The organism is Pseudomonas costantinii, assembly GCF_001870435.1.
In the GTDB taxonomy this organism is placed as follows: Bacteria; Pseudomonadota; Gammaproteobacteria; order Pseudomonadales; family Pseudomonadaceae; genus Aquipseudomonas; species Aquipseudomonas costantinii.
This window is the reverse complement of sequence record NZ_MDDR01000039.1, coordinates 1-57,184: the sequence shown is the minus strand read 5'-3', so window position 1 is coordinate 57,184 and position 57,184 is coordinate 1. Positions and strand designations below refer to the sequence as shown.

46 protein-coding genes and 4 pseudogenes (1 of these 50 cut by a window edge) are annotated in these 57,184 nt (G+C 61.0%); 27 read left to right on the top strand and 23 right to left on the bottom strand.

What is annotated here, in order from left to right; translation table 11 throughout:
• Together BFL40_RS24000 and BFL40_RS23995 are read right to left on the bottom strand one after the other, a co-directional pair.
• Window positions 1–1,320, bottom strand: partial view of an LLM class flavin-dependent oxidoreductase gene (locus BFL40_RS24000; RefSeq protein ID WP_071486265.1) — the 5' portion only. 12 nt of this gene lie to the left of the window's left edge; only the first 1,320 of its 1,332 coding nucleotides appear in the window; it begins with the start codon at window positions 1,318–1,320; its stop codon lies off the left edge, out of view.
• A 2-nt stretch (window positions 1,321–1,322) separates the two neighbouring features.
• The gene (locus tag BFL40_RS23995) at window positions 1,323–3,518 is read right to left on the bottom strand and encodes a TonB-dependent receptor (RefSeq protein WP_071486264.1); all 2,196 of its coding nucleotides are present in this window, start codon (window positions 3,516–3,518) and stop codon (window positions 1,323–1,325) included.
• A 208-nt stretch (window positions 3,519–3,726) separates the two neighbouring features.
• On the opposite strand from BFL40_RS23995, the gene BFL40_RS23990 reads away from it, so the two are divergent.
• From BFL40_RS23990 to BFL40_RS23960, 7 genes are all read left to right on the top strand, one after another.
• Window positions 3,727–4,767: a LacI family DNA-binding transcriptional regulator gene (locus BFL40_RS23990; protein WP_071486263.1), complete on the top strand. Its 1,041-nt coding sequence runs from the start codon at window positions 3,727–3,729 to the stop codon at window positions 4,765–4,767.
• Between the two features lie 414 nt (window positions 4,768–5,181).
• Window positions 5,182–7,575 carry a TonB-dependent receptor plug domain-containing protein gene (locus BFL40_RS23985; RefSeq protein ID WP_071486262.1) on the top strand — a complete coding sequence of 798 codons (2,394 nt, stop codon included), beginning with the start codon at window positions 5,182–5,184 and terminating at the stop codon, window positions 7,573–7,575.
• Between the two features lie 25 nt (window positions 7,576–7,600).
• The gene (locus BFL40_RS23980) at window positions 7,601–8,566 is read left to right on the top strand and encodes an amino acid ABC transporter permease (RefSeq protein ID WP_071486261.1); all 966 of its coding nucleotides are present in this window, start codon (window positions 7,601–7,603) and stop codon (window positions 8,564–8,566) included.
• On the top strand, window positions 8,559–9,332 hold the full coding sequence (locus BFL40_RS23975; RefSeq protein ID WP_071486260.1) for an amino acid ABC transporter ATP-binding protein: 774 nt from the start codon (window positions 8,559–8,561) through the stop codon (window positions 9,330–9,332). The genes BFL40_RS23980 and BFL40_RS23975 overlap by 8 nt, the downstream gene beginning before the upstream one ends.
• Before the next feature lie 18 nt (window positions 9,333–9,350).
• Complete coding sequence (locus BFL40_RS23970) at window positions 9,351–10,274, top strand: ABC transporter substrate-binding protein (RefSeq protein ID WP_071486259.1); 924 nt, start codon at window positions 9,351–9,353, stop codon at window positions 10,272–10,274.
• A 12-nt stretch (window positions 10,275–10,286) separates the two neighbouring features.
• Window positions 10,287–11,870 (top strand): flavin monoamine oxidase family protein, encoded by a 1,584-nt coding sequence (locus BFL40_RS23965; RefSeq protein ID WP_071486258.1) that lies wholly within the window; start codon window positions 10,287–10,289, stop codon window positions 11,868–11,870.
• A gap of 11 nt (window positions 11,871–11,881) precedes the next feature.
• A complete protein-coding gene (locus tag BFL40_RS23960; RefSeq protein ID WP_071486257.1) occupies window positions 11,882–12,316 on the top strand; it encodes a RidA family protein in 435 nt (144 codons plus the stop codon).
• 5 nt (window positions 12,317–12,321) lie between these two features.
• Here the strand turns inward: BFL40_RS23960 and BFL40_RS23955 are convergent, their stop codons facing one another.
• Both BFL40_RS23955 and BFL40_RS23950 read right to left on the bottom strand, forming a co-directional pair.
• Complete coding sequence (locus BFL40_RS23955; protein WP_071486468.1) at window positions 12,322–12,828, bottom strand: GNAT family N-acetyltransferase; 507 nt, start codon at window positions 12,826–12,828, stop codon at window positions 12,322–12,324.
• Window positions 12,829–12,922: 94 nt separating this feature from the next.
• Window positions 12,923–13,828, bottom strand: coding sequence for a LysR family transcriptional regulator (locus tag BFL40_RS23950; RefSeq protein ID WP_071486256.1), 906 nt, complete (start codon window positions 13,826–13,828; stop codon window positions 12,923–12,925).
• A gap of 107 nt (window positions 13,829–13,935) precedes the next feature.
• On the opposite strand from BFL40_RS23950, the gene BFL40_RS23945 reads away from it, so the two are divergent.
• The 6 genes from BFL40_RS23945 (at window position 13,936) to BFL40_RS23920 (ending at window position 20,354) form a co-directional block, all read left to right on the top strand.
• Window positions 13,936–15,126: a CaiB/BaiF CoA transferase family protein gene (locus BFL40_RS23945; RefSeq protein ID WP_071486255.1), complete on the top strand. Its 1,191-nt coding sequence runs from the start codon at window positions 13,936–13,938 to the stop codon at window positions 15,124–15,126.
• Between the two features lie 14 nt (window positions 15,127–15,140).
• Window positions 15,141–16,106: a hydroxymethylglutaryl-CoA lyase gene (locus BFL40_RS23940; protein ID WP_071486254.1), complete on the top strand. Its 966-nt coding sequence runs from the start codon at window positions 15,141–15,143 to the stop codon at window positions 16,104–16,106.
• Window positions 16,103–16,498 (top strand): VOC family protein, encoded by a 396-nt coding sequence (locus BFL40_RS23935; RefSeq protein ID WP_071486253.1) that lies wholly within the window; start codon window positions 16,103–16,105, stop codon window positions 16,496–16,498. Before BFL40_RS23940 ends, BFL40_RS23935 begins: the two co-directional genes overlap by 4 nt.
• Window positions 16,495–17,436, top strand: a complete 942-nt coding sequence (locus tag BFL40_RS23930; protein ID WP_071486252.1) for a D-2-hydroxyacid dehydrogenase — start codon at window positions 16,495–16,497, stop codon at window positions 17,434–17,436. The genes BFL40_RS23935 and BFL40_RS23930 overlap by 4 nt, the downstream gene beginning before the upstream one ends.
• Window positions 17,437–17,478: 42 nt before the next feature.
• Window positions 17,479–18,789, top strand: a complete 1,311-nt coding sequence (locus BFL40_RS23925; protein WP_071486251.1) for a dicarboxylate/amino acid:cation symporter — start codon at window positions 17,479–17,481, stop codon at window positions 18,787–18,789.
• A 203-nt stretch (window positions 18,790–18,992) separates the two neighbouring features.
• Window positions 18,993–20,354, top strand: coding sequence for an LLM class flavin-dependent oxidoreductase (locus tag BFL40_RS23920; RefSeq protein WP_071486250.1), 1,362 nt, complete (start codon window positions 18,993–18,995; stop codon window positions 20,352–20,354).
• A 16-nt stretch (window positions 20,355–20,370) separates the two neighbouring features.
• On the opposite strand, the gene BFL40_RS23915 is transcribed toward BFL40_RS23920, so the two are convergent.
• Both BFL40_RS23915 and ssp4 read right to left on the bottom strand, forming a co-directional pair.
• Window positions 20,371–20,877, bottom strand: coding sequence for a hypothetical protein (locus BFL40_RS23915; protein ID WP_083374554.1), 507 nt, complete (start codon window positions 20,875–20,877; stop codon window positions 20,371–20,373).
• Window positions 20,874–21,788 carry an Ssp4 family T6SS effector gene (gene ssp4, locus BFL40_RS23910; RefSeq protein ID WP_071486248.1) on the bottom strand — a complete coding sequence of 305 codons (915 nt, stop codon included), beginning with the start codon at window positions 21,786–21,788 and terminating at the stop codon, window positions 20,874–20,876. The genes BFL40_RS23915 and ssp4 overlap by 4 nt, the downstream gene beginning before the upstream one ends.
• A gap of 185 nt (window positions 21,789–21,973) precedes the next feature.
• Here ssp4 and BFL40_RS23905 point away from each other — a divergent pair, with 185 nt between their 5' ends.
• On the top strand, window positions 21,974–22,462 hold the full coding sequence (locus BFL40_RS23905) for an Hcp family type VI secretion system effector (protein WP_071486247.1): 489 nt from the start codon (window positions 21,974–21,976) through the stop codon (window positions 22,460–22,462).
• Between the two features lie 30 nt (window positions 22,463–22,492).
• On the opposite strand, the gene BFL40_RS23900 is transcribed toward BFL40_RS23905, so the two are convergent.
• From BFL40_RS23900 to BFL40_RS23860, 9 genes and pseudogenes are all read right to left on the bottom strand, one after another.
• The gene (locus BFL40_RS23900) at window positions 22,493–25,003 is read right to left on the bottom strand and encodes a fimbria/pilus outer membrane usher protein (RefSeq protein WP_071486246.1); all 2,511 of its coding nucleotides are present in this window, start codon (window positions 25,001–25,003) and stop codon (window positions 22,493–22,495) included.
• A gap of 84 nt (window positions 25,004–25,087) precedes the next feature.
• Window positions 25,088–25,828: a fimbrial biogenesis chaperone gene (locus BFL40_RS23895; RefSeq protein ID WP_071486245.1), complete on the bottom strand. Its 741-nt coding sequence runs from the start codon at window positions 25,826–25,828 to the stop codon at window positions 25,088–25,090.
• Between the two features lie 74 nt (window positions 25,829–25,902).
• Window positions 25,903–26,508 carry a fimbrial protein gene (locus tag BFL40_RS23890; RefSeq protein WP_071486244.1) on the bottom strand — a complete coding sequence of 202 codons (606 nt, stop codon included), beginning with the start codon at window positions 26,506–26,508 and terminating at the stop codon, window positions 25,903–25,905.
• 195 nt (window positions 26,509–26,703) lie between these two features.
• On the bottom strand, window positions 26,704–27,351 hold the full coding sequence (locus tag BFL40_RS23885) for a response regulator (protein ID WP_071486243.1): 648 nt from the start codon (window positions 27,349–27,351) through the stop codon (window positions 26,704–26,706).
• Window positions 27,352–27,418: 67 nt separating this feature from the next.
• Window positions 27,419–30,573: pseudogene (locus BFL40_RS23880) on the bottom strand (hybrid sensor histidine kinase/response regulator).
• Between the two features lie 82 nt (window positions 30,574–30,655).
• Window positions 30,656–31,849: a response regulator cyclic di-GMP phosphodiesterase PvrR gene (pvrR, locus tag BFL40_RS23875; protein WP_071486242.1), complete on the bottom strand. Its 1,194-nt coding sequence runs from the start codon at window positions 31,847–31,849 to the stop codon at window positions 30,656–30,658.
• Complete coding sequence (locus BFL40_RS23870; protein WP_071486241.1) at window positions 31,836–34,634, bottom strand: ATP-binding protein; 2,799 nt, start codon at window positions 34,632–34,634, stop codon at window positions 31,836–31,838. The genes pvrR and BFL40_RS23870 overlap by 14 nt, the downstream gene beginning before the upstream one ends.
• Before the next feature lie 57 nt (window positions 34,635–34,691).
• Complete coding sequence (locus BFL40_RS23865) at window positions 34,692–35,675, bottom strand: fimbrial protein (RefSeq protein ID WP_071486240.1); 984 nt, start codon at window positions 35,673–35,675, stop codon at window positions 34,692–34,694.
• Window positions 35,676–35,698: 23 nt separating this feature from the next.
• Window positions 35,699–36,379, bottom strand: a complete 681-nt coding sequence (locus BFL40_RS23860; RefSeq protein WP_235864685.1) for a fimbrial biogenesis chaperone — start codon at window positions 36,377–36,379, stop codon at window positions 35,699–35,701.
• 206 nt (window positions 36,380–36,585) lie between these two features.
• Between BFL40_RS23860 and BFL40_RS23855 the strand changes: the two genes are divergently transcribed.
• The gene (locus tag BFL40_RS23855) at window positions 36,586–37,107 is read left to right on the top strand and encodes an ANTAR domain-containing protein (protein ID WP_071486239.1); all 522 of its coding nucleotides are present in this window, start codon (window positions 36,586–36,588) and stop codon (window positions 37,105–37,107) included.
• Window positions 37,108–37,154: 47 nt separating this feature from the next.
• Here the strand turns inward: BFL40_RS23855 and BFL40_RS23850 are convergent, their stop codons facing one another.
• Complete coding sequence (locus tag BFL40_RS23850; RefSeq protein ID WP_071486238.1) at window positions 37,155–38,357, bottom strand: DUF1835 domain-containing protein; 1,203 nt, start codon at window positions 38,355–38,357, stop codon at window positions 37,155–37,157.
• A 175-nt stretch (window positions 38,358–38,532) separates the two neighbouring features.
• Between BFL40_RS23850 and BFL40_RS23845 the strand changes: the two genes are divergently transcribed.
• Window positions 38,533–39,216, top strand: a complete 684-nt coding sequence (locus tag BFL40_RS23845; RefSeq protein ID WP_071486237.1) for an ABC transporter ATP-binding protein — start codon at window positions 38,533–38,535, stop codon at window positions 39,214–39,216.
• Entirely contained in the window at window positions 39,213–40,007 is a 795-nt protein-coding gene (locus tag BFL40_RS23840) for an ABC transporter permease (RefSeq protein WP_071486236.1), read from the top strand. The genes BFL40_RS23845 and BFL40_RS23840 overlap by 4 nt, the downstream gene beginning before the upstream one ends.
• Before the next feature lie 9 nt (window positions 40,008–40,016).
• Here BFL40_RS23840 and BFL40_RS23835 read toward each other — a convergent pair whose 3' ends face one another.
• From BFL40_RS23835 to BFL40_RS34365, 4 genes and pseudogenes are all read right to left on the bottom strand, one after another.
• Entirely contained in the window at window positions 40,017–41,231 is a 1,215-nt protein-coding gene (locus BFL40_RS23835) for a DUF2599 domain-containing protein (RefSeq protein ID WP_071486235.1), read from the bottom strand.
• A 104-nt stretch (window positions 41,232–41,335) separates the two neighbouring features.
• Window positions 41,336–42,382, bottom strand: coding sequence for an L-idonate 5-dehydrogenase (locus tag BFL40_RS23830; RefSeq protein ID WP_071486234.1), 1,047 nt, complete (start codon window positions 42,380–42,382; stop codon window positions 41,336–41,338).
• A gap of 30 nt (window positions 42,383–42,412) precedes the next feature.
• Window positions 42,413–43,186 carry a glucose 1-dehydrogenase gene (locus BFL40_RS23825; RefSeq protein WP_071486233.1) on the bottom strand — a complete coding sequence of 258 codons (774 nt, stop codon included), beginning with the start codon at window positions 43,184–43,186 and terminating at the stop codon, window positions 42,413–42,415.
• A 26-nt stretch (window positions 43,187–43,212) separates the two neighbouring features.
• Window positions 43,213–43,347 (bottom strand): annotated as a pseudogene (locus tag BFL40_RS34365) (permease DsdX); the annotation flags it as partial.
• A 142-nt stretch (window positions 43,348–43,489) separates the two neighbouring features.
• Between BFL40_RS34365 and BFL40_RS23820 the strand changes: the two are divergent.
• The 5 genes from BFL40_RS23820 to BFL40_RS23800 all read left to right on the top strand — a co-directional run bounded on the left by BFL40_RS23820 (window position 43,490) and on the right by BFL40_RS23800 (window position 47,937).
• Window positions 43,490–44,362 carry a LysR family transcriptional regulator gene (locus BFL40_RS23820; RefSeq protein ID WP_071486232.1) on the top strand — a complete coding sequence of 291 codons (873 nt, stop codon included), beginning with the start codon at window positions 43,490–43,492 and terminating at the stop codon, window positions 44,360–44,362.
• A 107-nt stretch (window positions 44,363–44,469) separates the two neighbouring features.
• Window positions 44,470–45,102: a glutathione S-transferase family protein gene (locus BFL40_RS23815; RefSeq protein ID WP_071486231.1), complete on the top strand. Its 633-nt coding sequence runs from the start codon at window positions 44,470–44,472 to the stop codon at window positions 45,100–45,102.
• Window positions 45,103–45,120: 18 nt separating this feature from the next.
• Window positions 45,121–46,041, top strand: a complete 921-nt coding sequence (locus tag BFL40_RS23810) for a LysR family transcriptional regulator (RefSeq protein WP_071486230.1) — start codon at window positions 45,121–45,123, stop codon at window positions 46,039–46,041.
• The gene (locus tag BFL40_RS23805; RefSeq protein ID WP_071486229.1) at window positions 46,041–46,925 is read left to right on the top strand and encodes a LysR family transcriptional regulator; all 885 of its coding nucleotides are present in this window, start codon (window positions 46,041–46,043) and stop codon (window positions 46,923–46,925) included. The genes BFL40_RS23810 and BFL40_RS23805 overlap by 1 nt, the downstream gene beginning before the upstream one ends.
• A gap of 79 nt (window positions 46,926–47,004) precedes the next feature.
• Window positions 47,005–47,937 carry a pyridoxamine 5'-phosphate oxidase family protein gene (locus BFL40_RS23800; protein ID WP_071486228.1) on the top strand — a complete coding sequence of 311 codons (933 nt, stop codon included), beginning with the start codon at window positions 47,005–47,007 and terminating at the stop codon, window positions 47,935–47,937.
• Between the two features lie 223 nt (window positions 47,938–48,160).
• On the opposite strand, the gene BFL40_RS23795 is transcribed toward BFL40_RS23800, so the two are convergent.
• Window positions 48,161–49,648, bottom strand: coding sequence for an aldehyde dehydrogenase family protein (locus tag BFL40_RS23795; RefSeq protein ID WP_071486227.1), 1,488 nt, complete (start codon window positions 49,646–49,648; stop codon window positions 48,161–48,163).
• 236 nt (window positions 49,649–49,884) lie between these two features.
• On the opposite strand from BFL40_RS23795, the gene BFL40_RS23790 reads away from it, so the two are divergent.
• Window positions 49,885–51,054 (top strand): p-hydroxyphenylacetate 3-hydroxylase oxygenase component, encoded by a 1,170-nt coding sequence (locus BFL40_RS23790; protein ID WP_071486226.1) that lies wholly within the window; start codon window positions 49,885–49,887, stop codon window positions 51,052–51,054.
• 57 nt (window positions 51,055–51,111) lie between these two features.
• Window positions 51,112–51,591, top strand: a pseudogene (locus tag BFL40_RS23785) (flavin reductase family protein); the annotation flags it as partial.
• 32 nt (window positions 51,592–51,623) lie between these two features.
• Here BFL40_RS23785 and BFL40_RS23780 read toward each other — a convergent pair.
• A complete protein-coding gene (locus tag BFL40_RS23780; protein WP_071486224.1) occupies window positions 51,624–52,946 on the bottom strand; it encodes an alginate export family protein in 1,323 nt (440 codons plus the stop codon).
• 217 nt (window positions 52,947–53,163) lie between these two features.
• Here BFL40_RS23780 and BFL40_RS23775 point away from each other — a divergent pair, with 217 nt between their 5' ends.
• The 3 genes from BFL40_RS23775 to feaR all read left to right on the top strand — a co-directional run bounded on the left by BFL40_RS23775 (window position 53,164) and on the right by feaR (window position 56,275).
• The gene (locus BFL40_RS23775) at window positions 53,164–54,663 is read left to right on the top strand and encodes an APC family permease (RefSeq protein ID WP_071486223.1); all 1,500 of its coding nucleotides are present in this window, start codon (window positions 53,164–53,166) and stop codon (window positions 54,661–54,663) included.
• Window positions 54,629–55,222 (top strand): DUF3156 family protein, encoded by a 594-nt coding sequence (locus BFL40_RS23770; protein ID WP_071486222.1) that lies wholly within the window; start codon window positions 54,629–54,631, stop codon window positions 55,220–55,222. Before BFL40_RS23775 ends, BFL40_RS23770 begins: the two co-directional genes overlap by 35 nt.
• 111 nt (window positions 55,223–55,333) lie before the next feature.
• Window positions 55,334–56,275, top strand: coding sequence for a transcriptional regulator FeaR (feaR, locus tag BFL40_RS23765; RefSeq protein ID WP_071486221.1), 942 nt, complete (start codon window positions 55,334–55,336; stop codon window positions 56,273–56,275).
• 768 nt (window positions 56,276–57,043) lie between these two features.
• Here feaR and BFL40_RS34660 read toward each other — a convergent pair.
• Window positions 57,044–57,184, bottom strand: a pseudogene (locus BFL40_RS34660) (IS481 family transposase); the annotation flags it as partial.

Genomic DNA, 57,184 nt, shown 5'->3' with positions numbered 1-57,184 from the left:
CTGTGCAAAACGATTGGCGGGGCGCGCCAAGCCCAGGTTTTCGCGCAACGTAGTGCCGGTGTATGCGGTGCGAAACAGGCCACGCCGTTGCAGCTCCGGCACCACCCATTGCGCAAAGTCTTCCAGCCCTCCCGGCAGGTGCGGCACCAGGATATTGAAACCATCCGCCGCGCCGTTTTCAAACCAGCGCTGCAGCTCATCGGCGATCTGCGTGGGCGTGCCGATCAGGCTGTAATGCCCGCGACCACCGGCAATCCGACGGCCCAGCTGCGCCAGGGTCAGTTGCTCCCGGCTTGCCAATTCACTGAGCAATTGCTGACGGCTGCGTTGCCCGCTGTCGGTCAATGGCAGCTCCGGCAGCGGCCCGTCCAATGGGTAGCCGGACAGGTCGAAGTTACCCAGCATGCGCCCCAGCAAGGCAACGCCCACCTCGGGTTCGACCAGCGCCTGGAACGCCTCGAATTTCTCCTGTGCCTCAATCTCGGTTTGCCCCACTACGACAAACACACCTGGCATGATTTTCAGCGAATCCGCCTCACGCCCATATCGGCTCAAACGGCCTTTGATGTCCGCGTAAAAAGCCTGTGCGTTGGTCAACGAGGTTTGCGCGGTAAACACCACCTCGGCGGTTTGCGCCGCCAGCTCACGGCCGGCCGGTGAAGAGCCCGCTTGCACGATCACCGGCTGGCCCTGGGGCGAGCGCGCCACATTCAGTGGGCCTTTGACCCGAAAGTGTTCGCCGATGTGATCCAGCACGTGCAGTTTCGCCGGATCGTAGTAGCTGCCACTGGCCTTGTCGCGCACAAAGGCGTCGTCGTCCCAGCTGTCCCAAAGCCCTGTCACCACCTGGTGAAACTCCTTGGCGCGGCTGTAGCGTTCTGCATGGCCGAGGTGTTCGTCGCGCCCGAAATTCTGTGCTTCAGCGGCGTTGTCCGAGGTCACCAGGTTCCAGCCCGCGCGCCCGCCGGACAAGTGATCCAGCGAGGCGAATTTACGCGCCACGTGGTACGGCTCGTTGTAGGTGGTGGTCGCGGTGGCGATCAGGCCGATGTTGTCGGTGACTGCACTGAGCGCCGAGAGCAGCGTCAGCGGCTCGAAATGATCCGAACGCGCCATATGGCTGGCGACCTCACCGGTGGCGGCAGCAATGCTGTCGGCCACGAACAACGCATCAAACTTCGCCGCTTCTGCAACCCGCGCCAGGCGTTTGTACTGGGCAAAATCCAGCCCGGCATTGGCCGGTACGTCCGGGTGGCGCCAGGCGGCGACGTGGTGCCCGGTGGCCATCAGGAAGGCGCCGAGTTTCAGTTGACGGCTCATGCTTAGAAATCCTTACGCAGTTGCACACCGAAGTAACGCTCATCGTCACGAGGCACGGCGCGGTAGATGTAGTTGCCGCCACTGGCCAGCAGCGGTGAGTAGGACTTGTCGGCGAGGTTCTTGGCCAGGAAGGCTACGCGCCAACCATTGCTGTAGTCGGCCAGGGCCACGCTGGCGTTCCAGATGCCGTAGGCGCCTTGCTTGGTGTCGACGTTCTGGCTGATGTCGTACTGCACTTCGCTTTGCCAGCTGTAGTCGGTACCCAGTTCGATATCCAGGCCGTTATCCAGCGGGATGGTGTAGTCGGCGCGTACGTAACTTTTCCAGTCCGGGCTGAACGGCAGCGGTTTGCCATTCACGTTGCACGTTGCCGCCGCGCCCGCCGGGCAAGCGAACTCGTCGATGCGTGCACGGGTGTAGGCCAGGGCGCCGGAGAACTTGAGCTGTTGGGTCGCCTGCAAGGCGTAATCCAGCTCGACGCCTTCGGTGCTGACGCTGCCGGCGTTGATCAGGCGCGTCACCACTTGGCCGGCGACGGTGTCGAAAAAGTTGGCCTGGTAGTTATCGTAATCGCTGTGGAATACCGCAAGGTTGGTGGTCAGGCGGTTGTTCCAGCTGGTGGCCTTGATCCCGGCTTCCCAGGTGTTGGAGGTTTCCGGTTTGAGCGCATTGGTGTCACGCGGCTGCATGTTGAAGAACACGTTGTACGCCGGGCCTTTGTAGCCGCGCGAGTAAGTCAGGTAGCTGGTGATGTTGTCGCTGATGTCGTATTGCACGCCAAGACGGCCGGACCAGCCGTCCTCATCCACCGAGCCTGAACTGGCCGTTGCCGGTTGAATCCCGCTGACCGTGGTGGCCGAGGTGGAGACGCGGCGGTGATCGTATTTCAGGTCATCGTGGGTATAACGCAGGCCGGCAATGCCGCGAAAGCGCGAGGTGAAATTCAGCGTGGTCTCGCCGAACGCCGCGTAGCTGTCGCTGGTGGTGCTGTAGTCGGCGATGCCACGGTCGGTGCGTGTGGTGGTGCTCAGTGTGCGTTGATAGGTTTCCTCGTCCCTGCCGTGCATGTAGAACAGGCCGCCAACGTATTCGAGGAACTCACCTTTGGGCGAGGCCAGGCGCAGCTCCTGGGAGTATTGGTTGAACGCCAGTTGGCCCTTGTCGGCGGTGCCGGGGAAGGACGCAGTCACCGTGCCGAGGCGATCACCGTCCTGGTACTGGGTGTTGTCCCAACCGCGCCAGGCGGTGATCGAGGTCAGGGTGTAGTCGCCCAGGTTCCAGTCCAACTGTGCAGACAAACCCTTGTTGGTGTCTTCGACATAGGTGCGGGTGTCGGTGTTGATATCACGGTTGTCGCTGGAGGCGCGCACGGGGCTCAAGGCGTTGGCAAAGGCTGGGGTCAGCGACTTACTCACCACGCCATTCGGGCCGTCGTCATGGGACTGCATATAGTCGGCAATCAGCGTCAGCTTGACGTCGTCATTGGGGGTGAACTCCAACTTGCCGCGAATGCCCTTGTGGTTGTAGCCGTTGACCTCCTGGCCGTTGTGCTTGTTATCGACGTTACCGTCGTAGCTGCCGAACAGCGTGCTGATCGAGCCCTTGAGCACATCCGGCACCAGGCTGCCGCCGATGCCGAAACGGGTGCGGCTTTCATTGCCGCTGTAGTAGGACTGGTCGATATAGCCGTGGGTCTCGGCTGTGGGCGCCTTGCTTGTGATGTTGAGCACACCGGCCGATGCATTTTTGCCGAACAGTGTGCCTTGCGGGCCGCGCAGTACTTCGATGCGTTCCAGGTCCAGCAGGTCGAGGGTGGCTTGGCCGGGGCGGGCGTAGACCACGCCGTCGATCACCGTGGCGACCGTCGGCTCAACGCCGGGGGAGGTGGAAATGGTGCCCACGCCGCGCACGAACAACGAGGTGTCCTTGTTCGACGCGCCGGTGCGGAAGTTCAGCGATGGCACCTGTTGCACGATGCTCGCGACGCCATTGCGGTTATCGCGCTCCAGTTGCTCGCCATCGAGGACCGAGACGGCCACCGGCACTTTCTGCAATGATTCTTCGCGACGGGTGGCCGTCACGGTGACGGGTTTGAGGGTGGGTTCCGGCTCGTCGGCCGCGAACGCGCCTGGCACGGGAAGGGCCGTTAAACCGGCCACTATCAGCCAGTGTGCTCTGGAGTGTTGGACGTTGTGCATGTTGTGCCCGCTCGAAAAAAATGCCCTGAACCGCTGCCGTTCTGCGACGGGCAGCGCCTGTGAGTCCGTCTCTGGCATTCGCTCGAGCGAGTAGCAGACAATGCGCTTTGTTAGCGCTAACATCGGCATTATTGGTAGGTCTGGTTTAGAGCGTCAAATACTAAAAAATTAGTCCTATATTCCTTTTGGTTTTTAACAGGATTTTCCCTTGAGCGAAGACAAACCACGCAAACGCCGTGGCGCCGGGCGCGTCACCCTGAACACCGTGGCCCGCCAGGCGGGGGTGTCGGCGATCACCGTGTCGCGTTACTTCAACCAACCGGAGCAGGTATCGCCCGAACGTCGCGAGCGCATTGCCGAGGTCGTTGCCGAGTTGGGCTATGTGCCCAATCTGGTGGCGGGCGGGTTGGCCTCGGCGCGGGGGCGGATCGTGGCAATGGTCATTCCGAACATCTCGGGGCCGATTTTTGCCAATACCATCCAGGGCTTCAGCGACACCCTCAGCCGCCACGGTTATCAGTTGTTGCTGGCGTCCAGTTACTTCAGTGCCGAGCAGGAAGAAAGCGCGGTGCGCGCGTTTCTCGGTTGGTCGCCGGCCGCGCTGGTGCTCACCAGCCGCTTTCACAGTGCGGGCACTGAAAAGATGATTGCCGAAGCGGATATCCCCGTCGTGGAAACCTGGGACTACGTGCCCGAGCGCGAGCCATTGCAGATCGGCTTTTCCCATTACGAGGTGGGCGTCACGGCCGCCCGCTACCTGCATGGCAAGGGCTATCGACGTATCGCCTTTGTGCAGAACAGTGCCCCTGGCGACTTCAGTGCGCTGGAACGGCGCGACGGTTATGCCGCCACCATCACAGAGCTGGGTTTGCAGCCCTGGGTCTTCGCCCCGGACGCTGACCGTGCGCCGTTCGAAGCAGGCAAGCAGGCGATGGAGGTGTTGATGAACCACGCCACGCCACCCGACGCGATCATCTTCGCCAATGACAACCTGGCGGCCGGTGGCTTGCTGGCCGGGCAGCGCGCCGGGCTGAAGATCCCGCAAGACTGCGCCGTGCTGGGTTTTGGTGACTACCCATTTGCCGAAATGCTGTTGCCGAGCCTTAGCACGATCAAACCGCCGGCCTTGGAGATCGGGGTATTAGCGGCCACGCGCGTACTTGAAAGTTTGGGCGTTTTACCGGTTGAGGATGAAGTGCAGCGATTGAACTTACTGACGTGCCGGCTGATTGAGCGCGAGAGCGCCTGATGACGCTTGGCGCCTTGCATCGAGCGCCTCCATGCACTCGGTGTTAACCCATAAAACATTATTTATATGAATAAAAACTTTAATTAATAATGAAAACTAAGAATATTAGCTTATGCCCAAATAGCATTATATTTTTGAAATTCATTCCGTTATGTTTGAACTCAACAGCCTACCCCTGACCTCGGATGGTACCAATCGTGATTCGGATTCTGCGCGCCATAGCCCGGTGATCAACCACTGATCCCACAGCAGAGTCGTTGGAAGGGAGCTCAACGTATGTTGCCAATTCAAACCCCTCGCTCGCCCCACACCTAGTTCCAAACCGCAGACACACCCTTAAACCCCGTGCACATCGCGCCGCCCCGACGGCCGCGCGACTGCCCGACTTCGCGATTTGGAAAGTTTGGAGTGGCTATGAAGCAAGTTTTACAACCGACTGCCGCACTGGCGCTGGCCCTGTTGGCAAGTACGGTCCAGGCCCAGGATGACAGTACTTTGTCCACCGTGGTGGTCACCGGTAACCGTGGCGCCGAACAGCGCACCGTCACCAGCAGCCCGGTGCCGATCGATGTGGTCAGCGCCAAGCAATTGCAGAGCACCGGCAAGCCCGGCCTGATGGAAGCCTTGAGCGCGGTGATCCCGTCGCTGACCCTGCCGGAAAAAACCGGCTGGGACGCCAGCGGTATAGCCCGGGCCCCCAACCTGCGTGGCCTGAGTGCCGCCGAAGTGTTGGTGCTGGTCAATGGCAAGCGCCGTCACACCAGCGCCACCCTGAACATCAACGGCATCAACACCGGCGCAGCCCCGGCCGACCTCGACCTGATCCCCATCAGCGCCATCGACCATGTAGAAGTGCTGCGTGATGGCGCCGCCGCCCAATACGGTTCCGATGCCATTGCCGGGGTGATCAACGTGATCCTCAAGGCCGACACCAGCGGCACGGCGGTGACCAACGTCGGTCAGGGCTATGACGGCAAAAAACAAACGGTTCAACAGAGTCTCAACAAGGGTTTCGAAATCGGCAACGGCGGCATCGTGCAACTGGCCCTGGATGCGCGCAGCCAGAATGACGACAACAAGGCCAGTGCCAACGGCTACACCTATGCACAAGCCTACGAACAAGCCGGCCGTTCCACCTACGGCGGCTACGGCACACCCAAGACCAATCTGTTAACGCTTGCCTACAACGCCGAGCTGCCGATCGATGACAGCTTCAGCCTGTATTCCTTCACCACCTACTCGCACCGCAAGGCCGAGCAGGGGCAGAACTTCCGCCTGCCGACCATCACCAACACCATCACCACCGGGCCGAACGGCTACCCGGCCGGGTATACGCCGACGTGGTACATCGATGAAGACGACTTCCAGGCCGCGTTCGGCGGCAAAGGCAAAGTCGGCGAGTGGGACTGGGACCTGTCCACCACCTACGGGCGAAACGAGGCGGAGCAGGGCACCACGCACAACCAGAACCCGTCCCTGGGCGAAGCCACACCGAATAGCTTCACGTCCGGTACATGGATTTCCACCGAGCTGACCACCAACCTGGACTTCAAGCGCGGCTTCGACGTCGGCCTGCAAAAGCCTCTCGATGTGTCCTATGGCTTTGAACATCGGCGCGACACCTATGAGGTGCAGGCCGGTGACTGGGCGTCCTACGCCAACGGTGGCTACTGCGTGGCGCCGGGCAACTGCGCGTCGTCCGGGGCCCAGGTCACCAACGGCATCTCCCCAGCCGAAGCCACCAGCGCCTCGCGCAACAGCCTGGCCAGTTATGTGGATGTGGGCTTCAACCCAGTGCCGGACTGGTACGTCGGCACTGCCTTTCGTTATGAGCATTACAACGAAGGTGTCGGCGCGACCCGCAGCGGCAAACTGACCACCCGCTACGATTTCACTCCGCAATTCGCCGTACGCGCCACCGTCAGCAATGGTTTCCGTGCGCCGTCCCTGGCCAACAGCCTGTTCAGCGCGCGTTCCACGACCTATGGCGTAGTGGATGGGGTGTATCAGTCGATCAACTACGGCGTGCTGCCGGTGAGTTCGGCGGCGGCCAAGGCCCTCGGCGCCCAAGACTTGAAACCCGAACGCTCGACCAATTTCAGCCTCGGTTTCACCCTCACGCCCACCGATCGCCTGACCTTTACCGCCGACGCCTACGTAATCAACCTGCGTGACCGCATCACCTTGACCGGCACCTTGCTCGGCCCTGAAGTCACCCAGGTATTGCAGAACAACGGCATTAACTCCACCTCCGGTGGCCAGTACTTTATCAACGGTGCCGACACCCGCACCAAAGGCCTGGATCTGGTCAGCAACTACAGCCAGGACCTGGGCCAATTCGGCTCATTGAAATGGACCGCGGCGTTCAACTGGAACCAGACCACGATCCTCAACTACAAGCAGTCCACCAATATTCTGGGCACCTCGTATGACCTGATGGACCGCCAGGCGCGCAACCTGATCACCGGGGTGCAGCCCAACACCAAACTGATCCTGGGCGGTGACTGGAGCATCGATCGCTTCAACCTCAACTTGGCCCTGACCCGCTATGGCTCATACAAAGAGGTCAACGTCTCCGCTGACCGCAGCCTCGACCGGATCTACAGCGCCAAATGGATCACCGATCTCGACCTTGGCTACAACCTCACCAAAGACCTGAACATCGCCATCGGCGCCAAGAACCTGTTTGACCTCTATCCCAAGAAACAAGGCGTGCCGAGCAGCACCATGCTCGCCAGCTACGGCACCTATTCGCCCTACGGTTTTACCGGCGGGTACTACTACACCCGGCTGACTTACGCCTTCTAAGGCCGCTACCCGCGAGGAATAGAACATGCCCATCGTCGCCAAATCCTATGACCTGATTGACGAGGTCAGCCCGGTTCGCCAGGCCCGCGTCGCAACGCCCATCAAGGCCCTGCAAGTGGTGCCGGCCCGGCACCCCTGGCGCTGGGCGGGGTCGATCTTCGCCGCCTTGGTGCTGTTGGCCATCGTGCACTCCCTGGCCACCAACCCGCGCTGGGAGTGGGGCGTGTTCGGTCAATGGTTCTTCTCGCCGTCGGTACTGCGCGGCCTTGGCCAGACGTTGCTGCTGACGCTGCTGAGCACGGTGTTCAGCATCATTCTCGGCACCGCGTTGGCCCTGGCGAGGCTCTCGGGCTCGCCGCTGCTGGCGGCATTGGCCTGGGGCTATATCTGGTTCTTCCGCTCAATGCCGGCGCTGCTGGTGCTGATCATCCTCTACAACTTTGCCTACCTGTACGACCACATCGTGCTGGGCGTGCCGTTCACCGAAGTGGTGTTCGCCGAGTGGTCGACGGTGGATGTGCTCAGCCAATTCACCGTGGCGGTATTGGGCCTGAGCCTGATGCAAGCGGCGTACGCGGCGGAGATTATTCGTGGTGGTCTGATCGGTGTGGATGCCGGTCAACATGAAGCGGCGGCGGCATTGGGTTTGCCCGCGTCGCGACGGATCTTCCGCATCATCCTGCCCCAGGCCTTGCGCTCGATCCTGCCGTCGGGTTTCAACGAAATCATCGGCCTGGTCAAGGGCACTTCCATCGTCTACGTGCTGGCCTTGCCGGAGCTGTTCTACACCGTGCAGGTCATCTACAACCGCACCCAGGCGGTGATCCCGCTGTTGATCGTTGCGACCGTCTGGTACCTGATCATCACCACCGTACTGACCAGCGCCCAGTACTACGTCGAGCGCCATTTCGCGCGCGGCACTGCGCGCGTTCTGCCACCCACACCGCTGCAACGCATACGCCGCTGGCTCAAGGAGAAAACCCATGAGTGAAGCGCGCGCAGGCCGCATTCAGATCCAGGGCGTGGGCAAGCGCTTTGGCAACCAGCAGGTGCTCAAGGATATCGACCTGACCATCGATCCGGGCAAGGTCACGGTGATCCTCGGGCCATCCGGCTCGGGTAAATCCACCTTGCTGCGCACCATCAACCACCTGGAGAAGATCGACAGCGGGCATATCACCATCGACGGTGAATACGTCGGCTATCGACGCAAGGGCGACCTGCTTTACGAGCTCAAGGAGCGCGAAATTCTCAAGCGGCGCATCGACGTGGGCTTCGTGTTCCAGAACTTCAACCTGTTCCCGCACCTCACTGCTTGGGAAAACATCGCTGAAGCCCCCTTGGCCCACAAGCGCTGGAGCAAGGCCGAGGCGCAGGCCAAGGCCTCTGAGCTGCTGGCCAAGGTCGGCCTGGCGGACAAAGTCGATGCTTATCCGCGCCAGCTCTCCGGAGGGCAGCAACAGCGCGTGGCTATCGCACGGGCCTTGGCGCTGGACCCCAAGGTGCTGCTGTTCGATGAGCCCACGTCGGCCCTCGACCCGGAGCTGGTCGGCGAAGTACTCGACGTGATCAAGGGCCTGACCCAACTGGGCGTGACCCTGGTGATCGTCACCCACGAGATCGGTTTTGCCCGCGAGGTGGCCGACCACGTGGTGTTTCTCTGCGATGGCCAACTGATCGAAGAAGGCCCGCCCGAACAGATTTTCCGCCAACCCCGACATCCCCGCACCGTGGCCTTTCTCGGCAAGGTGCTTTAGTTCAAGGAGTGACTGCCCATGTTAATCAACACCGCCCGTGTAGCCTTGCTGGCACTTGCCGTCAGCACTGCGCAAAGCGCTTTCGCCGTGCAACAGGTCGACCTCAGCCCCGACCGCGTGCGCATCCATGTCCCGCGTAACGAAGCGGCTATCGCGCAGATCCCGCCGGGTTTCAAGTTCGCCCAGCCCGGCAAGTTCACTGTGGCTGTGTCCGGGGTGGCCGGGCCACCCCTGGCGCTGCTGGCCAATGACGACAAGACCACCATCGGCAGCGAAGCCGACACCGCGCAGTTGGTAGCTGACAGCCTGGGCCTGCAACTCAACGTGGTGCAGACCAGTTGGGAAGACTGGCCCCTGGGCGTCAGCTCGGGCAAATACGACGCGGTGATCAGCAACGTCACCGTGACCGAGGCGCGCAAGAAGCGCTTTGACTTCGCGACCTATCGCCAGGATGTGCTCGGGTTTTACGTGAAGAGCACCAGCAAGATCAGCGAGATCAAACAGGCCTCGGAGATCGCCGGGCTGAAGATCATCGTCGGTTCCGGCACCAACCAGGAAAAAGTCCTGCTGGCGTGGAACGAGGCCAATGAAAAGGCCGGCATCAAGCCCGCGCTGTTGCAGTACTTCGACGACCAGGCGGCTGCGCAACTGGCCGTGCAGTCGGGGCGCAGCGATGCGTTGTTCGGGCCTAACTCGGTGTACGCCTATTCCGCCGCAATCACCGGCGGCATCAAGCTTGTCGGCACGGTGAATGGTGGCTGGCCATTGAAGGCGGACATCGCGGTGACCACGCGCAAGGACAACGGCCTCGTCAAGCCGATCCACACCGCCCTGGAAGGCGCGATTGCCGGCGGTCAATACGAGCAAGTACTGCAACGCTGGGGCCTGGATATTGAACGGGTCGACACGTCGCTGATCAACCCACCGGGCCTGCCAGACTAAGGAGTCGCGAACATGGGACTGACACGACGTGAAGCGCTGTCCAGCATCGCCGCTGTGGGGGGCGAGAAAGCCGTCAAGGACGCACTGGCGGTATTGGGGCTGGGGCCATCATCTCACCGGCGGCCACAGCCGCTGAAACTCAAGGAAGGTCTGGGGCAGGGCACTCGCGTGCTGGTGCTGGGCGCCGGGATTGCCGGGCTGGTCACCGCCCTGGAACTGACCCGCGCCGGGTTCAGTGTGCAAGTGCTGGAGGCCCGTGATCGGGTCGGCGGCCGCACCTGGACCCTGCGTAACGGCGACCGCGTGGACTACAAGGATGGTCGTACGCAAACCGTGGCCTTTGATAAAGGCTTGTATTTCAATGCAGGCCCCGCACGGATTCCCAGCCAGCACCGCACGATTCTCGACTACTGCAGCGAGTTGGGTGTGCCGCTGGAAGTACTGGTCAACAGCAGCCACGGTGCTCAGGTGCGGCCGGACCTGCAACAGTCGGCATTCACCGTCGGCCAGGCGATCAACGATACGCGCGGGCATCTGTCCGGCTTGCTCGCCACGGCGGTGCAGCGCGATGCCCTCGACGACGTATTGAGCAGCGAGGAACGCACGCGTTTGCTGGCGTTCTTGCAGGTGTATGGCGACCTCTCCCAGGAACTGGCCTATGAAGGCAGCCTGCGTTCCGGTCACTTGGAATCACCTGCGCACCCGGGCGCCTTGCCCGCCAGTGCCAAACCGATCGGCCTGGAGCGCCTGCTGCATCCTGAGCTGTGGGGCGCGTTGCTGCACACCGAGTTCCCCGAGTTCTCGGCCACCATGTTTCAGCCGGTCGGCGGCATGGACCGCATCACCGATGCGTTCTACCAGCGCGTCAGCCAGCACGTGCAACTGGGCGCCCAAGTGCGGCAGATTCGCCAGCTGGAAGATGGCGTGGCAGTGACCTACCACGACACCCACAGTGGTCGCGAACAGGTGGTGCGCGCCGATTACCTGGTGTCGACCTTGCCGCTGCCGCTACTGGCCAAGCTCGACACCGACTTCAGTGACCCGATCAAGGCCGCGCTGCTCAGCACCCGCAGCGACCAGGCGACCAAAGTGGCGTGGCAATCCCCGCGCTTCTGGGAGACCGACTACCGCACCTACGGCGGCCTGTCGTGGATCGAACACCCAGCGCGCCTGCTGTGGTACCCGAGCAACGACCTCAACACCCGCGAAGGCTTGCTGGTGGCGGGTTACGTGACCGGGGAGGGCGCCGATGTGTTTGGCGCTCAACCCTTTGAGAAGCAGTACGCCACCTCGAAAGAAGCCGTGGAGCTGCTGCACCCCGGCTACTCGAAACACCTGCGTAACCCGTTGGCGGTGTCCTGGGAACAGATCCCCTACAGCGAAGGCCCGTGGTTGCAACGCGAACACTTCCCGGCCGACGCCAGCGCTTTATTGGAAGAAAGCCACGGCCGCGTGTACTTCGCCGGTGACGGCCTGGTGCAAAGCGGCGTGGGCATCTGGCAGGAATCGGCGGCCAACTCGGCGCGCCATGTGGTCGGGCAACTGGCCGAGCGCGTCACTCAACAGCGACAGATCGCGGCAGTAGCCGCCTCGTAAGGAGAAACACCATGAGCGACAGCATTCAACGCACCAGCGTCGGCGATTTCCCGATCTCGCAGACCGTCACCATCCCGGCGTCCGCCAGCCTGATCTTTGTCAGCGGCACCTTGCCAGACCTCGCCGATGCAAACGCCCCGGCCGGCACGCCGGCGGCCTACGGCAACACCGAAGTGCAGACGGTTTCGGTGTTCAACAAGCTGCGTAAAATCCTGCGCCAACAAGACCTGAACCTCGGCGATATCGTGCAGTTACGGGTGTTTCTGGTCGGCGCCGAAGAGACCGGCGGCAAACTGGACTTTGCCGGGTTGCAGGCCGGGTATACGCAGTTCTTCGGTACGCCCGAGCAACCCAACAAACCGGCGCGCACTGCGTTGCAGGTCGTCGCGTTGCCATTGCCCGGTGCGCTGGTTGAAGTGGAGGCGATTGCTGCCAGGACGGTGTAATCACCTCACTCGGTGGCCTCAAACGCCGGGTGGTAGCTGACAACACCACTCGGCAGCTCGCCGCTGAACGACAGTGCCTGGAAGTACTGCGCAGGGACGCCAGGCAATTCAAGGCCAGGGCTGACCTTGAACCCGAAGCGGCCATAGTAACCAGGGTCGCCGAGTACCACGCAGCCCGCTGCGCCCAGGCGTTGCAGCTCGGCGAGAGCGGCCTTCATTAGCGTCGAGCCAATGCCTTGGCCTTGACGATCCGGCCACACCGAAATCGGCCCCAGGCCGTACCAGCCAGTAGCCCCCGAAGAAATATTGACGGGTGAAACGGCGACATGACCGACCACGTACTCGTTGTTCGTCGCCACCAGGGAGACGCTCAATTGGCCGGCGTTCCTGAGTGCATTGACGATAAATTGTTCCGTGTGGCTGGAGTGCTCTTCGTTTTGGAAGGCAGCTTCGGTGAGTTGCGTGATGGTCTCGATGTCTTGGCTGTTTTCAGCGCGAACGGTCAGGGCCACGTTGATCTTCTCCTCTGTCACTGAGTCAGTGAGGTGGCGCAGCACCTTGAATATCGATGCGGCAATCGTGTGTTTTTTGTGCCGATTATGACACTCACGGCTTACCGTGACTGCTCAGATACTCAAACAGCTTCTGCGCCTGCGGAGCCAGATGAGCCAGGCTACGGATGCCCACGAATAATGTTCGGTGCGCCCACTTATCGCGTAGCGGTACTGCAACCAGGCGGCTGCCCAGCAACTCGTCGCGCACCGAAGACAACGGCAATATGCCAATCCCCAGCCCGGCCTCGATCATCCGGCAAATTCCATCGAAACTGCTGACTTGGATGCGCACCTTGAGGACTTTGCCTGCGCCCACGGCGGCATCGCTGATACGGCGCAGTAGCGAGCTGCCCTGATTCAGCGCGACGTAATCGAAATCCAGAGTGTCGGCGAACGACAGGCTGCGCTCCTGTGCCAGTTCATGGCCAACCGGCACCAGCAGCACCAGCCGATCTTCGCGGTAGGGCAGTGTGTACAGCCCTTCAGCCGGGACGTTGTCAGCAAAGATGCCGATATCGGCCCGCCCGCTTTCCACCGCCTGGATGATCGGTTCGCTCAGCGCTTCTTCCAGACCGATGCGCACATTCGGGTTCTGACGCAGGAAAGCCGCCAGGTCGTCCGGCAAAAACTGCACGACTGCCGAGGTATTGGCAAACAGCCGGATATGCCCGCGCACCCCCACGGCGTAGTCGCTGGCATCGCTGGCCATGCGGTTGACGCCATCGAGGATGCTCCTGGCGTGTTCGACTATGCCTTGGCCCGCTGCCGTCAGTTCCAGCCCGCGCGGCAGCCGCACGAACAGCGGGCACTGGGTGGTGCGCTCCAGCTCAGCCAGGCGTTTGCTGGCGGCGGAGACCGTCATGTTGGCCTTTTCTGCGGCGCGGGTCAGGTTGGCAGTCTCGGCGGCGAAGATCAGCAGGCGCAGGGACAGCAAGTCGAAATGCAGCGGGTTGATCATAAAGCGTTTCCCGTTTGGAAAGGGTGGTGGCGAAAACTGCAATTTTCATCCGCCGGGTTTGTGTCGATCATCGAGGTCATACACCCCCAACAAGAACGGAAAACGTCATGCGTCTACCGCTGCAAGGTCTCAAGGTCGTAGAGCTCGGTCAACTGATTGCCGGGCCCTTCGCGGCAAAAATGCTCGGTGAATTTGGCGCCGACGTTGTGAAGATCGAACCCCCTCTCACTGGAGATCCGTTGCGCAAATGGCGTTTGTTGCACGACGGTACCTCGGTCTGGTGGGCTGCGCAATCGCGTAACAAACGCTCGCTGACCCTTGATCTACGCCAGCCAGAGGCTCAACAGGTGGTTCGCCGGTTGGTAGCCGGGGCTGATGTGCTGATCGAAAATTTCCGCCCCGGCACCCTGGAAAGCTGGGGCCTGGGTTGGGACGTGCTGCATGCGCTGAACCCGAAGCTGATCATGCTGCGCGTTTCCGGTTATGGCCAGACCGGCCCGTATCGCGATCGCCCCGGCTTCGGCGTGATCGGCGAGGCCATGGGCGGGCTGCGCCATCTTTCCGGTGAGCCGGGACGCACGCCAGTGCGGGTTGGTGTTTCCATTGGCGACTCACTGTCGGCGCTGCACGGGGTGATCGGCATCCTGCTCGCCCTGCGCCATCGCGAGCAAAACGGCGGTGAAGGCCAGCAGATCGATGTGGCGTTGTACGAGTCGGTGTTCAACATGATGGAAAGCCTGTTGCCTGAATATTCGGTGTTCAACACGGTGCGCGAACCCGCCGGCAGCAGCTTGCCCGGTATCGCCCCGACCAATGCTTATCGTTGCCGTGATGGTGGTTTCGCGCTGATTGCCGGCAATGGCGACAGCATCTATCAGCGCCTGATGGAGGTGATCGGCCGTAAGGACCTGGCCGCCGACCCTGCGTTGGCGCAGAACGATGGTCGGGTGCTGCAAGTGCAGCGTATCGACGCCGCCATCTGCGAGTGGACCGCACGTCTGCCCCTGGATGAGGTGCTGTCGGTCCTCACCGACGCACGTATCCCCGCCGGCAAGATCTACAACGCCGCCGACATCGCCCATGACCCGCATTACCGTGCGCGCGAGATGTTGCTCGACAGCCATTTGCACGACGGCACGCCGGTGACCTTGCCCGGTATCGTCCCCAAGTTGGGCGCCACCCCCGGTCAGGTCACACGCCCGGCGCCAACCTTGGGCCAGCACACCGCTGAGATCCTGGGCGAGCTGGGTATCGACACAGCACAGCAAGCCGACTGGCGCCAACGCGGCATTATTTGAACCGGAGAAGTCCCATGAGACGTCTGTTTTTGCAGGAAGTCGCGACCCGTGACGGCTTCCAGAACGAAGCACGCTTTATCGACACCGCCGACAAAGTCGCGTTGATCGACCAACTCAGCGTCTGTGGTTTTGCCAAGATCGAAGTCACCTCGTTCACCTCGCCCAAGGCGATTACCGCGCTGCGCGATGCCGAGGCAGTGATGCACGGCATTCGCCGCAACCCGGCGGTGGAATACACCGTATTGGTGCCGAACGTACGCGGTGCCGAGCGAGCGCTGGCCTGCAACATCGACGAAGCCAACCTGGTGATGTCGGTGAGCGAACCCCATAACCGTTCCAACCTGCGCATGAGCCGTGAGCAGTCCTTTGCCCAATTGCGCGAGGTCTTCAGCGTGATCGGCGGCCAGGGCCCGGTAGCGATCAACGTGTCGCTGTCCACTGTGTTCGGCTGCCCGATGCAGGGCGATGTGCCGGTGGGAGAAGTGCTGCATTGGGTCGAGCGGTTTGCCGAGCTGGGCGCTCGTGGCGTGACCTTGTGCGACACCACCGGCATGGCCTACCCGAGTCAGGTCGAAGCGTTGTCGCGCGCGGTGCGTGAGCGTTTCCCGGCGCTGCAATTGACCCTGCATTTTCACAACACCCGCGGCATGGCGCTGGCCAATGCCTTGGCGGCGATTGACGCCGGTATTGACCGCTTCGACGCCTCGCTCGGCGGCCTCGGCGGTTGCCCCTATGCGCCCGGCGCCAGTGGCAATGTGTGCACCGAAGACCTGCTGCACATGCTGCAACTGATGGGCTTTGACACCGGCGTCGACCTCGACCGCGTCCTGGCACTGGCTGCGCAGTTGCCGGGGCTGATCGGCCATGACGTGCCGAGCCAGGTGCTCAAGGCCGGTAAACGCCTGGACCTGCACCCCATTCCCGCCCATGTCGCCACCCTGGAAAAGCAGGTGGCTAACACCCTGGAGCTGCGCCCATGATCGACCATCTTGACCACTTGGTACTCACCACCTTCGACCCGGTCGCCGCCGAAGATTTCTACGTGCGCGTGATGGGCATGCAGGTGCAGACCTTCGCCGGCGGGCGCAAGGCCTTTGCTTTCGGCCAGCAGAAAATCAATCTGCACGTGCGCGGCCATGAGTTCGAGCCCAAGGCACACCTGCCGGTACCGGGGGCACTGGACCTGTGTTTTATCGCCTCGATTGCCCTGGATGAGGTCATCGCCCATTTGGCGCGGATCGACTGGCCGATCATCGAAGGCCCGGTACTGCGTACCGGCGCCACGGGGCCGATCCGCTCGGTGTATGTGCGCGATCCGGACCTTAACCTGATTGAAATCTCCGAATCCGTACAACCGGAGAGCGCCCGATGAATGTGGTGTTTCTCGACAGCGACACACTGCCGCTGAATCTTCTCGTGCCGGAGTGGGTCACTGACTGGCAGGACCGTGCCGCCACGTCAGCCAACCAGGTGGTACAAACCGCGCTGCATGCCCATGTGCTGATCACCAATAAGGTGCGCATTGGCCGCGAAGAGCTTGAGCAATTGCCGAATTTGCGGTTTATCTGCGTGGCGGCCACCGGTTACGACTGCATCGACCTGGTGGCTTGCCGGGAGCATGGTGTCCAGGTCTCCAATGTGCCGGCGTACTCGGCGCAAAGCGTCGCCGAATCGGTGATTGCCTCGGTCTTCAACCTGCGCCGACAGTTGCTTGCCTACCGGCATGCCGCTCGCCACGACTGGCCGACATCGCGACATTTTTGCGTGCACCGCCAGCCGATCCAGGATGTGCAGGGCAGCGTGCTCGGTATCGTCGGCAAAGGCGCTATCGGTCTCGCCACTGCACGCCTGGCCAGTGCTTTGGGGATGCGCCTGCTGTTTGCCGAGCACCGCGGTGTGACGGCGGTTCGCCAGGGTTACCAGGCGTTTGAAACCGTGCTGGCGCAAAGCGATGTGATTTCCCTGCACTGCCCACTCACTGAACACAACCGCCACCTGATCGGCGCTGCAGAACTGGCGCAAATGAAGCCCGGCGCCTTGCTGATCAACACCGCGCGTGGGCCGCTGGTGGATGAGCTGGCCGTGCTCGAGGCCCTCAACCGTGGCCGTCTGGGTGGCGCAGCCCTTGATGTGCTGTGTGAAGAACCGCCGCCTGCCGCTCACCCGCTGCTCAACAGCCGCCACCCCAGCCTGATCGTCACGCCCCATGTGGCCTGGGCCAGCCAGAGCAGCCTGCAACGCCTCGCCGACGGCATCCACGCCAACCTGCACGGTTACTACGCCGGGAGCCTGATCAACCGCGTGGCATAGCCTCTCCCATAAAAAGGTCCACTCATGAAAACAATAACAACCATGATTTCGGAACAACCGCCACGCCCATCACGCCTGCGCCGCGTGTTGCGTCACCTGTATGTGCAGGTGCTGCTGGCGATCATCCTCGGGGTGATCGTCGGGCATTTTTACCCCAGCGTCGGCGAGCAGATGAAGCCTCTGGGCGATACGTTCATCAAGCTGATCAAGATGCTGATCGCGCCGATCATCTTCTGCACCGTGGTCAGTGGCATCGCCAGCATGCAAAGCCTCAAACGTATCGGCCGGGTGGGCTTCAAGTCGCTGCTGTACTTCGAGGTGCTCACCACCTTGGCGCTGGTGATCGGGCTGATGGGTGTGAACCTGATGCAGCCTGGTGCGGGCATGCATATCAACCCGGCGACCCTGGACGGCCAGGCCGTTGCCGGTTACAGCAAACTGGCTCATGAACAAAGTGTGGTGGGGTTCCTGACCCATATCGTGCCGAGCACGGTGTTCGGCGCGTTTGCCGAGGGCGACATCCTGCAAGTGCTGTTTATCTCGATTTTGTTTGCCTTCGCCTTGCAGATGCTTGGCCCCATCGGCAAGCCCTTGCTGAACTTGATCGACCTGGTGGCCCAGGCGTTTTTCCGCATGGTCAAGATCGTCATGTACGCCTCGCCACTTGGGGCGTTTGGCGGCATGGCCTTTACCATCGGCAAGTACGGGGTGGGGTCGCTGGGTGCCTATGGCAACCTGCTGATCTGCTACTACGTGACGGCCGTGTTTTTTGTGTTCGTGGTGCTTAACCTGGTGGCGCGCCTCGCGGGGTTCAGCTTGTGGCAGTTCCTCAAGTACATCCGCGATGAGCTGTTCCTGGTGCTGGGCACTTCGTCCTCGGAGTCGGCGTTGCCGCGCCTGATGGGCAAGCTCGAACGCCTGGGCTGTGAGAAATCGGTGGTGGGGCTGGTGGTGCCATCGGGCTATTGCTTCAACCTCGATGGCAGTTGCATCAACATGACGGTGCTGGCGATTTTCATCGCCCAGGCGTTGGATATTCCCCTGGACCTGTGGCATCAGGTCACCTTGTTGCTGATCCTGCTGCTGACCTCCAAGGGCGCCGCCAGCGTCACCGGTGGCGCCTTCATTACCCTGGCGGCCACCCTCGGCAGTCTGGATGTGATCCCGGCGGCGGGCTTGGTGCTGGTGCTTGGCGTGTACCGCTTTATTTCTGAAGGCGGCGCGTTGATCAACGTGATTGGGAATGGGGTTGCCACCTTATTTATCGCCAAGTGGGAAGGGGCGCTGGATGAGGAAAAATTGGCATCCGAGCTGCGCAATGGCTGTGCCAAGGAGGTAGAGGCACAGGCATGACTGAGTTGTCGCAAGACAGCCCCAAGCCCACTGGCCCACGAATGCCAGGGGCTTGGGTTTTCATGGTTATGCGATAGTTGAATGTTGTTGCTTTAAAGTAATCAATAGTTTTGATAATTAGCATAGACCTACAAAGCCTTTCACAAGCCACTCGCGCGAGTATTAAGTTCAGCCTCCACTGCCATCCACGGAGGATCAACTCAATGTCCACATCACCCCGGCAACTCAAGTTCGGCGCCATTCTTACCGGCGTCGGCACCGCGCAAAACGAATGGCTGCACCCGCAAATCCCTGGCGATGCCAGTGTGGACATCGACTGGTACCGCGCCCAGGCACAGCAGGCGGAGGCGGCGAAGTTTGACCTGGTTTTCATTGTTGACAGCCCTTACATCACCCCCGATTCCGCACCGCATTTTCTCAACCGGCTGGAGCCGCTGACGCTGTTGTCCGCCGTCGCCGGTGCAACGTCGAAGATTGGCCTGGTGGCGACCCTCACCACGTCCTATACCGAGCCCTTCAACGTGGCTCGCCAGTTTGCTTCGCTGGATTTGATCAGTGGCGGCCGTGCTGGTTGGAATGTGGTCACCACTGGCCTGGAAGGCGCTGCCGGCAACTTCGGTCGCGAGCAGCATATCGACCATACCGAGCGCTACCGGCGGGCGGCGGAACACCTGGAGGTGGTGCAAGGCTTGTGGGATTCCTACGAGGATGACGCCTTTGTGCGTGACCGGCAGACCAAGGTGTTCCTCGACCCGCAGCGCCAGCATCGCCTCGATCACCACGGTGAGTTTTTCTCGGTGACCGGGCCGTTGAACATCGCGCGGTCGGCCCAGGGCCAGCCGGTGATTTTCCAGGCGGGGATCTCCGAATCCGGGCGCAGCCTGGCGGCAAACTACGCCGAGGGCATTTTCGCCGGTGTCGGCAACTTTGAAGATGCCCAGGCCTACTACCGCGACATCAAGCAACGCACCGCAGCGGCCGGGCGCAACCCTGATCACGTGACCATCCTGCCGGGCATTTCGCCGATCATCGCCGACACCGACGAACAGGCCCGGGCCATCGATCGGGAGCGCAACGGTGAACTCGACTTGAACAAGGCGCTGGTCCAGTTGGGGCGGCCGTTCAACTACCACGACTTCACGCAGTACCCGCTGGATGCACCCTTCCCGGACCTGGGTGACTTGGGCAGCAATGGCTACCGTGGCCACGCCGAGAACATCAAGCAGGTGGCCCGCGACCAAGGCTTGACCTTGCGTCAGGCAGCGCTGCGTTTTGCCAAGCCGTTCTCCAGTTTTGTCGGTTCACCCAAGACCGTGGCTGATGAGATCGAGCGTTGGTTTGTCGAAGAGGCGGTGGATGGTTTCAACATCCATGTGGGGGCCCCGGATGACTTCGCGCGCTTTACCGACCAGGTGTTGCCGCTGTTGCGTGAGCGTGGGTTGTTCCGCCGCGAGTACAGCCACAGCACGCTGCGCGGGCATCTGGGGTTGCCGGTGCCGGTGAATCGGCACACCGCCGCGCGGGCTGAGGCGGCAGTGGAGTCATTGCAGGCAGTCGGGGCGTAAATGGGTGGAGCTTTGGCTACCACCATTTCCAGCGGCCCTGCTTTTTCAGGGGCGCGATGATGTCTTGGCGTTTTTTCCGGATCTCGACCATTTTGTGGCGCATTTCGCGGCAGCGGTTGCTGTTGAGGATGAGCAGACCGATCAGGGAGCTGAGGAGGGCCATGGAGTAGAGATAGGCGTTGGGGCGGTAAACGATTGTGGGGAGTGAGGCCACTAAGCAGATGAGATAGACGCTGACGTTTATCCAGACCCATTGAATACGCCCATACAACACTTCTGCTTTGGCCAGGGCGAACACGCCACCTAAAACCATGATGCCCCCAAAAACTGTCTTGGCTACAACGTCTACGGCGTAAGTAGAGAGATAGGTGAGCATCGCAAGTATTGCTGTCAATGCAATCGAACCGCATCCGGCAAGAAGGTCGCCTGCGATAACCGGCATATACCGCCTGAGCAATCGCCAGGGATCTTCAATAAACGCTGTTGAGTAATGGTGGGTTTTTATCTTGCTTCGGTTACTCACTGACGGTATTCCTCGTAGATGCCTACGGCCAGTGTTTTGACGTTTCCGTTCGTTGCACTGCTGGTGAAGCTCAGCGAGGCGGCTGCGGCCTCCAATATATGGACGACGGTCGCCTTTTGCAGGTAGGCAGCGCTAATACGTTTGGGAGAACTGCCAGCAGCTTTTTCCAGCTTGAGCAGTTTGGGCGTTAGCCTTGGGTCCCGGATTCTTAGTAACTCATTGTTGAGTTTTACGCGCTCCTGCCGAGTGAGTCCTTTGAGCATTTGGCGAGTCGTTTTCCCGGTTGCTTTCGTGGTTGTCGCGATCACTTTCATTATGACCAACGCTGACGTGGCCACCCCCAACAAAGCAATAGCGTCCAGTATGGCCGTTGCAGCCTCATACCAGGCTTCATTATCCAGATAGTCATTAAACTCGGGAAAAGCGGCCTCTGATCCTATCCGTACAACGCCGGCGATGCATTGAAACGTACCGGCAATAGCAGCAGCTTTTCCAATAAATGAAATAACCGCACTTGTCCCTGCTGTAAACGGCATCAATGCCACTCCACTCGTAACCACCACCCAACTCAATATTGCCCCCGTACACGTCACCGCTGTATTCATCACTTCAGCCACCAATCGCGACTGCCGCGGTTCATGCTCCAGCATCCGCTTGAACTCCGCAGGCCCGACATATCGAGGGGCTTCGCGCAGCACCACCTTCTTCGGCACCACACTGCAAATCGCCTGAAACTCACGCAATACCACCACGTTGAATTCCTCGTCGATGTACACAACCCCAGCGCCAATCAATACCGGGTCCGCGTCAATGGCAGAGAACAACCGGCGCAGATCCAGGCTGCTTTCAAGTCGTTGGCGTGTGGTGCGGTGGGCTGAGGGGAACCCATCTTTCAGCAGGGAAGCCGCCATTCCTAAACTCCTTTTATGCGGGAGCCGAGAGAGTAGAGACGGGCAGGCAGGGCTGAATGTCGGAAGGTTCGCCAATTCAGGTCAGGTGCTTCCTTATCCTGCTTTGGCGTCTTGTTAGCACCTGTCGTGTTAGTGAAAAGTGCGCGCCACGTCAGTACCGACGCCTACAGAGACAGGGAAGAACCATGGCAGTTGATATGTTTTTGAAACTGGGCGATATCAAGGGTGAATCACGGGATCAAGCCCATCGCGACGAGATTGATATCACCGAGTGGGCCTGGGGTTTGGCGCAGTCGGGGTCCATGCATAGCGGTACGGGCGGTGGTGCGGGCAAGGTCGATATTGCCAACGTGAACCTGAAAAAACCGCTGGATAAATCGAGCCCTAATTTGATGATGGCCTGTGCCAGCGGCAAACATTATCCCGAAGCAAAACTGGTGGTGCGCAAGGCCGGGGGAGCCAGCCCGGTAGAGTATCTGGTGATCACGCTCAAGGAAGTCATGGTGGTGTCTTACAGCGCCAGTGCTGAAAACAACGCCGACGTGTTGCATGACAGCTTCGCCTTGAATTTCGCCACCGTCGACGTCAGCTATCAGCCGCAGAAAGCCGATGGTGGCAAGGACGGCGGGCCGGTGAAGTTTGGCTGGAACATCCGACAAAACGTCAAAGTCTGATGCCCAGTTGGTGTCGGCCAGGACGCTTCGTCAAGGGGTGCACACCAACGCCTGGCGTTCATAGTTCAGCGCTTTGTTCTGCGGTGGCAGCGCATAGGTTGCACTGCATTGTTGCTCGCCCCACTTGATGGTCAGGGTGCCTTGGTCTTGTTCCACCAACGCCAAAGCATTGCCATTGGGATCGGCAATCGCCAGTTGTTTACCAGAGGCGTCCTCCAGCGACGCGCCAAACGCTAATGGCTGGTGTTGCGCATCAAACAGCTCAAACAACACGCGTCGCCCGGTGGTCCCACTGTAATGCGCGACCACGATGGCACCTCGGCGCGGTACCAACTGCTGGGAGGCGTTGGTGATTTCTACATCCCCGCCCAGGTCGCGGGTGTCCAGGCTGATCCAGTTCACCCGGTAGGGTTGCGCTGTGGGGATCACCGCATAGCCGTTGTAACCAGTCTCCACCCCGCTGTAGCTGCTGATCTTGGCACCGGAGATGCCCGGCACTTCGGCCAGTGCGAAGGTTTCACTGACCGTCTGCCCCAGGTTGATCCCACCCGCGTGGGCCACCACGGAACCGGCAAGGTTGAGGTTCTGCGAATTGTAGCCCTGGCCCTGGCTGTAGCCGAGGCTGACGTCCGCTACGGAGGTGCGGCTGTTGATATTCACCGAGCCCGAATCGCCACTGGTATCGCTGTGGCCGGCCTGCACCGAATAGAACGTGTCACTGGTATCGGCGACGTAGCCGTTGATGCCGGCTTGGGTGGTGGTGTCGCCGTGAGTGCTGCTGGTGGTGACAAACGCGCGTGGCGCGCGGGCCTGGCTTCCCAGCGGGAACGAGATGGACAGGTTCACCTGGGTGTCGCTGCTCGGCTCGCCCCAGGTGACGATTTGTTTGGTGCGCGTCACTCCCAGGTTGTAGCTCAAGTCGCCCCAGTTACTGGTGTAGCCAGCGGAAAAGCTCTGCGAGCCCCCGCGGTTCCAGTAACGCTGATCGCTGGCGTTCATGTACAGGCTGCCGAACTCGTTGTTGCGGCCGATGCTCTGGTTGATGGTCAAGTCGGTACGGGTTTTCGAATTGCCGGTGCGCACGCGGGCGCCTTCGCTGATGTCTTCGACATGGTCGGAGAGGCTGCGGTAGCCCTCGGTGGAGTAGCGGTAGGCGGCCAGGGTGAAGTTGGTGTCGGTGCCGGCGAACGTCTTGGCATATAACGCCCGTACGCTGTTGCCCTGAGTGCTTTGGCCACGGGCTTTGCTCGACGAGTGGGTGACATCCAGCGACACCGCGCCCAGCGAGGTGTTCTTGCCGGCACCGAGCGACAACGCGTTGTAATCCTCGCTGGCTTGCACGCCGACGATGCCACTGAGGTTGCTGGTCAAGCCGTACGCCACGGTGCTGCTGATAAAGCGCGGCGTCGCCAGGCCTTCGGCATTGCTGTTGAAGGTACCCGCCGAGACGCTGTATTTGACCTGGCCTTCACGCACCATGATCGGCAGGCTGGAAAACGCCTGCCGGGTCACGCGGCGGCTACCGTCGGCTTCGATCACGGTGATTTGCAGGTCACCGTTGGAGCCGCTGGGGTAGATGTCGTTGATCTCGAACGGCCCCGGCGCCACGTTGGCGGTGTAGAGAATGTAGTCATTCTGACGGATTTCCACCGTCGCGTTGGTCTGCGCCACGCCACGAATCACCGGCGCATAACCGCGCTCGCTGTCGGCGCGCATGCCTTCGTCGGACGCCAATTTCAGGCCGCGATAGCGCACGCTGTCGAACAGGTCGGTGTCGGAAAAAATTTCACCGGCGCTGAACTGGCCCTTGATCGCGGTCACGTCATGTTGCAGGTACGTGCGGTTGCTGGTGAAGGTGTTCGGGCGCCCGGTGCCGCTGCTCAGGTTGGACTCGTTGCGCAGCCGCCAGGCACCCAGGTTGATGCCGTTGCGCAGGCCCAGGTTGTTGGTGGTGCGGGTTTTATAGTCGCCTGCGGTACGGCTGCTGTTGAGCTGATAGTTGATGAACGCGGCAGGCACGCCCTCGTCCCATAATTGTGGGTCGACATACCCACGCAGGCCACGCTGCATGGCCGCTTGCGGGATGCTTGCAAGCAAGCGCAGGCGGCTGCTGTCGTAACGCACGCTGGCCTCTTCGATCAGGCCCGCCAGGGGGTAGCATTCCAGTGGGTGTTGCGGGTCGACTTTGCCTTCGGTCTGCAAGCGGGTCATGTCGATGCCCAACTGCTTGAGCAGGTCGAGGGTCAGGCAGGCTTCGACGCGGCCGGTTTGCGGGTTACGCTTGAAGTCGATATCGCGCCGTCCCACCAGCACTTCGTTGCTGTACAGGTCGACGCGGTAATTGCCCGGCAGCACGCTGTTGGCCGAGAGCAACTGCTGCAGGTCGACCGATGACTGCGAGCCCTGCAGGAACGTGGTGTTGAAGGTTTCCGCAGCGTCATCGGCCATCGCCAGAGCCGGCAGGCTGGCGGCAATCGCCAGCGACAGCTTCTTCAACTTCAGTGCACAACGTGCGGGCCTGGTGCTGGAAAGAAAAGACATGCGAAGACCTATGACATCCAGATCAGCGAACAAGCGGGCACGCAAACGCGCCGGCGAAGTACGCCTGAGGGTTAGCGGAAATGCTTAGGGGTTCAGAAGTGATTCAGTCGCGTACACGGCCGTGGAAGCGCCGCTGGACAGGCGCGCCGAGTACTGATTCTGCGCGCCGTAGTCATTGATGCTGGAGAACGACAGTTGCACCGGGCCGTTGGCGGGCGGGGTGTTGAGCGGGAACTGCTTTTGCTCGCCGGGCGCAATCATCGTGGAGTCACTGGCCAGTTGCGCCTGCACTTTGATGTCGGCCATGGACACGTGATACAGCGTCGGGTTTTTCACCTGCAACAGTGTCTGCGTGCCGTGGCGAACCAACGCCCATTCAAGCTGCGCCGGGGCTTGCAACGCCGTGCCGGACAGGCCGGCGGGGCGGTAAAAAATCTTGATGCGTTGGCGGATTGCCAACTGCAAGGTGTTCTCGGCCGCACTGGCCTTGGGGATCTCCTGCACATTGAGCCACACCACAGATTCTCGGTCCGTGGGCATGCCGGTACCTTCGTACAAAATGCGCAGCAGTTGTTGCTCTTTGGCAAACACGCGTGCCAACGGCGGGGTGACGGCAAACGGTGCACGGCTGCCGCTGGCATCGTTCATGTCGACCCAGGACTGAACCAGCACATCCTGGTTACCGTTGCGCACGGTGATATTGGCTTCCTTGTGGTCGCCATCAAACACGATGCGGGTGGCATTCAATGAAATGCTGGCGCTGGCCGGGGTAGCCAAAAGCATGCCCAGCAGCCCCAGGCACGCGGCAATAGTACGAGGCAGCATGAGGTTTATCCGGTGGAATCAAAAGGAAATGGCGAGGCCAAGTGGCCTCGCGCGCTCGGTTCACAGACGCCGAGTTACTCGTATTGCAGGATGAACGGCAGGGTGGCATCACCACGACCGGCAACGGCCGAACCGGCAGCACCGGTAGTGACGTAAGCGGCCGCGAAGCTCAGGGTGGCGTCGCCGCCCTCGGTGCCTTGACCGTGCATGGTGCTTTCAATGCGCGCGGTGGTTGGCGAGCTGAGGTTGATCAGGCCGCCGTTGCTGTCGAGCAGGGCGATACCCACGTTTTTCGCCGACGCCGAACCTGCGTTCAGAGCCAACACGTTCTTGCCGGTGACCAGGCCCGAACCGCCGTTGTTGGCATCAAAGATCATCGCGACTTTGGTGCCCTGGTTGCAGTTGACGTTCAGGTTAAAGTCTTTGGCAGTCACGCGGCCGGCGGCCGGGTTTTCTGCGGTGCCCATGTCCTTGATCGAAACGTTGCCCATGTCGACCGAGATGCTGCGATCGGAGTTGGCACCGTCTACCGAACATGCGTCGTTGTTGATCACGCCGGTGAAGGTGATTTTGCCGCTGCCACCCAGGGTTGGAGTGGGCGCTACCGGGTCATCGGCAAACGCACTGCCGGAAGCGGCGATAATGGCCGAGGCGATAACAGCCAGGGAAAACTTCTTCATGATGATGTCCATAAGTGTTAGTTGGAAAATGCTGTTGTTGAACTGCCAGGAAAGAGTAAGCGGCAAAGGCGGGCGGGCGAATAAGACGATTCTTATAAGCCGCGAAGCAGACGGGCCAATGGCCCTGAAACGTAGGCGGGAGCGTAATAAATAAAGGGCAAAGCCATTGCCAGGGAATGGCTTGCAAGTGGTGCGTTAGTTAAAAATGTTGCGCGCCAGACAATAAGCCAACAGGTCCTGGTCACTGCTGACTTCAAGTTTGCGCATGGCCGAAATTTTTTGTGCGCTGATGGTTTTCGAACTGCGGCTCTGGCAACGGGCAATATCACTTACGCTCATGCCGGAAATAAATAAGCGCAGGATCTCGAACTCTTTGGGCGACAAGGTGGAAAAGCGTTCGTCGATGGCGGTGAGCGTCTCGATCACCGAGGTTTTCGGCGGTTCCAGACTGCGATAGGCGCCTTGTTGCGCAATGGCCTTGAGCGCGAGCTGAATCTCAGTGTGCAACTGGCTCTTCTGGATGATGCCCACCACCCCCAGTTCCTGCAGACGGGTGAGAATCAGGTGATTGGAAATCATCGTCAGTATCAGAATCTGCACCTGCGGGAAGTGCCGTTTCAGGTACTCCACCAGCTTCAGGCCATCGCCATAGGGCGAGTCGCCCGGCATGTTGTAGTCGGTGATCACAATGTCGGCGCCCTGGCGTTGCAGCAGCTCGATCAGGCCCGCCGAGCAGACGGCCTCGCCCACGACCTGAAAGCGCGTATCGCGCTCCACCAGTTCGCGTACCCCGAGCAGCACGATCGGATGATCGTCCGCGATAACCACGTTGAATTTTTTCATAAGGGCCGTCCGTAATGCCGGTTCAAGTGAGGGAATCGTTCCCGGGCTGAAGTTCAGTGCTCAGTCGTCACGTGAGTGTCTCCAGAACGGTCGACAGCCGCTGTGCCACTGCCTTTACCTTGAGCACCAGCACGGCGTCCAGACTGCCACGATTGAGTGCGTTTTCCAGCTCGATACAGGCCTGGGCCAAGCTCAGTGCCTGCACCGCGCCGAGTGCGCCGGCGGTGGCGTGCAGCAATTGGCCGAGGCGATGCGCATTACGCTGCTCCAGCGCCTCATCGATGCGTTGCAGGTCTTGCTGCAGGCTGCTGATGAACAGCGGGCGCATCGTGTCCGACATTTGCACGCTGTCATCGAACCGCTCGGTGGGCGGTTCGATCGGGCCCCTGACCTTGCACAACTTGACCAACTGGGCGCGCAAGGTTTGCAGGCTCAAGGGTTTGACGATCCAGGCATTCATTCCCACGGCCAGGCAACGCACGCCTTCCTCACGCATTGCGTTGGCGGTGACGCCAATGATTGGCAATTGAGGGTCATGCTCGCGCAGCGTCCTGGCCAGTTCATAGCCGTTCATCAACGGCATGTTCACGTCGGTCAACACCAGGTCGAAGGCCTGCGGTTGCCAGCGCTGCAACGCCTGCTCGCCGTTGGCGTCCAGGGTGACCGAGCAGCCGAGTGCCTGCAGTTGTTCCTTGATCACCGCCTGGTTGACCGGGTTGTCCTCGGCTACCAGGATGCGCAGCCCCAATTGCCCGGCGCTCTGTGGCCGTGCTGTTAGAGGTGGCTCATCCAGGCCATGCTGTGCCAGTGAAACGGTGGCGGCGATCGCGCGCACGTCATGCATATCCACCACCCAGCCCTGTTCCGTGCGCAATGGCGGGCTGTGTGCGTCAGGCACACACAAGACGCGCTGGCCCGCCCAAGGACGGGCGCTATCGTTGGGCAGCACATCCACCAGCACCCCGCGCTCGCGGTGCGGTTCCTGTGTGGGCGCGGCGAGGGCAGCGGTGACCCCCAGGCGATTGAGCCAGTCACACAGCGATTGCGCCAACTCGCGCACCGGCGCCTGCACAGAGACCGAAGTCGCGCAGGGTTCGATCAGCGGCATGTTGGGCAGCACGCCGGCGCTCAACGGCAAGCGCATTTTCAAGGTAAAACTGCTGCCCAAGCCAGGCTCACTGACCACGCGGATTTCGCCGTCCATCATCTGTGCCAGCCACCGGCAAATCGGCAGCCCCAAGCCGGCGCCGCCTTCACTGGCGGTGTCGGGGGCCTGATAAAACAGGTCGAACAGCTTGGCTTGCTGCGCCTCGGGGATGCCCACGCCGGAGTCGGTGACTTGCCATTCCAGGTCGACGCCCTCGGTGTCGCGTGCGGCCACCCTGGCGCGGATGACTACGCGCCCGACGTCGGTGAACTTGAGGGCATTGCTCACCAGGTTGTTGAGGATCTGGCGGATGCGCATCGGGTCGCCCACTACGCAATCCGGCAGCCTCGGGTCGATGCAACTGTAGAGTTGCAAGCCCTTGCGCTGGGCGAACGCTGCGTAGGTGTGGAGGGTGTCTTCAAGCATGTCCAGCGGGCAGAACTCCACGGCTTCGATTGCCATCTGCCCGGACTCGATTTTCGAGACGTCCAGTACATCGCTGATCAGCTGGAACAGTGTGGCCGACGAGCGTTGGATGGTGTGCAAGTAAGCATGTTGCTGCGGGTCCAGTTTGGTCAGCCCAAGTAATTCAAGGGTGCCAAGCACGCCATACAACGGCGTGCGGATTTCATGGCTCATGGTCGCCAGGAACAGCGTCTTGGCTTCATTGGCAGCATCGGCGGCGCGGCGTGCGTTTTCCAGGGCCGAGGCGTCGTCGACATGCCGGGTGATATCGTTGAACGCATACAGGCGCACGTCCTCGGATTGATAACGCGTGGACACAAAGCCGATCTGCAGGTGCCGGCCTTCGATTTCAAGGTGGGTCTCACCGCTGTCGGCGCTGTCGTGCACACCGGCCAGGGCCGCCACCAAGCGTGCGGTGCCAGGCCATTGCTGGGCGCGCTGGTTTTCGATCAACACCTGACCGTCGCTGCGGCGTACCACGCACAACCCGGTGGGGGCGGTGTCGATGATCACGCGGCTGAAGGCCACACTTTCGGCGATACGTTCGTGTGCCAGGCGTGCAGGCGTTATTACTTGGTGCCGATGCCAGCGGTTGCCGGCCCAGCCCAGGGCAATCAGGCTGCCAAAAACAGTGCCAGGCTGCTCAGCGGCCACAGGGCATAGTGGAAGAAATGTGCGTAACTGAGCACGTAAACCGCGCTCCAGGGCTGTTCACCGGCCTGGGTGATCTTGAATTCAAAGCCGTCTGCCTTGAAGTGCACGCCGTCGCTGAGTGAGGTCCCCAGGGCTTCGGTGCCATTCAAGGTCGTGCCGTCGGGCGCGATCAGGGTGAAGCGGTCGAACGCCGAGCGGTCCAGCGCACGCTGTATATCATCGACTTGAGTCAGGTCGAGCAGGGTGCCGACCACTGTCTGGCTCTTGCCGTCGAGTGGAATGCCGATGTACGCCAGCAGATGTTCGGGCTCAGGACCTGCCTGCCAATACACGCGATCCTGTTCCAGTACCTGGGGCGTCTGCGCAAGGGTTTCCTGCACCGCGTTGACCAACCCCGCCGGGTTGCCGGCGTTCGTCGGGCTGTCGCCGTGACGGTAGCCCATGGACGGAATGGTGATGGTGTAATTGGCCTGGCGATTGGACACAAACGTTTGTGGCGCCTCGTACGGCGAAGACGACCAAAAGGCGCTGTAGTAACTGGTGAGATGGGCGCCGAGGGCGAAAATCTGCGGCCTGGCGGCGAGGCTGACCAACTGTTCATCGAACTTGACGCTGAACGGCACCGAGAACGAGTACTTTTGGCCTTCGTACAGCGTGCGGCGGGTATCGACCATCCGGCTTTTCAGGCTGACCTGAACGTGGGTGTCCCGCAGCAGTTCAGCCTGGATACCCGGGTGCGCCAGGGTCTTGAGGTACGTTTCCTGCTGCTCGAGGTTTTCCATCAGGCGCACGAAATGAAAACGCATGGCGCCGTAGCGGGTATCGATGGCCCGTTGCACCGACCAGAAATTGGTGAGACCGAGCAGCAACACGAGCCCGAACATCACCATCAGGCCTTTGTTCAAGCGCAAGGAGCTGCGAGTAAAGGCTTCGAGAACCGCGTTGTTGTGCTTCATCAGGGGGGTCCGCAGGCGGAGGAAAAATCGGCACTGGCTGGAGCTTACTCCTTATATCGGGCAGATAATCCATGGCCGGCTGCTAGTGAGATGTCGCGGGGCCATCATTGTTCAAAAGTTGCTGAAATTGTTCAGAAGAGACGGCGTGGGAGATCAGAAACCCCTGCACCTGGTTGCAGTCGATCTTGCGCAAAAGCGCCAATTGTTGGGGGGTCTCGACGCCTTCGGCGACCACGGTCAAGCCCAGTTTTCGTCCCAGCGCAATGATGCTTGCCAACGCCTGCGCCATGCCTTCGTTGTCGTGGCTGCCCTGGACCAGTGCCTGGTCGATCTTGAGTTCGGTAAACGGCGTCGACACCAGGTTGAGGTACGAGCTGTAGCCTTTGCCGAAGTCGTCCTGGGACAACCCGAAGCCCTTGATGCGCAAGCGACAGGCGCCGGCGTAGAAGTTGCTGATGTCTTGCGGCACCGAGCACTCCATCAACTCGAAGCAGATCATTCCCGGGATGCCATCGTAGTGCAGCACGAACTCCAGCAAGCGATCAGCCAGGTCATGGCTGTTGAGCAGGTGCGTGGGCAGGTTGATCGACACCGGAATTTCGTAGCCGCGCAGGCGCCAACGTTCCTGGGCGTGGATCGCCTGTTTGAGTACCAGCCATAGCAGGCGCTCTTCCAATTCGAACGCCTTGATGGCTGGCAGGAATGCGGCGGGCAGCATCACGCCCTGCTCGGGGTGCATCCAGCGTACCAGCGCTTCGGCAGCGACAATGCGCCCGTTGGCCAAGGATTTTTTCGGTTGAAACCAGGCCTGAAGCTGGCCGTTACCCATGGCTTGGACCAGCGTGTGACGGTCGATGTCCATGTGTTCGGACAAGGCGGGGGAGGGTTTGCGCACCTTGTTCTTGAGTTGATCCACCAAGCTGCGCAACGCGTCGGCGGCGACCGGCTTGGAAATCAGCCCGATGACTTCCACGTCGAGGTTCTTGGCCACCAGGCTTGCCGCCATCAACATACGCCGCGATGCCGCGCTCATGATCGCCAGGGCCGGCTTGCACCGCAGATTGGCCAGGCACTGGATAAACTGTACGCCGTCCATGCCGGGCATCAGCAGGTCGGTCAGTACCAGGTCGAAATCCCGTTGGCGCAGACGCTCCAGCGCTTCTTTGCCATCCTGGGCGGTTTCGAGCATGAAATCCCCCAACTCACTGAGCAGGTGCTGCAGGTAGATGTGCTGCAGGGGATGGTCCTCGACAATCAAAATACTAAGAGGCTTCATGGGTGATCCGTGCATAAGGCGCCAGGGAGTTGAATAGAGCTCGCAACGCAAAGGGTTTGACCAGGCAATGGTTCATGCCGGCGGCCAGGCACAGGTCGGCCTCGCCGCGCATGGCGTTGGCGGTGGCCCCGATAATCGGCAGCGGGCAGCCCTGGCGCCGCAGTTCGCGCGCCAGTTCATAGCCGTTGATGTGGGGCATGTTCACGTCCGTCAGGACCACGTCGAAATGGCCGGCGCTGTACAGCTGCAGCGCTTCCTGGCCATCGGCTGCCAGCTCCACGGTGCAGCCGAGTTCTTCAAGTTGGTCGCGCAAAATCAGTTGGTTGATGATGTTGTCCTCGGCCACCAGCAGGTGCAGGTTGAGCTTTTGCAGATCACGCTGGCGCGTCGGTTCATCGGCGCGGGCCACCCACAGCCCTTGGGCCTGGCTGACCGCCTGGTGAATCGCACCCAGGTGGTTGAGGTTGACGTGCCACGCACCCACATCGGCTTCCGGGGTGTTGCAGGCGTTGCCGCTCACGTGGATCACCGGGCCGGACCAGTCGGGTGCCAGCAACGGATCGACGCTGCCGGGGTGCAACTGCAGCAATAGATGATTGTCCGGCAGCGTCGGCAGGCCGCTCTGCGCACGAGCGCCCCAGCGGCGTAACCAGCCGCTGATGGCGTGTGCCAGTTCCGGGATAGGTGAGGCGACGTAAATGGTCTCGGCCAACAAAGGTGTCATCGGCGCGGTGGGCGCTTCTTCCAGCGGCAAGGTGAGGCTGAAACTGCTGCCCAGGCCCAATTCGCTGACCATGCGGATATTGCCGTTCATCAACTCGGTCAGGCGCTGGCAGATCGGCAGGCCCAGGCCGGTGCCGGCCACCACGTTGGTGTTGCCTTCGCTTTGGTAGAACGGCTCGAAAATCAGCGCCTGGTCTTCCTGGGTGATGCCTTTGCCGGTGTCCGAGACTTGCCACAGCAGGCTGGAGCGCTCGCCGTCGCGGCCCAGTACTTTGACCCGCAGCACCACGCGCCCGTAATCGGTGAACTTCACCGCGTTATTGAGCAAGTTGTTCAGAATCTGGCGAATACGGGTGACGTCGCCAATCAGCCGTTCCGGCAGCTTTGGGTCGAAGCAGGCGTAGAGTTGCAGGCCTTTACCCTGGGCCGCTGCGGCGTGGCCCTGGATGATTTCGTGCACCAGGTCCAGTGGCGAGAATTCGCTCAGTTCCAGGGCAAGCTGCCCGGCCTCGATCTTTGATACGTCGAGCACGTCGCAGATCAATTGCAACAACGTCGAGGACGATCCCTCGATGGCATGCAGGTAGTCCTTTTGCTGGGCATCCAGTTGCGTGCGTGCCAACAGTTCCAGGGTGCCGAGCACGCCATACAACGGCGTGCGGATCTCATGACTCATGGTCGCAAGGAACAGGGTCTTCGCGGCGTTGGCCGCATCCGCCGAGTGCCGGGCTTCCTCCAGTGCGGCCTCGACCTGCTTGCGCGCACTGATATCGCTGAATGCACAAAACAGCACGTCTTCGCCTTTGTAGCGGGTCGGTGCGCTGCTCAGGTACAGGTGACGGCCGTCGACCGTTTCAAAGTAATCGGAGCGCTCGCCCGGGTCGCCGGCGAAGGCTTGTTCGATCCACCCCGCGCGCAAGGCTTCGCGTTCCGGACCGTCTCCCAGCCATTGCTGGGCCAGGGTGTTTTCCAATACCACTTGGCCGTCGGTACGACGCAGCACGCAGAGCGCGACCGGAGCGGTCTGGATCACATCGCGGCCGAATGCCTCGCTTTCGATCAATGCCTGGATACGATGGATCGAGGGCATGATGAAGCGCTGGTCGACGCGCCGCATCAGCAGCCAGATCAGCGTCAGGCTGAGCAGGCAGAACAGCAGTGAACCGAGCAGCTGTTTCCACAAACCGGTCACCACCGCGCGCAGGTCGATGGAGTACATCAGTTGCCACTCCGACGATTTCAGGTGCTTGCGAATCACCAGGTGGTCGGGCAGGAAGCCGCTGCCGACGAACCCGAAAAAACTGTCTTCCCCAGGCCTGAGGCGTTGCTGGCTCAGGTGTGGGTCGACGCTGTTGGTGAACACCAGCAGGCCCTGGGAGTTAAGCATCATGAACTCGCCCGCACTCTGGTCGCTGAGGGTCGAGGACACCTCGCTGCTCTCCATTTCCAGGCCCAGCCAACCCGACTCGGCATCGCGTTCGTCCAGGCGGATAAAAATGTACAGGTGTGAGTGATGCTCGGTCCTGTCACTCAGCCATAACTCGTTGAGTGTCGCCGGGTCGCTGTGCTGCAGGGCCTTGAGGCGGTTGAGCATGCACTTGGAAATTGGCAACACCCGCGCAGTCGCGTCGTACAGCCGAGTGACCTGCGGGTTGGGGCCGACGTTCACGTAGAGCAGGTTCAGTTGCTTGGCTTTAAGGTAGTTGCGCATGCGCGCGGTCAGCCAGATGCTCCACTGGTTGCCCGGCGTGTCACCCAGCAATAGGTGCTGTTCTTCATCCGAGGGCGGGTAGGTTCTGGACTGCTTGCGTACCGCTGACAGGCTGAGGCTTTCGAGCAGGGCCTCGCGGTTGGTGAAAAAAGTGTGAGCTTCGGCGATGGCGCTGCTCATATAGCCGCGTCGCTGGGAAATATCGTTGTTGAACGTGGACAGCAGGAACGTATAGACCCCGCTGAGGATGCCGATGAGTAACACGGTGGCGAAAATACGAAGCAGCCTTCTGGCTGCTTCGGGTCGGGAGAGGAGGGGGTTGATCTGGAGCAGATAACTTTTCAATCGCATCGGCAGACTTTAATTGCCTGCCGGTGGCGATGGCATAGGACGATTCTTAAAAAGTGGCTATTTGTAATACATGTCGACCACCACGGCGGCGTCGAATGCGCCGGGGATCGGCAGGGTGCGCCATTTCAGATCCGCGCGAAATTCATCGTGGCTCTGGCCCAGCCTCATCAGCTCTTGCAACGTGAACCAGTTGTTGAAAGGCAATTGCTGTTGGCTCTCGGCGCGGGACAACGAGATCCCCACCGAACTGTTGTTAGCCGGCACCAGCAGCCCATTGATCAAGCTACCGCCCCCCGGCGTGGTCGCGAAGCGTGCGCTGACGGTGTAGGGCGTGTCGCAGCCCTTGCGCAGGCTCAAGCTGAAGTTCGCCGTGCTGGCGACTTCACCGATCGAAGCTTTGCGCGACGGTGTGGGGAAGTTGACCACGCTGGGGCTGATGGTCAGCTCGGGGGTGCAAGGCACAAAGCGGATACCGTTCATGCCGGTGACCACGTAGTTGAAGTTGCTGTCGGGCCGCGAGTTTAGCCCGCGCACACCGTCCAGTTGGAACACGCGGTACGAGGTCAACTGGCTGGCCTGGCCGCTCGGTGGCGTGGGGTCGTACTTCTCGATGAATACGCTGAAGTTGAGGGTGAACCGGGCCTTGTCCCAGCCGACGCAGTTGGACAAGTTGCAGCCGCGGTCGGAAAAGAACCCCGTACCGACTTTGCCGGTGCTTTGGGTGATCGGCATATTGTTATAGCGGATGCCTACGCGGATACCCGTGCCGATGCTGACGCTGGCCGGGTTGACGTAGAAATACACTTCCTCGCGGCCATGGTTGTAGTCGTCCTTGCAAATCACATTGGTCGAGCGTGGGCCCGACTCCCAGATGATGGTGCCGTTGGGGGCGTCGGCAGCGACTGCCAGCGCGGTGCCCAGCGCCTCTGAGGTGATGATCGAGCCGCTGCCGTCCTCGCGACAGGCCAGTGCATAGCTGGTGCCGGGCAGGACGGCACACCCCAGCAGCAACAAGGGTAGAAAACGTTTGGTGAGTGACATAGGTGCAAGTACCCCGCGAGCTATCACTTGAGTGCCGCGCTGTGGCGGGCCTGCAAGCCGATATCGGTGATTTCGGTGAAGTGGAGAGTGACGCCTTTTGGCAGCATGCCGGGCGCGGTCAGGGTTTTGCTTTCCCGTGGCTTGAGCAGCAGGTAGTCGCTGAGCGCTTGAGTGTCTGTGTGCAGGTTCACCAGTGACAGGTGAAACGCGCTGGGATTGCTGACGGTGAGGGTGTGCCCATCGGTGTGCCAGACCAATTGCTGCACCGCCTCGGCCGAGCCGCCGGTGAGCTGCGGCGGGCGATAGAGCAGCTTGAGGCGCTGGCGTATCGCAAACTGCACGGCGTTGGGGGTTTGTGGCTTACGCGGGATTTCCATGATGTTCAGCCATAACAGCGATTCGCGGTCGTCAGGCAGGCCTTCACCGGCATACAGAATCCGCAATGGGTGATGCTCCCCTCCGCCGAGTTTCACCAGCGGCTCTGTCGCGGCAAACGGTACGTTGCGGCTGGTCGAGTCGTCCTCATCGGTGATCCAGGTTTGCACCACCACTTCCTGTGACGCCTGGTTGACCACGTTGATGGAGGCCGCCTTGTCCTGGCCAAAGTAGATCAGGCGCGTGCCTTCGATCTTCAGTGCTGCACGGGCGGACGGTGCGAGAGCGAGCATCGTGCCGGCGAGCAGCAGCATTCTGAACAGTGACATCAGCACAGGCGAATTCCATGGGGTGTTGGGGGACGCAAACCAGGGTAGAGGGAGATGCGCGCGAAGGCTTTCAGGCGATTCTTAAAAGTTGCTCGCTGCTTCGGGGTACCGTTTCAGAATCGCCTTAAAGGCATGTTTGCTCCCTGACCGTTACCGTGTTCACCGTTGAATGATCGACGTTGATGCCCAACTGTCAGGTTTACCCTATGTCTAATAAAGCGTTACGCCTTCTGATTGCCGATGCGGACTTTCTGCAACGGATCAAGATCGAGAAAATGCTCAACCAACTGGGCTACCACCGTATTGCCCCCCTTAGCTCATTTGATGAGCTGTTGGGGCTGACCCGCTCGGTGGGCGTAGCGTTCGACCTGTTGATCATCAACACGGCGCTGGTGCATTCGCGGCAGGTAAACCTGTTGAAGTACTGCCATGACAACCCGATGATTCGCCACACATTGATCTATGACGGCCAATGCGCATTGAGTTCAGTGGTGTCGGTATCGGTGAGCCAGACGCTGCATTTGTCACTTTCGCAGTCTCCCGACTTCAACTCGTTGCGCCGTTGCATGGAAATTGTTGACCCGGCACACAGCTCTCCGACCGCTGAACGGCCGACATTGCGTGCCGTTGACAGCCGCATCTGCCCCTCATCGATCACCCCGCGCACTCTGTACGGGGGCGATCCGGCGGTAGTGGCTTGCGCAGTCGGGTTGTCGCCCAAGCGCTGAATGGATGCCCGCGCCATAAGCCTCGGGCATCGCACAACGATGAGTCGTCAATCACGCCTTAACGGCTGGTTGTCGTCTATTGCCCAATGGGGTTGACGGGGTTTCAAGCAGACTCCGCCGACCCAGCGCTCATGGCTGGCGTGGTCCAGCCAATAAGCACTGGCGTTCAGCACCGCGTGCCCAAGCGGTGTCAGCGCCAACTCACGGCCTGGCCAAGCGCTGTCAGCGCCCGACTCTGTCAGCAACGGTTGTTCGCCATCGATCAATGGCCGCAACAGCGCATAAAACATCATGTCCCCCAGAAACGGCAGCGGTTCGCGCTTGGCCATCAACTCGGCAAATACCCGTCCGAAGGGCACCGGCCCAGCCTCGGCGATGTAGGTCAGGGACAAGCGTTCAGTGAGTGACAAGCCATCATGAACTCCCGGTAACTCTTGCAACTGTCGCAGTAAGGCGGGCGCGAGAAAGGGCAGGCAAGGATGCGTGCCATGGGCCAGTTCCGCCAGCTTGACCGGCGAGCTGTCGCAATAGGCCGACCATGCCTGTTTCGCCAGTTGCACCGCGTTGTCATCAATCAAGCGTCGTTGCGGCCATAGCCAGGCCAGCACATCGGGCGCCAACTGGCCGATACCGATAAAACGTTCGACGCCTGGAATACCATCGACCTCGATCAGCTCCAGCTTTTTCGGTGCGCGTTCCAGGCCTGCCAATGCGCGGATCAGGAACAGTTGGTCATAGGCATCCGCTTCGCACCACAACACGCTGTGCTCGGCGCTGGTCAATGCGTCAAGCTGATCGTATTCATCGGCGATCCTCCGTGCTGCATCGGTTGGGCTCAGGGCAAACGCCTGGCTGATAAACGCGCTGCGCAGGGCGCGAAAATCTTCGCGGGGTAAATCGCGAACCGGCCCCATGCACAGTGGGTCGGTAAGCATCCGGAACTGCCCCTTGAACCCTGCCAATTGGAGGCTGTGGGCGATGTCATTGCCGCAGCGCCAGTGGGTGGTGCGAGCTTCATCGCTTGCCGCGAAGTTGGGATGGCGGGCGGCAAAGTCGAGGGCATCGACATGCGCCTTGAGCTTGGGCCAACTGCTGAAACCCAGCTGCTTGGCGACCTCCCATTGAGCCTGGGACAACGTGGCGCTTGGGTCTTGGCTTTTCAGGCGTGGTAACAGTTCCTTGGCGCGCTTGCGCTGCTGCTCAAGGTTGAGACGGCCGTTGGAATTGGAAGGTAAAGGGCGCTGCGACATACGATCTCCTTGCACAAACCTTGTCCGCTTTAAGGTTGGGAGTCGTAGAAATGGGATATTTCAGTCAAGATCCTGGGCGCAGCCCTTTCCGCGGAAGGTGGCGTAGAGGGCGCCAGGCCCGAAATATAGGCAGTGGGTGAGTTGATTGCAAGCCGTTCAACCGAGTAGTGAGTTCATGACAGACACTGCGTTAATTGAAACCCGAGCCCTCACGCGCAAGGACGACCGGCGCCAGGTGCTCTTGCTCCAACCGACCGACTTCACCTTGAACCGCGCCGACCGCGTATCGATCACCGGCTCCTCCGGCTCCGGCAAAAGTGTGTTCCTGCGGGCGCTGGCCTTGCTGGAAGCGCCCAGCTCCGGGCAGATCCTGTGGAATAACCAGCCGATCGCCAATGCGCAGATTCCTCACTATCGCAGCCACATCAGTTACCTGTCCCAACGCCCGGCGCTGATCGAGGGCACGGTGGAAGACAACCTGCGTTTTCCCTTCAGCCTCAAGACTCTGCGCCAACGCCGCTTCGACTTGCAGGCCGTGACTACGCTGTTGGGGCATGCCGGTAAAACCCCAGACTTCCTGGAAAAGAATGCCGGCGACCTGTCGGGCGGTGAATCCCAGGTGGTCTCACTGATTCGTACCCTGCAACTCAACCCCGAAGTGCTGTTGCTGGATGAACCCACCGCCGCACTCGATCCCACATCCTCCCGTGATGTCGAAGCGCTGATCGACGCCTGGTTTGCCGGCGATAACTCCCGCGCTTATATCTGGGTGTCCCACGATCTGGATCAGGCCCAACGCATGAGCGCGATCCACCTGCACATGGACGCCGGTGTGTTGAGCGGAGCCGCCCAGCCATGAACTATCAAAACCTTACGGCGTTGGACATGGGCATCGCCGCCTCGCTGATCCTGATCAACGGCGCACTTTCCTTGCTATTGCGCCTGGGGCTGGAGCGCCAGTTGCTGTGGGCGGCGGTGCGCACCGTGGTGCAACTGATGGCCATCGGTTACCTGCTCGGCTGGGTATTCGAGTTCGCCTATTGGTACGTGGTGCTGCCACTGATGTGTGCGATGACCTTGATTGCGGGCATGTCGGCGGCGGGGCGTGGTCGGCGCACGTACAAAGGGCAGCGGCTCGACAGCATCGTGTCGGTGTGGGGCAGTTCGTGGCTGGTCACGGCGGTGGGTTTGTTTGCGGTGATTCGCATCCATCCGTGGTACGAGCCGCAGTATGCGATTCCGATCCTCGGCATGATCCTGGGCAATACCCTGACGGGCGTGTCCTTGGGCATCGAGCGCATGACCCAGGAACTGACCTCGGGCCGCAACACCATCGAGATGATCCTGGCCCTCGGCGGTTCGCGCTGGGAAGCGGCGCAAGAGGCGATTCGCCAGGCGGTGCGCGCCGGGATGATCCCGACGCTGAACCAGATGACGGTGGTGGGTATCGTCAGCCTGCCCGGCATGATGACCGGCCAGGTGCTGGCGGGGGAGAGCCCGGTGGACGCGGTGCGTTACCAGATCGTGATCATGTTTTTGATCGCCGCGTCGTCGGCGCTGGGCACGGTAGGTGCGGTGTTGCTCACCTACCGGCGGTTGTTTTCCGCGAGCCATCGGTTTTTGCGCGATCGGCTCGAGGAGCGTGCCTGAGGTCTCAACTCAGGTGTTGTTGCAGCCCTTGGCAATCGAGTCTTCGTTGGAGGTGTAAGGGCGCGACGGCTCCAGGTTCCACTGAGGCTTGTTGCGCGCAATGTTGAAGTGGCAGACCAACTGACGACGCATGCTGCCGACGGTGCTGTCGCGGTTGTCCTGGTTATCTTTCCAACTGGAATCCAGGTAGTGATCGGCGGCCAGTTCGTTGAAGAAGTTGTTGGTCTGGCCTTCTTTCACCTGGCGCCCGCAGTCGGTCGGTGTCACCTCAAGGGTCATGAGCTTTTTGCCAAAGCCTGGGTCGTCACGTTCGACCCATGCTGCGCTTTGCACATAGCGATCACAGGTGTTTTTCTCGGTGGTGGGGTAGATCACCTGCTTCTTGCTGTCGTAGACGAAGCTTGCGTCCTGTTGGCGGGTTTGTGGCAGTTTCATATTGATGACCGGCAAGAACTGCTGAACCGATTTGTACCATTGGATTTGATTGAGCCGGGCGCCTTCCAGTCCCGCGTCTTCGGTGTAAAAAGCGGCCATGATCGACGGTGATTTCGGTGGGTCTTCCTCCCACTTGGCCAGGCGCAGTTCGTTCTGGGTGGTAAAGGACTCGTCGGCGATCGTGGCCATGGCACGGATGCTCTGATAGAAGGCCGGGCCGGCGGCGGTGTTACGTTCATCACGCACGTCGAATGAGCATTGACGTGAATGGTCGCCGCGGTTTTTCTGGTAATCGGCGAACCATTGCTCGGCGGTGGTGATGCCGCTTTCACCGCAGAACTTCTCCACAGCCCCAGGGGTTCGCTTGGAGTCTGTGCAGCCTTGCCCGGCACGGTCATCGGTGGCCGCGTCGATGGGGAACGAACACAGTACCGCGTAATCCTTGTTTTGCTTGGGGTTGCCGAAGATGGGGTTAAAGATGAAACCGCTTTTGAGCCCGTAGGCCAGCTTGCGGTACTTGGAGTCTTTACGCAGGTACGAGGCCGACACCCCGCCGCTGACCTGGCTTTTCGGGCTGACGCTGTAGAACTGGTAATCGGTGGACGGCCAGGTGGCGCGGAACAATACGCCGGAGCACAGGAATGCAGGTTTTGACGGCCCGCCGCAGTCTTGTCGGGTGTCGTTATACAGCTTATTGAGTTGGGCAACGGTGTCGGTGCCTTGATCGGCCTGGGCGGTCAAGGCCAGTGCGGCGAGGGCAATGGCAAAGGGTATGCGTGATCCATTCATGGGGACTGCTCCTTCAATGACGTGAAGCGACTGGAACGACTCCTTGCTCCACTCGGTGGTGAGCGTAGACAGACACTCGCCAACGGTCCAGTCGCTTTCAGGGCTTAATCAGCCACGCCAAAATCCAGCACCACCTTCATCGCCTGACGCTTATCCGCCGCCAACTCAAATGCCTGCACGGCATCGCCAAACGGCACGGTATGGGAGATCACCGGGCGCACATCGATGATCTGGCGATTGAGCAAGTCCACCGCCTGGGCAAACTCCGAATGGAAGCGGAAGGTGCCACGCAGGTCGATTTCCCGGCTCACCAGCAGGTTGAGCGGCAGCGACACATCACCACCCAAACCCACGGTGACCAACACTCCGCGTGGCACGATGCACTCCAGGCCGTTACGCAGGGCCTGGGCGCTGCCGGACACTTCGAACATCACGTCGAAGTAGCCCTTTTCAGCGGTGTAGCGTTTAAGTGCGTCGGCGTCGTCGGCCATGTTGTGGGTGCGGGTGGCGCCCATTTTTTCGGCGCAGGCAAGGGCGCCGGCAGACAGGTCCACGGCGACGATTTCACCGGCACCGGCGGCGCGCAGACTGCCGATCAGCAGGTTGCCGATCGGGCCGCAACCGGTCACCAGCACGCGCTTGCCGAATACCGCACCGGCGCGTTGGATCGCGTGCAAACCCACCGATAACGGCTCGGCCAATGCACCTTCGGCGAGGCTGAGAGTATCGGCCAACAGATGGGCTTGATGGGTCTCGATCACCAGGCTTTGGCGAAACGCACCCTGGATATGCGGGAAGGGCATCGCGCTGCCGTAGAAACGCATGTTCAGGCAATGGTTGGGCAGGCCCTGATGGCAATATCGGCAACCACCGCACGGGCGTGACGGCGACACCGCAATGCGCTGGCCGACCTTGAACGGCCCGGCGTCGCTGCCTACCGCATCGATCACGGCCGAGACTTCATGGCCAAGCACCATCGGTTCACGCAGGCGCACAGTACCGAAGCCGCCGTGCTGGTAGTAATGCAAGTCCGAACCGCAGATGCCGCCACGGGCGATGCGCACGCGCAGTTGGTCGGGGGCGAGGGTTTGCGGCTCATCCTGGGGATCGACCCGCAGGTCTTTCGAGGCGTGGCAGACAATAGCGTGCATAGCGTTCTCCTTTCTTTACGGCGGCCAGGATCACAGCGACGCGGTGATGCCACCGTCGACGTAGAGGATATGGCCGTTGACGAAGCTCGCGGCGTCGCTGGCGAGGAACACCGCCGCGCCGGCCAACTCCGCCACGTCGCCCCAGCGTCGGCTTGGGGTGCGTTGCACCAGCCACTCGCTGAATTCGGGGTTGGCCACCAGGTTGGCGTTGAGTTCGGTCTTGAAATAGCCCGGGCCGATGCCGTTGACCGTCAGCCCATGCGGGCCCCAGTCGATGGCCATGCCCTTGGTGAGCATTTTCAACGCGCCCTTGCTCGCCGCATATGGCGCGATACCCGGGCGGCCCAGTTCACTTTGCACCGAGCAGATATTGATGATGCGCCCACGCTTGCGCGGGATCATCGCCCGCGCCACGGCCTGGCCCACCAGGAACGCGCTGTCGAGGTTGGTGCTGATCAGTTCGCGCCAGTGCTGCTCGCTGTAGTCCTCCAGCGGCCCACGGCGTTGCATGCCGGCGTTGTTCACCAGAATTTCCAGCGGGCCGAGGCGCGACTCGATATCCGCCACGGCCGCCTGAATCGCCGCGCTGTCGGTTACATCAAACGCCTGGGTGTGCACCTCCAGGCCTTCCGCCGCCAACAGTGCGGCGGCATCGCGCAGGGTGCTGCGGTTGCGCCCGTTAAGCACCACCCGCGCACCGGCCTGAGCCAGGCCGCGGGCAAGCGCTAGGCCGATACCGGCGCTGGAACCCGTGACCAGCGCGAGCCGGCCGTCGAGGCGGAAGTTATCTAAAACGTTTTGCATGGGATACCTCTCCTAATGCTGAACACCATAGACGACAGCAGCATGATGAACCCCAAGGCGACAAAGGGGTGGACCATGAAGCGGGTGATCAACAATAACAATCCGATAGTTGTGATTAGCGCATCCAGCAGCAGATAAGTGTCGTTAGTCATGCCGAGCAGGGTGCCTCCTTGTTCTCATTGTTATAGGCCAAGCCCTGTCATATTGTGTATGACGCAGGGTTACTTCACCGCAGTCGCGGGTCAGCGTCCAATTTTCATTTGTGATCGGGTGATCAATATTCGTGATAACCAGGGAGGCTTGATGGAGCTCAAGCACTTGCGTGCCTTTGTGGTGCTCGCTCAGGAGCTGCATTTCGGCCGGGCGGCGGCGCAGCTGTCGATCGTGCAACCGGCGCTGAGCATGCAAATCAAGCTGCTGGAAAGTGGCTTGGGCGTGCGCCTGCTGGACCGCAATCGCCATTCGGTGACGCTGACGGAAGCCGGCCGGGTTTTCCTGCCTGAGGCCCAGGCCACCTTGCACCAGGCTGCCCGCGCGGCGGACGCGGCGCGGGCGTCCAATCGAGGGGAAATCGGCCGGGTACGCCTGGGCTTTGTCTCGTCGGTATTGCCGCAACTGTTGCCGCAACTGATCCGCGCGGTGCACCAGCGCTACCCGCGTATCGAGCTGGAACTCAAGGACATGCCCGGCCCCGATCAAGCCGCCGCCTTGAAGAACGGCCAACTGGACTTTGGGCTGATGCGTCTGCCTGCGGCCTATCCCGGCGTGCAAACCCGCGCCGTGCTGCACGAGAGTTTTTGCGTGGCGTTGCCGATGGATCATCCGTTGGCGGCTCAGGAATCGATCCAGCCTGCTGATTTGCTCAAGGTGCCGGTGTACATCCTGGCGCGGCGTTATGCGCCGGGCTTCTATGACGAGTTTATTCAGGCTGTGGGCATGACTCTGGACATCGCCTCTGAACTGGGTGAGTTCACCACCATGCTCGCGCTGGTCTCAGCCGGGTTGGGCATCGGCGTGTTACCGCAGCAGGCTGCGCGGGCACTGCCGGCCAACTGCGTGTCGCGGCACCTGGAGTTGGGCGCGTTCCAGGCCACCACCGGCTTGGCTTGGACCGAGTTGGACAGCGCGGTAAAGACCACGCTGTTCAATCTGATTGTTGAATTGTTTGGCGAGTGATTGTTTCGCTGGATGAAATGCTTGATTGTAATTTCTGGTGATTCCATCGGTTGGGGCAGCGGTGGAGCATGTGTCGCGTCGATACCCTCTCATTTTTGGAGCCTGTCATGACCCAGCCTGCGATCAAACTCTATGGTTTCCCACTGTCCGGTCACTCGCATCGGGTTGAACTGATGCTGTCCCTGTTGGGTTTGCCCCACGAATTTATCCTGGTCGACCTCAAGCAAGGCGCCCACAAAACCCCCGAGTTTATCGCCACCCTCAATAGCTTCGGCCAGGTGCCGGCGATTGATGACAACGGCACCGTGCTGGCGGATTCCAATGCGATCCTGGTCTACCTCGCCAACCAATACGGCAACGGCCAATGGCTGCCGAGCGATCCGGTAGGGCAAGCCCGCGTGCAACGCTGGCTTTCGGCGGCAGCCGGCCAACTCCACGGCGGGCCTGCCGTTGCCCGACTGGCGGTGGTGTTTGGGGCCGAGGTCGACACCGTTGCGGCCATCAACCGCTCCCACGCGTTGTTGCAACTGGTGGAGGCACAATTGAGCAAAAGCCGCTTCCTGGCCAGCGAACAGCCGAGCATTGCCGATATCGCGTTCTACACCTACGTATCCCATGCGCCGGAAGGCAATGTGTCGCTGGCCGACTACCCTCATGTGCGCGCCTGGCTCGCCAGCATCGAAGCGCTACCGGGTTTTGTCGGGATGCCGCGCACGGCGGCCGGTTTGCAATCACAGTAACCTTCAAGAGGCGGGCGGATGGATCGATTTCATGAAATGCAGGTGTTCCTGGCGGTGGCTGAGGAGGAGGGCTTTGCCGCCGCCGCGCGCCGCCTGAAAACCTCGCCGCCCAGTGTGACTCGGGCCATCGCCGCCATGGAACAACGCATCGGCACCCAACTGTTGGCGCGCACTACCCGCAGTCTGCACCTGACCGAAGCCGGGCAGCGTTATCTGGAAGATTGCCGGCGCATCCTCGCCGAACTCGATGAAGCCGAGGAGGCGGCAGCGGGCAGTTATTCCATCCCTTGCGGCCACCTGACAGTGACCGCGCCGGTGCTGTTTGGCGAACGCTATGTGGCGCCGGTACTTGGCGATTACCTCGACCGGTTTCCCCTGGTGAATATCAACGCCTTGCTCGTCGACCGTGTGGTGAGCATGGTCGATGAAGGCGTCGATGTGGCCGTGCGTATCGGCCATTTACAGGAGCCGGGGCAGCAGGCGATCAAGGTCGGGGAAGTGCGCCGGGTGGTGTGCGCATCGCCCAGCTACCTCAATCAGCAGGGGCGGCCGCAACACCCCGAACAATTGCGTGAAGCGAAGATCGTCGCCTCGTCCGCCAGCCAGTTAGTGAACGAATGGCAGTTTGTCCACGAAGGCCAGGCGCTGGTGGCGCCTATCGCACCACGGCTGGTCGTCACTGCGAACAATGCGGCGATCAACCTGGCGCGCCTGGGTTGGGGTGTGACTCGCGTGCTGTCCTATCAGGTTGCGTCGGCGGTGGCGGCGGGTGAGCTTGAGATTGTGCTCGAAGCGTTTGAACCCGCACCACTGCCAATCCAGGTGGTGTTCCAGAAAAGCGGTCGAGTACCGGCCAAGATCAACACGTTTGTGGATTTTCTTACCCAGCGCCTGGGCCAGGACGTTGCCCTGAACCCGGCGATGAAGCGGCGCGGCTGATGGAGCGCTATCGCGACATGCAACTGTTCGTGGCGCTGGCCGAGCAACCGAGCCTGGCCGCGGCGGCACGTCGTGCTCAAGTCTCTGGCCCGACCCTGATACGCGCGATTGCACGCTTGGAAGCCCGCCTGCGCGTGCCGTTGCTGGCGCGCAGTACCCGAGGTGTCAGCCTGACTGAAGCGGGCAGCGCTTACATGGCCGACTGCGAACGCCTGCTGGCCGCCGTGGACGCTGCCGAAGCCTCGGCCAAAGGCTTGCATGTGCAGGCCCAGGGCAATTTACGGGTGTTTTTGCCGTTGCTGTTCAGTCGCTACGTGATGGCGCCGGTGTTGGCCGACTATATGGAGCGCTACCCCGATGTGCACTTGGTGGCCCGCTACCACGACTATTACCCGAATCTGCATGAAGAGGGGCTGGATGTGGCGATCCTTGTTGGCGAGCTGCCCAGCTCATCGCTGATCGCACGAACGGTCGGGCAGGTGCGGCATATCCTCTGCGCCAGCCCTGAATACCTCGCGGCGAACGGCGAGCCTCAACGCCCGGAGGATCTCAAGCAACATCGGTTGATCGCCAGTGCCGACCAGGTCTATTGGGACTTCCAGGGTTGTCAGCTCAAGGCCCGCGCGCGGTTGAGCTGCGCCACGGTGCAAGGCGCGATCAATGCCGCTGTGCATGGCGCGGGGCTGGTTCGTTGCCTGAGTTACCCGGTTCACGAGCATCTGCTCAGTGGGCAATTGCGCCGGGTACTGTCCACTTATGAACTGCCGCCCTTGCCGGTGCATGTGGTCTACCGCGAAGGCCGCAATGCACCGCTGCGCGTGCGCAGTTTTGTCGATCACTGCGTGGCGGCGTTGCGCGAGCATCCGGCATTTCAGTGGGTGTAACAGTGGATTGCTTTGCGTGGGCATTCTCTCGCTGGCTGGAGGGGCGCAGCATTGGGGCATCTGACCTGAGGTGATTGCCATGAACCCGATCGAACAGTCCCCCTGGCATGCCGGGGAACGCCAATTGCAAGAAAGTGCCGGTGTCGCTGAGCGCATGGCGACGATCGGGCCCAAGGTTATTCGTGACCACTTGCCTGAGCAGCATCGGGATTTCTATCCGTTGCTGCCGTACCTGATGCTGGGCGCCGTGGATGAGCAGGGCATCCCGTGGGCGACGCTGCTGGAAGGTGCGCCGGGGTTTGCTCATTCACCCGATCCGCAGACGTTGCAGATCGATAGCCTGCCGTCCAAAAGTGACCCGGCGTGGTCTGCATTGGGCCGTGGCGCCTCCGTGGGCGTGCTCGGCATCGACCTCAACACCCGGCGCCGCAACCGTATGAATGGTCGGGTCAGCACGCTGGATCACGACGGCTTCTCGGTCGACGTGGTGCACACTTTCGGCAATTGTCCCAAGTACATCCAGCTGCGGCCCGTTGACGCCATCGCCCGTAAACCTGGCACCGTGGCCGAGCGCTCCAACAGCCTGGATGAAGCGACACAAACCATGATCCGTAAGGCCGACACCTTCTTCGTCGCCAGCTACGTTGACGTGGACGGCCAACGCTCGGTGGACGTCTCCCATCGTGGCGGGAATACCGGCTTTGTGCGCGTCGACGGCAATCTGCTGACCATCCCCGACTTCGCCGGGAACCTGTTCTTCAACACCTTGGGTAATTTGCAGGCCAACCCGGTAGCGGGGTTGTTGTTTATCGATTTTGAATCGGGGGACGTGTTGCAAGTGGCCGGGCGGACTTCGCTGATTCTCGGTGGCCCGGAAGTGGCACAGTTCGAGGGCGCCCAGCGGTTGTGGACGGTGACCGTGGAGCATGCAGTGTGGCGCCCGGCCGCGTTGGCGTTGCGCTGGCAGTTTGTCGAGTTTTCACCGCACAGTTTGGCGATGGGCAGTTGGTAGGGTCACCACACCTCATCCATCCCTACGAAGATCAACTGTAGGAGCTGTCGAGCTTTAGCGAGGCTGCGAAGGCGATCTGTCAGTTGACAACTTTATTACCTGACACGGCCCCATCGCAGCCTCGCTAAAGCTCGACAGCTCCCACAGGGAGTCTGCTTTGTTTGTTGGATGGGCGTTGTTTGATCAGGCGCCACAGGTAAAAAGTGTGTCCAGTCTGTGGGCCTCAGTAGCGAATCATCACCGACTTAAGCTCGGTGTAATCCTCAATAAACGCACTGCCAAACTCCCGCCCAACCCCCGAAGACCTATTGCCCCCAAACGGCACCGCCGGGTCGAGCAGGGTGTGCATGTTGATCCACAGCGTGCCCGCATTGATGGCCGGCACCATGCGCAGCGCCTTGCCGAGGTCGTTGGTCCACAGGCTGGCGCTGAGGCCGTAGGGGCTGTTGTTCATCAGCGCGAGCAGTTCGTCTTCGCTGTCGTAGGGCAGGAAGGTGGCGATGGGGCCGAAGGTTTCTTCGTTGAGCAGGGTGTCGTTGGCGTTGTTGGCGAGGATCACCGTGGGTTCGACGTAGCAGCCGGGGCGGTCGATGAGGTTGCCGCCATGGATGATCGTATTGTTTTCGGCGCGGGCCTGATCGATGTAGCCGAGCAGTTTCAGTTGGTGCTGGTGGTGGGTCACCGGGCCGAATTCGGTGCGTTCGTCCAGGGGCGAGCCGATGGTCAGGCGACTGAGGCGCAGGCTGAGTTTTTCCAGCACGGCATCGATCTGCGAGCGGTGCACGAAGAAACGTTCGGCTGCCGCGCAGATTTGCCCGGAGTGCAGGAAGCCTGCTTCGATGATGCCGTCCACCGCTTTGTCCACGTCCATGTCACGCAGGAAGCCGGCAGCGTTTTTGCCGCCCAGTTCCAGGGTCGCGCGGGTGAGGCCGGCGCCCATGGCGCTGCGGCCTACGGCGATGCCGGTGGGTACTGAACCGGTGAACGATACCTTGTGGGTGCCGGGGTGTTCGACTAAGCCTTTGCCGACGTGGCCGCCACCGGTCAGCACGTTGAGCACCCCCTTCGGCAGCCCGGCGTCGATGGCCAGTTCGGCGATGCGCAGGATCGTCAGTGGCGTGAATTCGCTGGGTTTGATGATGATGCTGCAACCGGTCACCAGCGCCGAGGCGAGTTTCCAGATGGCGATCATGGTGGAGAAATTCCACGGCACGATGCCCACCACCACGCCCACCGGTTCGCGCAGGGTGAAGGCGGTGTAGCGCTCGCCGTTGAAGGAGGGCAGCGAGGGGGTGAGGGTCTGGCCGCTGATTTTGGTGGCCCAACCGGCGTAATAACGCAGGAAGTGCGCCGCCTGGTCGACCTCGAAGGCGCGGGAAATCTGGATGATCTTGCCCGACTGGCAGGTCTCGATCTGCGCCAGTTCCTCACGGTTCTGCTCCAGCAGGTCCGCCAGTTTCAGTAGCACGTTACCCCGCGTTGCCGGTGCGGCTTGCGACCAGTGCTGGAAGCCCTGGTTGGCGGAGGTCACGGCCGCGTCGATATCCGCCAGATCGGCGTCGGCGACATGGGCAATGACAGTGCCGTTGGCAGGGTTGGTGACGGCCAGGGTCTGGCTCGAATGGCTGGGTACGTTGGCGCCGTCGATAAACAGTCCATGGTGCCGACGTAGAAAAGCGTCGACTTGAGGCAGCAGCGGGATATCGCTCATGGCAGGTTCCTGGCAGTTCACAAAGGAAAGCCCGAGGGTAACCAGCAGTGGTCGACGGAGCTTGACTGTGCCTGCCACGCGATATGTCTGTGCCTGCCACGTCTATGAAAAGTACAACCTTGCCTGTGGAACGTGCATTTTCCGCCCCGGCAACGCGTTCGATACTGGCCCTGCATCGGGTGCCGCTCCTCGCTTCGGAGCGCGTGCCGGACTTCCAATAATAAGCAGGGCCGTCCATGAAAAAGCCAAACCCGCTCCTCGAAGACCTCAAGCCCATCCTGCCCCTTATCGCTGCGAACGCCGCGCGTGCCGAACAGGAACGCAAGGTGCCGGAGGAAAACATTGCGTTGCTCAAAAGCATCGGCCTGCACCGCGTCTTTCAACCCAAGGCGTTTGGTGGCCTGGAACTGTCGCTGCCCGAATTCGCCGACTGCATCGCGTTGCTCGCCGGTAGTTGTGCCAGCACCGCCTGGGCCATGAGTTTGTTGTGCACCCACAGCCATCAGTTGGCGTTGTTCTCGGCGACGTTGCAGCAGGAGGTCTGGGGCGAAAACCCGGACGCCACGGCCAGCAGCAGTATTGCGCCGTTCGGGCGTGTCGTGGAGGGCGAGGGCGGTGTGCATTTCAGCGGTGAGATGGGCTGGAGCAGTGGCTGTGACCATGGCGAGTGGGCGATTGTCGGCTGCCGCCGCCAGAACCCCGAAGGCACCCAGGATTACTGTTTCGCCGTGCTGCCGCGCAGCGATTACCAGATCCGTGATGACTGGTACGCCGCCGGCATGAAAGGCAGCGGTACCAAGACCTTGATCATCGACAATGCCTGGGTGCCCGAGCACCGGATCCAGAAGGCCAGGGACATGATGGAGGGCAAGTCCGCAGGTTTTGGCCTGTATCCCGACAGCAAGATTTTCTACGCGCCGTATCGGCCGTATTTCGCCAGCGGTTTCTCCACCGTCAGCCTTGGGGTGGCCGAACGCATGCTGGAGGTGTTCCGCGAAAAAACCAAAAACCGCGTGCGTGCCTACACCGGTGCCGCCGTGGGCGCGGCCACCCCTGCGTTGATGCGCCTGGCCGAGTCCACTCATCAGGTGGCCGCCGCCCGGGCGTTTCTGGAGAAGACCTGGCAGGAGCACGCTGAGCACAGCGCCGCGCAGCGTTATCCGAGTCGAGAAACCCTGGCGTTCTGGCGCACCAATCAGGCCTACGCGACCAAGATGTGCATCGAGGCGGTGGATCGGCTGTTCGCCGCAGCGGGCGGCAACGCCTGGTTCGAACACAACGAAATGCAGCGCCTGTTCCGCGATTCCCATATGACCGGCGCGCATGCCTACACCGACTACGACGTCTGCGCGCAGATCCTCGGCCGTGAGCTGATGGGCCTGGAGCCTGACCCGAGCATGGTGTGACGGGTTCTTTTACAACAACAATCAGGGCGCTCGTTTGAGGGTGTCCGGGAGTCTTGCATGTCTGACAGCAGCGTTTTCGATCCACGCGCTTTTCGCCGCGCCCTGGGCAACTTCGCCACCGGCGTGACCGTGGTCACCGCGGCCACCGCGTCCGGGCGCAAAGTGGGCGTGACCGCCAACAGTTTCAATTCGGTATCCCTCGACCCGCCGTTGGTGCTGTGGAGCATCGACAAGCGCTCCAACAGCCACGAGGTGTTTGAGGAGGCCAGCCACTTTGCGGTGAATGTGTTGGCCGCCGACCAAGAACACCTGTCGAACAATTTTGCGCGCCCGCGTGAGGACCGTTTCGCCTTGATCGAATACGAACCCGGGGAGGGTGGCTCGCCGGTGTTTGCCGATTGCTCGGCGCGTTTTCACTGTGAGAAATACCAGCAGATCGACGGTGGCGACCACTGGATCATGATCGGCAAGGTGGTGGCGTTTGATGATTTCGGCCGTGCGCCGTTGCTGTATCACCAGGGCGCTTATGCACAGATTCAGGCGCGGCGTCCCTGCGCGCCCGAGGCGGTTCAGAACGGTACGGCGACGACCAACTGACTGTAGACGTTGGTGCCGTTGCCCCCGACCTGGTTGCCGCCGGTCTGCGCATCCTTGTCGGGTTTGTAGAGGCCGATCAGCGGGGTGATGATCAGATGCTCGTTCACCGCCCATTCGGCGTACAGGTCCAGCTCGCGGCCATCGAGGTTCAACTGGTCGCGGGTGCTGACGGTGCTGTAGTTGAAGAACAGCGCGCCAAGGGTGACGTTCGCCAGCGGCTTGACCTTGAGTGCCACGTGCTGCACCGCCGTGTTGCTGTTATAGGGGCCGGAGTAGTTGCCCGCCACTTCGCCCTGCACCCAGGTGCCATAACCGCGATTGAAGCCTGAAAACATCCCGTCCCAGTTTTTTGAATAGCGCGCGTAGCGGTAGGTCAGGTCGGGTGACCACGGCAGGTCGGCGAAGGTGTAGCCCGCTTCGGCGTAACCGGCGTTTTCCTGGCCGGCGCGTTTGTCCTGGCGTGCCAGTTCAAAGGCGAAGTGCGCGTTGTCGATGCCGGCATTGCCGGTGCCACGCAGGCTGTAGAGGTTCATGCCCTTGCGCTGGCGTTGCAGGTCGGTGGCGAAGCGCTCATCCACGTCGATGCCGTGAATATACGTCAGCCCCAAGGTGCCCGGTGCGGCGGTGTATTCCAGGGTGCCCGCGGCCATTTCGGTCATGGCCTGGGCGGGGTTGTCGGACTTGATCCACATCAGGCTGCCATGCACGCCGTCCTTGCCGCCCAAGCGGATCACCGCGGTCTTGTCAAAAGCGTGTCGCGCGGCAATGTAGTAGGCGCCGCCGCGATTGAACTCGCCATCACCCACACCGTTGCCCAGGTTGGGGCCGTCGTCGTTGATGATGAAACCGTCGCCCAGGGTGATGATCTGCCGCCCGAACGACAGGTCGAGACCGTCCTTGCCCAATGCCGGGAACAGGTCCCCGGAGCGCCAGCCAGCGAAGGCTTCGTCAAACTTGGTGGTGCGTTCGGTGCCATTGGTGACCCCGGACGCATCGCCATCGCCCCAGGTGCCGGAACTCACCAGATTGGCCGTGCCATACACCCCACCGAAGTTGCCCAGGCTTTGCTCGACACTCAGGCCGTACTTGATAAACGCCTCGCGCCAGGTGGAACCACCGCTGCGGCCGTCGTAGTTTTTCGGGCTGTTGAACATCCCATACACGGCGAGGAAGTTGCCGGTGACCTTGGTGTCGGCGTCGGCGTACAACTCGACCGCCTGGGCCTGACCGACCAGTAGCGCGATACCCAGGCCGACCGCCTGGCGCAGGCGGCGATTTTTCAGTGTGTGCTCCATTGTTATTGTCCCCAGCTTGGTTAAGAGTGAGGGCGCATTAGGGCGAGCGGTGGGAGGCCAAGTCTTTCATTTGCGTGCCAGGGAATTGACCCTGGCCGCCAGGCAGCACGTCGTGGCAGGGAGCAACAAAACCGGCGGCAGACAGGGGCAAGACGATCAACTCGAGTGGGGCGCACAGTGCCGACACACTAAAAAAACCGCTTTCGAGGACCCCACCATGTCGATCAACGACCGACTCACCGCGCACCTCAACCGGGGCACGGTAGGTTTCCCCACCGCGTTGGCCAGCACCATTGGCCTGATCATGGCAAGCCCGGTGATTCTCACCGCCACCATGGGCTTTGGCATCGGCGGCAGTGCGTTTGCCCTGGCAATGCTGATCGCCGTGGTCATGATGTTGGCCCAGGCGACCACCTTCGCTGAAGCCGCCTCGATCCTGCCCACCACCGGCTCGGTGTATGACTACATCAACTGCGGTATGGGCCGATTCTTTGCGATCACCGGGACCTTGTCGGCCTACCTGATCGTGCATGTGTTTGCCGGCACCGCCGAAACCATCCTGTCCGGGGTGATGGCGCTGGTGAACTTTGAACACCTCAATACATTGGCGGAGTCCGCAGGCGGTTCGTGGCTGCTGGGCGTAGGGTTTGTGATTGTGTTCGGGGTGCTGAATGCCTTTGGCGTCAGCGCATTTGGCCGCGCGGAAATCATCCTCACCTTTGGCATGTGGACCACCTTGATGGTGTTTGGCGTGCTGGGCTTGATCGCCGCGCCAGCGGTGCATCTGGAGGGGTGGTTCGGTGAGTCGTTGGTGGGCACCGACCTTGTGACCGTGCTGTCGCTGGTGGGCATGGCGATGTTTATGTTTGTCGGTTGCGAGTTCGTCACGCCGCTGGCGCCGGACTTGCGTCAATCGGCCAAGGTGATGCCGCGCGCGATGATGCTCGGGTTGATGGGCGTGGCGAGCTGCATGTTCATCTATGGCGCGGCGATGAAGCGCCAGGTGGAAAACGTGGTGCTGGACGCCGCGTCAGGCGTGCATCTGCTGGACACGCCCATGGCGATCCCCAAGTTCGCCGAGCAGGTGATGGGGCAGGTCGGCCCACTGTGGCTGGGCATCGGCTTTCTGTTTGCCGGTGCTGCGACCATCAACACCTTGATGGCCGGTGTGCCACGGATTCTCTACGGCATGGCGGTGGATGGGGCATTGCCCAAGGTTTTCACCTACCTGCACCCGCGCTTCAAGACGCCGCTGTTGTGCATCCTGGTGGCGATGCTGATTCCCTGCCTGCACGCGCTGTACCTGGGCGGCAACACCGACAACATCATGCATCTGGTATTGGCGGCGGTGTGTGCGTGGAGCTTTGCGTATTTGCTGGTGACGGTGTCGGTGGTGATCCTGCGCATTCGTCGCCCGGATTTGCCACGGGCCTACCGTTCGCCGTGGTTTCCGCTGCCGCAGATCGTGTCGAGTATCGGCATCCTGCTGGGCATGTGGTTTATCACGCCACCAGGCATGAACCCTGCGGATATCTACGTGCCGTTTGCCGTGATGCTTGGGTTGACGGCGGCGTATGCGTTGTTCTGGACCCTGGTGGTGCAGAAGGTCAACCCCTTCAAGCCAGCCTCCGTGGAGGAGGTGCTGGCCAAGGAATTCAGTCATCAACCGGGGCACGCTGACGATGGTTATAGCGACTTTGCGGCAAAAACTGTTTGAGCTGTTTCGTGCTGACCGTGCCCCATCGGGGTATCGGCCAGGGGTGACCCTGGAGCACTTACGGCGCAACCTGGGGCTGGCGGGTTTCGAGCGGCTGTCAGCGACGCGGGCGCAGGTGCGTGTGGACGGCTTGGTGTTGGAGATTGCCGAGCGCACCGAATCCCAATTGTTGATGCACCTGGTGATGACCGAATTTGTGTTGCACGTGCCTGCTTTGACAGAGAGCACGGGTAGCTTAGAGGTGCACCATGGCGGCGCGATTTGGCGCAACGGAATACGCGTGCGACGCAGGTCCGGCAACTCAGCGCTGGCCGGTGAGTTGCAGGCGCGAATGCTGGCGGACGATGCGCTGTTCCAGGCACTGATGCCGCTGGACTTCAAGCGCCTGCGTATCGAGCTGTTGGGTCGGCAATGGTGCGTGCGCCTGGAGCATATGGGCGGCAGCGAGGTGGTCAATCGCATGCCGGCGTTTCGGCGTTACATCGCCCTGAGTCCTGCGCAGCGCAACCACTTGCTGACGAGCATGGCGGGGCTGCAACGGGTGCTGTCGAACCTCTGATTGGCATCATTAGTGCTTCTGCAATGGCAAACAGGTAGTTGTTGCGTGCATATAGATAACATGTTAACTATTGCTCGAGAACAACAAAAAGAAGCCATTGCGGAGACACCCATGAGCATCCAACAGCATGCACACGACGGGCTGGACAGCTGGAACCGAGAGCTGCGCGACGCGTGCGGTCATTTCGATACCGAGTTGGCCTTCAACCGCTCGCTGTTTATCGGTGAAATCAGCAACTTGCCGCGCGGCCTGGCCATCCTGCGCACCAATGCCGGCCTGATCAAGCGCCCGGCGCACCATGCCGACCACGACAACGACCAGGATTGTTTCCTGGTCAGTCAGCGCAGTGGTTATTCGCAGATAGCCCAGAATGGCCAGACCCTGCAACTGGCCCCTGGCGAGATGCTGTTGATGGACTCTGTGGGCTCCATTGAAATCACCCCCTTCGGCCTTATCGAACATGCCTCGCTGTCCCTGTCGCGCCCTGATGTGTGCAAACACTTGGGCGGTCATGCTCGCGTCTTCGGCAAGATCTCTTCGACCAAAGCCTGTGGGCGCATGCTGCATGTGCTGATGGATCAACTGTGCAAAGACGACACCGAGGACGGCGCGGGCGAGGTGGAGGCGCTGCAATCGGCGTTCGTTTCGCTGCTGGGTTCGGCCCTGGAGCAGGGCGATGAATGCCGCGAAGGCGTGGCGTCGTTGCAGGGGAATAACCTGCGCAGCTATGTTCAGAAGGTCATTGACGAGTCATTGAGCCAGCCCGGTTTGAGTCCGATCGGCTTGGCTAATCGGCTGAATATTTCGGTGCGGCATCTGTATCGATTGTTTGAGGAGCAGGACGACAGCGTCTGTCGCTATATCCAGCGGGCGCGGCTCAAACGCAGTGCGGATGATTTGACCAACCCGTTTCTGCGCAGTGAGTCGATCACCTCGATTGCCTACAAATGGGGCTTCACCGACTCGGCGCATTTCAGCCGATCGTTCAAGAAGCAATTCGAGGTGTCGCCCAAGGATTTTCGTTCCGGCCGGTTGCAGGCGGTGGGGGTATAAGACGATCCAATGGTGGGCTTTGGATTGGTCATATTCTTTAGGTTGATTGAGTACATATCCGTTGTTTGGGTAACGGCGGCTTATGGTTTCGCCCTTACGGCGACTCACTTTGGAAAAGCCGGAATGCCGGCCCAGCCCAAAGTAAGCAAAGGGCTCTTGCCCCACCACTCGGCACCTCGCCTAGGCTCGGTGTGCCCGCACGCAGGCTTGAATCCGTGGGCCGCCGCGATGGGCCATCCTTGGCCCAGCGCGGCTAACCCGGCGTCCTGCCGGGTTACCCACGGATTCAAGCCTGCGTGCGGCCAGCGTGGTTTAATGGGGCGCCTGAGATCAAGATCAAGATCAAAAGCAGAGCACGGCGGCCTGAAAGCCGACCTGAGTGGTGTGAAGCAAAAGCCAGATCAAGAGCAGAGTGATATCTATCTGGTGTATGGAGATCCAAATGTGGGCTTGCTCGCTTGTTTTACCGCTTTTGATCTACACCACTCAGGTCGGCTTTCAGGCCGCCGTGCTGTTGCTGTTGATCTTGATCTTGATCTTAGGCGCCCCGTTAAACCACGCTGGCCGCAAGTAGGCACGGTGGAGCGGGTAAACCGGCAAGGATGCCGGTTTAGCCGCGCTGGGCCAGGGATGGCCCATCGCGGCGACCCGCGCAGCCGTGCCGGAGTGCGGGCACACCGAGCCTAGGCGAGGTGCCGAGTGGTGGGGCAAGTGAAGGGATCAACCACATAGGTAACAAAAGAGTTCAGTCACATGGGTAACACCAGGTCACTTACTTCTGATCACTTTGAGTGTTACGTAATCTTCCTTTACATCCTTTTCATCGATGCGGCCCAAGACAATCGGGCCAAAAACAATGTCCCAAACACCTTCGCTTATGCTCTCTAAACCTACTATTTCATGCTTGAG

Bases quoted from the DNA above. Each gene is read 5' to 3' on its own strand.
- BFL40_RS23995 (WP_071486264.1), bottom strand. From the start codon at position 3,518: ATGCACAACGTCCAACACTCCAGAGCACACTGGCTGATAGTGGCCGGT.
- BFL40_RS23985 (WP_071486262.1), top strand. From the start codon at position 5,182: ATGAAGCAAGTTTTACAACCGACTGCCGCACTGGCGCTGGCCCTGTTG.
- BFL40_RS23980 (WP_071486261.1), top strand. From the start codon at position 7,601: ATGCCCATCGTCGCCAAATCCTATGACCTGATTGACGAGGTCAGCCCG.
- BFL40_RS23975 (WP_071486260.1), top strand. From the start codon at position 8,559: ATGAGTGAAGCGCGCGCAGGCCGCATTCAGATCCAGGGCGTGGGCAAG.
- BFL40_RS23970 (WP_071486259.1), top strand. From the start codon at position 9,351: ATGTTAATCAACACCGCCCGTGTAGCCTTGCTGGCACTTGCCGTCAGC.
- BFL40_RS23965 (WP_071486258.1), top strand. From the start codon at position 10,287: ATGGGACTGACACGACGTGAAGCGCTGTCCAGCATCGCCGCTGTGGGG.
- BFL40_RS23960 (WP_071486257.1), top strand. From the start codon at position 11,882: ATGAGCGACAGCATTCAACGCACCAGCGTCGGCGATTTCCCGATCTCG.
- BFL40_RS23950 (WP_071486256.1), bottom strand. From the start codon at position 13,828: ATGATCAACCCGCTGCATTTCGACTTGCTGTCCCTGCGCCTGCTGATC.
- BFL40_RS23945 (WP_071486255.1), top strand. From the start codon at position 13,936: ATGCGTCTACCGCTGCAAGGTCTCAAGGTCGTAGAGCTCGGTCAACTG.
- BFL40_RS23940 (WP_071486254.1), top strand. From the start codon at position 15,141: ATGAGACGTCTGTTTTTGCAGGAAGTCGCGACCCGTGACGGCTTCCAG.
- BFL40_RS23935 (WP_071486253.1), top strand. From the start codon at position 16,103: ATGATCGACCATCTTGACCACTTGGTACTCACCACCTTCGACCCGGTC.
- BFL40_RS23930 (WP_071486252.1), top strand. From the start codon at position 16,495: ATGAATGTGGTGTTTCTCGACAGCGACACACTGCCGCTGAATCTTCTC.
- BFL40_RS23925 (WP_071486251.1), top strand. From the start codon at position 17,479: ATGATTTCGGAACAACCGCCACGCCCATCACGCCTGCGCCGCGTGTTG.
- BFL40_RS23920 (WP_071486250.1), top strand. From the start codon at position 18,993: ATGTCCACATCACCCCGGCAACTCAAGTTCGGCGCCATTCTTACCGGC.
- ssp4 (WP_071486248.1), bottom strand. From the start codon at position 21,788: ATGGCGGCTTCCCTGCTGAAAGATGGGTTCCCCTCAGCCCACCGCACC.
- BFL40_RS23905 (WP_071486247.1), top strand. From the start codon at position 21,974: ATGGCAGTTGATATGTTTTTGAAACTGGGCGATATCAAGGGTGAATCA.
- BFL40_RS23900 (WP_071486246.1), bottom strand. From the start codon at position 25,003: ATGTCTTTTCTTTCCAGCACCAGGCCCGCACGTTGTGCACTGAAGTTG.
- BFL40_RS23895 (WP_071486245.1), bottom strand. From the start codon at position 25,828: ATGCTGCCTCGTACTATTGCCGCGTGCCTGGGGCTGCTGGGCATGCTT.
- BFL40_RS23890 (WP_071486244.1), bottom strand. From the start codon at position 26,508: ATGAAGAAGTTTTCCCTGGCTGTTATCGCCTCGGCCATTATCGCCGCT.
- BFL40_RS23885 (WP_071486243.1), bottom strand. From the start codon at position 27,351: ATGAAAAAATTCAACGTGGTTATCGCGGACGATCATCCGATCGTGCTG.
- pvrR (WP_071486242.1), bottom strand. From the start codon at position 31,849: ATGAAGCCTCTTAGTATTTTGATTGTCGAGGACCATCCCCTGCAGCAC.
- BFL40_RS23870 (WP_071486241.1), bottom strand. From the start codon at position 34,634: ATGCGATTGAAAAGTTATCTGCTCCAGATCAACCCCCTCCTCTCCCGA.
- BFL40_RS23865 (WP_071486240.1), bottom strand. From the start codon at position 35,675: ATGTCACTCACCAAACGTTTTCTACCCTTGTTGCTGCTGGGGTGTGCC.
- BFL40_RS23860 (WP_235864685.1), bottom strand. From the start codon at position 36,379: ATGTCACTGTTCAGAATGCTGCTGCTCGCCGGCACGATGCTCGCTCTC.
- BFL40_RS23855 (WP_071486239.1), top strand. From the start codon at position 36,586: ATGTCTAATAAAGCGTTACGCCTTCTGATTGCCGATGCGGACTTTCTG.
- BFL40_RS23850 (WP_071486238.1), bottom strand. From the start codon at position 38,357: ATGTCGCAGCGCCCTTTACCTTCCAATTCCAACGGCCGTCTCAACCTT.
- BFL40_RS23845 (WP_071486237.1), top strand. From the start codon at position 38,533: ATGACAGACACTGCGTTAATTGAAACCCGAGCCCTCACGCGCAAGGAC.
- BFL40_RS23840 (WP_071486236.1), top strand. From the start codon at position 39,213: ATGAACTATCAAAACCTTACGGCGTTGGACATGGGCATCGCCGCCTCG.
- BFL40_RS23835 (WP_071486235.1), bottom strand. From the start codon at position 41,231: ATGAATGGATCACGCATACCCTTTGCCATTGCCCTCGCCGCACTGGCC.
- BFL40_RS23830 (WP_071486234.1), bottom strand. From the start codon at position 42,382: ATGCACGCTATTGTCTGCCACGCCTCGAAAGACCTGCGGGTCGATCCC.
- BFL40_RS23825 (WP_071486233.1), bottom strand. From the start codon at position 43,186: ATGCAAAACGTTTTAGATAACTTCCGCCTCGACGGCCGGCTCGCGCTG.
- BFL40_RS23820 (WP_071486232.1), top strand. From the start codon at position 43,490: ATGGAGCTCAAGCACTTGCGTGCCTTTGTGGTGCTCGCTCAGGAGCTG.
- BFL40_RS23815 (WP_071486231.1), top strand. From the start codon at position 44,470: ATGACCCAGCCTGCGATCAAACTCTATGGTTTCCCACTGTCCGGTCAC.
- BFL40_RS23810 (WP_071486230.1), top strand. From the start codon at position 45,121: ATGGATCGATTTCATGAAATGCAGGTGTTCCTGGCGGTGGCTGAGGAG.
- BFL40_RS23805 (WP_071486229.1), top strand. From the start codon at position 46,041: ATGGAGCGCTATCGCGACATGCAACTGTTCGTGGCGCTGGCCGAGCAA.
- BFL40_RS23800 (WP_071486228.1), top strand. From the start codon at position 47,005: ATGAACCCGATCGAACAGTCCCCCTGGCATGCCGGGGAACGCCAATTG.
- BFL40_RS23795 (WP_071486227.1), bottom strand. From the start codon at position 49,648: ATGAGCGATATCCCGCTGCTGCCTCAAGTCGACGCTTTTCTACGTCGG.
- BFL40_RS23790 (WP_071486226.1), top strand. From the start codon at position 49,885: ATGAAAAAGCCAAACCCGCTCCTCGAAGACCTCAAGCCCATCCTGCCC.
- BFL40_RS23780 (WP_071486224.1), bottom strand. From the start codon at position 52,946: ATGGAGCACACACTGAAAAATCGCCGCCTGCGCCAGGCGGTCGGCCTG.
- BFL40_RS23775 (WP_071486223.1), top strand. From the start codon at position 53,164: ATGTCGATCAACGACCGACTCACCGCGCACCTCAACCGGGGCACGGTA.
- BFL40_RS23770 (WP_071486222.1), top strand. From the start codon at position 54,629: ATGGTTATAGCGACTTTGCGGCAAAAACTGTTTGAGCTGTTTCGTGCT.
- feaR (WP_071486221.1), top strand. From the start codon at position 55,334: ATGAGCATCCAACAGCATGCACACGACGGGCTGGACAGCTGGAACCGA.